The 46,961-nt window shown below is 59.9% G+C and carries 42 protein-coding genes, 1 tRNA gene, 2 rRNA genes and 1 pseudogene (2 of these 46 cut by a window edge); 13 read left to right on the forward strand and 33 right to left on the reverse strand.

Going from position 1 to position 46,961, the window contains the following annotated elements; translation table 11 throughout:
• Together ONG87_RS12640 and ONG87_RS12645 are read right to left on the reverse strand one after the other, a co-directional pair.
• Positions 1-40 carry the 5' end (the start) of a (2Fe-2S)-binding protein gene (locus ONG87_RS12640; protein ID WP_240998780.1) on the reverse strand. Its footprint begins 536 nt before the window's first position, so 40 of the gene's 576 nt are visible here — the first part of the coding sequence; it begins with the start codon at positions 38-40; its stop codon lies off the left edge, out of view.
• A gap of 467 nt (positions 41-507) precedes the next feature.
• Positions 508-1,425, reverse strand: coding sequence for an AraC family transcriptional regulator (locus ONG87_RS12645; protein WP_264381386.1), 918 nt, complete (start codon positions 1,423-1,425; stop codon positions 508-510).
• A 167-nt stretch (positions 1,426-1,592) separates the two neighbouring features.
• Between ONG87_RS12645 and ONG87_RS12650 the strand changes: the two genes are divergently transcribed.
• Entirely contained in the window at positions 1,593-2,825 is a 1,233-nt protein-coding gene (locus ONG87_RS12650) for an MFS transporter (RefSeq protein WP_264381387.1), read from the forward strand.
• A 37-nt stretch (positions 2,826-2,862) separates the two neighbouring features.
• Here ONG87_RS12650 and ONG87_RS12655 read toward each other — a convergent pair whose 3' ends face one another.
• Positions 2,863-3,756, reverse strand: a complete 894-nt coding sequence (locus ONG87_RS12655) for a LysR family transcriptional regulator (protein WP_122477321.1) — start codon at positions 3,754-3,756, stop codon at positions 2,863-2,865.
• 99 nt (positions 3,757-3,855) lie between these two features.
• Here ONG87_RS12655 and ONG87_RS12660 point away from each other — a divergent pair, with 99 nt between their 5' ends.
• The 3 genes and pseudogenes from ONG87_RS12660 to ONG87_RS12670 form a co-directional block, all read left to right on the forward strand.
• Entirely contained in the window at positions 3,856-5,025 is a 1,170-nt protein-coding gene (locus tag ONG87_RS12660; RefSeq protein WP_192059880.1) for a mandelate racemase/muconate lactonizing enzyme family protein, read from the forward strand.
• 101 nt (positions 5,026-5,126) lie between these two features.
• Positions 5,127-6,434, forward strand: coding sequence for a C4-dicarboxylate transporter DctA (gene dctA / locus ONG87_RS12665; RefSeq protein ID WP_122477318.1), 1,308 nt, complete (start codon positions 5,127-5,129; stop codon positions 6,432-6,434).
• Between the two features lie 268 nt (positions 6,435-6,702).
• Positions 6,703-6,924 (forward strand): annotated as a pseudogene (locus ONG87_RS12670) (NAD(P)-binding domain-containing protein); the annotation flags it as partial.
• A 232-nt stretch (positions 6,925-7,156) separates the two neighbouring features.
• Here the strand turns inward: ONG87_RS12670 and ONG87_RS12675 are convergent.
• Positions 7,157-8,089 carry a LysR family transcriptional regulator gene (locus ONG87_RS12675; protein WP_264381388.1) on the reverse strand — a complete coding sequence of 311 codons (933 nt, stop codon included), beginning with the start codon at positions 8,087-8,089 and terminating at the stop codon, positions 7,157-7,159.
• A gap of 121 nt (positions 8,090-8,210) precedes the next feature.
• On the opposite strand from ONG87_RS12675, the gene ONG87_RS12680 reads away from it, so the two are divergent.
• Positions 8,211-9,137, forward strand: coding sequence for an alpha/beta hydrolase (locus ONG87_RS12680; protein ID WP_264381389.1), 927 nt, complete (start codon positions 8,211-8,213; stop codon positions 9,135-9,137).
• Between the two features lie 209 nt (positions 9,138-9,346).
• Here the strand turns inward: ONG87_RS12680 and ONG87_RS12685 are convergent.
• Positions 9,347-9,423, reverse strand: a tRNA-Arg gene (locus ONG87_RS12685).
• Between the two features lie 299 nt (positions 9,424-9,722).
• Between ONG87_RS12685 and ONG87_RS12690 the strand changes: the two genes are divergently transcribed.
• From ONG87_RS12690 to ONG87_RS12700, 3 genes are all read left to right on the forward strand, one after another.
• Positions 9,723-9,950: a hypothetical protein gene (locus ONG87_RS12690; protein ID WP_185793020.1), complete on the forward strand. Its 228-nt coding sequence runs from the start codon at positions 9,723-9,725 to the stop codon at positions 9,948-9,950.
• Positions 9,951-9,960: 10 nt separating this feature from the next.
• Positions 9,961-10,146, forward strand: coding sequence for a PA3371 family protein (locus tag ONG87_RS12695; protein WP_185793019.1), 186 nt, complete (start codon positions 9,961-9,963; stop codon positions 10,144-10,146).
• 382 nt (positions 10,147-10,528) lie between these two features.
• Positions 10,529-10,855: an Arc family DNA-binding protein gene (locus ONG87_RS12700; RefSeq protein WP_043190613.1), complete on the forward strand. Its 327-nt coding sequence runs from the start codon at positions 10,529-10,531 to the stop codon at positions 10,853-10,855.
• 58 nt (positions 10,856-10,913) lie between these two features.
• Here ONG87_RS12700 and brnQ read toward each other — a convergent pair whose 3' ends face one another.
• A complete protein-coding gene (gene brnQ / locus ONG87_RS12705) occupies positions 10,914-12,227 on the reverse strand; it encodes a branched-chain amino acid transport system II carrier protein (protein ID WP_192059886.1) in 1,314 nt (437 codons plus the stop codon).
• Between the two features lie 273 nt (positions 12,228-12,500).
• Entirely contained in the window at positions 12,501-14,153 is a 1,653-nt protein-coding gene (mqo, locus tag ONG87_RS12710; protein ID WP_264381390.1) for a malate dehydrogenase (quinone), read from the reverse strand.
• Positions 14,154-14,624: 471 nt separating this feature from the next.
• Between mqo and ONG87_RS12715 the strand changes: the two genes are divergently transcribed.
• Positions 14,625-15,188, forward strand: a complete 564-nt coding sequence (locus tag ONG87_RS12715; RefSeq protein ID WP_264381391.1) for a GNAT family N-acetyltransferase — start codon at positions 14,625-14,627, stop codon at positions 15,186-15,188.
• Positions 15,189-15,268: 80 nt separating this feature from the next.
• On the opposite strand, the gene sucD is transcribed toward ONG87_RS12715, so the two are convergent.
• The 9 genes from sucD to sdhC all read right to left on the reverse strand — a co-directional run bounded on the left by sucD (position 15,269) and on the right by sdhC (position 26,620).
• Positions 15,269-16,150, reverse strand: a complete 882-nt coding sequence (gene sucD / locus ONG87_RS12720; protein ID WP_122477308.1) for a succinate--CoA ligase subunit alpha — start codon at positions 16,148-16,150, stop codon at positions 15,269-15,271.
• Positions 16,150-17,316: an ADP-forming succinate--CoA ligase subunit beta gene (gene sucC, locus ONG87_RS12725; protein WP_122477306.1), complete on the reverse strand. Its 1,167-nt coding sequence runs from the start codon at positions 17,314-17,316 to the stop codon at positions 16,150-16,152. The genes sucD and sucC overlap by 1 nt, the downstream gene beginning before the upstream one ends.
• Positions 17,317-17,494: 178 nt before the next feature.
• Positions 17,495-18,928, reverse strand: a complete 1,434-nt coding sequence (gene lpdA / locus ONG87_RS12730) for a dihydrolipoyl dehydrogenase (protein ID WP_122715781.1) — start codon at positions 18,926-18,928, stop codon at positions 17,495-17,497.
• Between the two features lie 100 nt (positions 18,929-19,028).
• On the reverse strand, positions 19,029-20,261 hold the full coding sequence (gene odhB, locus ONG87_RS12735; RefSeq protein WP_122715782.1) for a 2-oxoglutarate dehydrogenase complex dihydrolipoyllysine-residue succinyltransferase: 1,233 nt from the start codon (positions 20,259-20,261) through the stop codon (positions 19,029-19,031).
• Positions 20,262-20,303: 42 nt separating this feature from the next.
• Positions 20,304-23,135 carry a 2-oxoglutarate dehydrogenase E1 component gene (locus tag ONG87_RS12740; protein WP_122477300.1) on the reverse strand — a complete coding sequence of 944 codons (2,832 nt, stop codon included), beginning with the start codon at positions 23,133-23,135 and terminating at the stop codon, positions 20,304-20,306.
• Positions 23,136-23,379: 244 nt separating this feature from the next.
• Positions 23,380-24,084, reverse strand: a complete 705-nt coding sequence (locus ONG87_RS12745; protein WP_043193659.1) for a succinate dehydrogenase iron-sulfur subunit — start codon at positions 24,082-24,084, stop codon at positions 23,380-23,382.
• 11 nt (positions 24,085-24,095) lie between these two features.
• A complete protein-coding gene (gene sdhA / locus ONG87_RS12750) occupies positions 24,096-25,868 on the reverse strand; it encodes a succinate dehydrogenase flavoprotein subunit (RefSeq protein ID WP_122477298.1) in 1,773 nt (590 codons plus the stop codon).
• 3 nt (positions 25,869-25,871) lie between these two features.
• Positions 25,872-26,240 carry a succinate dehydrogenase, hydrophobic membrane anchor protein gene (gene sdhD, locus ONG87_RS12755; protein ID WP_043190640.1) on the reverse strand — a complete coding sequence of 123 codons (369 nt, stop codon included), beginning with the start codon at positions 26,238-26,240 and terminating at the stop codon, positions 25,872-25,874.
• A complete protein-coding gene (gene sdhC, locus ONG87_RS12760) occupies positions 26,234-26,620 on the reverse strand; it encodes a succinate dehydrogenase, cytochrome b556 subunit (RefSeq protein ID WP_185793015.1) in 387 nt (128 codons plus the stop codon). Before sdhC ends, sdhD begins: the two co-directional genes overlap by 7 nt.
• Positions 26,621-26,969: 349 nt before the next feature.
• Between sdhC and gltA the strand changes: the two genes are divergently transcribed.
• Positions 26,970-28,259 (forward strand): citrate synthase, encoded by a 1,290-nt coding sequence (gltA, locus tag ONG87_RS12765; protein WP_043190646.1) that lies wholly within the window; start codon positions 26,970-26,972, stop codon positions 28,257-28,259.
• Positions 28,260-28,307: 48 nt separating this feature from the next.
• Here gltA and ONG87_RS12770 read toward each other — a convergent pair whose 3' ends face one another.
• From ONG87_RS12770 to ONG87_RS12810, 9 genes are all read right to left on the reverse strand, one after another.
• Positions 28,308-28,910, reverse strand: a complete 603-nt coding sequence (locus tag ONG87_RS12770; RefSeq protein ID WP_122477295.1) for an START domain-containing protein — start codon at positions 28,908-28,910, stop codon at positions 28,308-28,310.
• A 37-nt stretch (positions 28,911-28,947) separates the two neighbouring features.
• Positions 28,948-29,199 (reverse strand): YkgJ family cysteine cluster protein, encoded by a 252-nt coding sequence (locus ONG87_RS12775; RefSeq protein WP_122477294.1) that lies wholly within the window; start codon positions 29,197-29,199, stop codon positions 28,948-28,950.
• A gap of 131 nt (positions 29,200-29,330) precedes the next feature.
• Entirely contained in the window at positions 29,331-29,840 is a 510-nt protein-coding gene (locus tag ONG87_RS12780; RefSeq protein WP_185793013.1) for a translation initiation factor 2, read from the reverse strand.
• Between the two features lie 73 nt (positions 29,841-29,913).
• The gene (locus ONG87_RS12785) at positions 29,914-31,353 is read right to left on the reverse strand and encodes a PLP-dependent aminotransferase family protein (protein ID WP_122477290.1); all 1,440 of its coding nucleotides are present in this window, start codon (positions 31,351-31,353) and stop codon (positions 29,914-29,916) included.
• Between the two features lie 112 nt (positions 31,354-31,465).
• A complete protein-coding gene (locus ONG87_RS12790; protein ID WP_122477288.1) occupies positions 31,466-32,266 on the reverse strand; it encodes an OmpA family protein in 801 nt (266 codons plus the stop codon).
• 14 nt (positions 32,267-32,280) lie between these two features.
• Entirely contained in the window at positions 32,281-32,619 is a 339-nt protein-coding gene (locus ONG87_RS12795; RefSeq protein ID WP_192137476.1) for a DUF4398 domain-containing protein, read from the reverse strand.
• A 24-nt stretch (positions 32,620-32,643) separates the two neighbouring features.
• Positions 32,644-33,471, reverse strand: coding sequence for an ABC transporter substrate-binding protein (locus ONG87_RS12800; RefSeq protein WP_192103244.1), 828 nt, complete (start codon positions 33,469-33,471; stop codon positions 32,644-32,646).
• 109 nt (positions 33,472-33,580) lie between these two features.
• The gene (locus ONG87_RS12805) at positions 33,581-34,525 is read right to left on the reverse strand and encodes an electron transfer flavoprotein subunit alpha/FixB family protein (protein ID WP_122477284.1); all 945 of its coding nucleotides are present in this window, start codon (positions 34,523-34,525) and stop codon (positions 33,581-33,583) included.
• Positions 34,525-35,274, reverse strand: a complete 750-nt coding sequence (locus ONG87_RS12810) for an electron transfer flavoprotein subunit beta/FixA family protein (RefSeq protein WP_264381392.1) — start codon at positions 35,272-35,274, stop codon at positions 34,525-34,527. The genes ONG87_RS12805 and ONG87_RS12810 overlap by 1 nt, the downstream gene beginning before the upstream one ends.
• 573 nt (positions 35,275-35,847) lie before the next feature.
• Here ONG87_RS12810 and ONG87_RS12815 point away from each other — a divergent pair.
• On the forward strand, positions 35,848-37,512 hold the full coding sequence (locus ONG87_RS12815; RefSeq protein WP_264381393.1) for an electron transfer flavoprotein-ubiquinone oxidoreductase: 1,665 nt from the start codon (positions 35,848-35,850) through the stop codon (positions 37,510-37,512).
• Positions 37,513-37,537: 25 nt separating this feature from the next.
• Positions 37,538-38,305 (forward strand): SDR family oxidoreductase, encoded by a 768-nt coding sequence (locus tag ONG87_RS12820; protein ID WP_264381394.1) that lies wholly within the window; start codon positions 37,538-37,540, stop codon positions 38,303-38,305.
• 5 nt (positions 38,306-38,310) lie between these two features.
• On the opposite strand, the gene mrdA is transcribed toward ONG87_RS12820, so the two are convergent.
• The 6 genes from mrdA to ONG87_RS12850 form a co-directional block, all read right to left on the reverse strand.
• Positions 38,311-40,203 carry a penicillin-binding protein 2 gene (gene mrdA, locus ONG87_RS12825; protein WP_122477278.1) on the reverse strand — a complete coding sequence of 631 codons (1,893 nt, stop codon included), beginning with the start codon at positions 40,201-40,203 and terminating at the stop codon, positions 38,311-38,313.
• Between the two features lie 99 nt (positions 40,204-40,302).
• On the reverse strand, positions 40,303-41,376 hold the full coding sequence (locus ONG87_RS12830; RefSeq protein ID WP_122477276.1) for an AI-2E family transporter: 1,074 nt from the start codon (positions 41,374-41,376) through the stop codon (positions 40,303-40,305).
• Positions 41,377-41,475: 99 nt separating this feature from the next.
• The gene (locus tag ONG87_RS12835) at positions 41,476-42,792 is read right to left on the reverse strand and encodes an ATP-binding protein (RefSeq protein WP_122477274.1); all 1,317 of its coding nucleotides are present in this window, start codon (positions 42,790-42,792) and stop codon (positions 41,476-41,478) included.
• Positions 42,789-43,457: a response regulator transcription factor gene (locus ONG87_RS12840; protein WP_122477273.1), complete on the reverse strand. Its 669-nt coding sequence runs from the start codon at positions 43,455-43,457 to the stop codon at positions 42,789-42,791. Before ONG87_RS12840 ends, ONG87_RS12835 begins: the two co-directional genes overlap by 4 nt.
• Positions 43,457-43,768 (reverse strand): PepSY domain-containing protein, encoded by a 312-nt coding sequence (locus ONG87_RS12845; RefSeq protein WP_192055623.1) that lies wholly within the window; start codon positions 43,766-43,768, stop codon positions 43,457-43,459. The genes ONG87_RS12840 and ONG87_RS12845 overlap by 1 nt, the downstream gene beginning before the upstream one ends.
• Positions 43,768-44,076: a PepSY domain-containing protein gene (locus ONG87_RS12850; protein WP_122477270.1), complete on the reverse strand. Its 309-nt coding sequence runs from the start codon at positions 44,074-44,076 to the stop codon at positions 43,768-43,770. The genes ONG87_RS12845 and ONG87_RS12850 overlap by 1 nt, the downstream gene beginning before the upstream one ends.
• A gap of 234 nt (positions 44,077-44,310) precedes the next feature.
• Between ONG87_RS12850 and queD the strand changes: the two genes are divergently transcribed.
• Positions 44,311-44,667, forward strand: a complete 357-nt coding sequence (gene queD, locus ONG87_RS12855) for a 6-carboxytetrahydropterin synthase QueD (protein WP_192103241.1) — start codon at positions 44,311-44,313, stop codon at positions 44,665-44,667.
• A 114-nt stretch (positions 44,668-44,781) separates the two neighbouring features.
• Here the strand turns inward: queD and rrf are convergent.
• Together rrf and ONG87_RS12865 are read right to left on the reverse strand one after the other, a co-directional pair.
• Positions 44,782-44,897: ribosomal RNA gene (gene rrf, locus ONG87_RS12860) — 5S ribosomal RNA — on the reverse strand.
• Between the two features lie 149 nt (positions 44,898-45,046).
• Positions 45,047-46,961: ribosomal RNA gene (locus tag ONG87_RS12865) — 23S ribosomal RNA — on the reverse strand; it runs 979 nt beyond the window's last position.

Below are 46,961 nucleotides of genomic sequence, written 5' to 3' on the forward strand. Positions count from 1 at the left end.
ACACCGGGGCGGTGGCAGCGGCCATGCCGGAGATGCCCATGGTGCGCAGGAAATTGCGCCGCGAGGGTGTGGTCAGTTCCTTGAACAGCTCACCGGAACCCTCTGGTTCGGAGGAAATCTTTTCGGTCGGATCGGTCATGTTGCGGTCCTCATCTATTTTTTTATGTCTCGAATCACGGTCTTGCTGCGTCTAGTGCAGACACCTGGATGACGCCATTGGTTGAGGTCGTACGTCAGGTGACAAGACACTATGGTTTCAAAGCGTGTCGCGGATCACGCCATTGACGACCCGCACGATGCCCGACATGGCAACGAGGGCAGCTTTTGCCGGGGTCTTGCAGAGCGGGTTCAAACCTGTGGGGGCGCTCATGCGCTGCGGGAAACGTCACTCCGTTCGCCGATCCGGCGACTCAGTATGCGGTCGACCACGGAGCGCCACTTGCCCAATCGAGTGGCGTTCTTGCCTATTCCAGTGGAAGCGACGAGGTATGCGCGAGCGCAGCCAGGCTAGCCGTTTCCGCGCAAGGCCGCGATGTCGCGCTTGGGTGGCGCGCCGAACAGACGACTGTACTCGCGACTGAACTGCGACGGACTTTCATACCCAACCTTGAACGCTGCGCTGGACACGTCCTGATGTTCATTGAGCATCAACCGCTTTGCCTCGTTGAGCCGCAGCCACTTTTGATACTGCAGCGGACTCATCCTGGTAAGTTGGCGGAAATGATGATGAAAGGTCGGGGTACTCATCTGCACCCTGGCTGCCAGTTCGTCGACGCGCAGCGCTGACGTGTAATTCAACTTCAGCCAATCGATCGCTCTGCCTATGCGATAACCCTGCCCGTCCACCGAGGTGATCTGCCTCAGCCGACCCGCCTGGTCGCCTTGCAGCAGGCGATAGTGGATTTCGCGCTGGATCAGTGGCGCCAGCACAGGAATGGAGTGTGGCTCATCGAACAGCGCCAGCAGCCGTTCGAACGAGGCCAGCAACGGCAGCGTTACCGAACCGATACCTACGCCCTGGATCGCGGCACGATCGCGAATGGGCGGCAGATCACCCTGCGCTATCAGTTCGGCCAGCATGCGCATATCCAGCTTGAACGTCAGCCCCAGGCATGGCTGCTCGTGGCTGGCAACCAACACTTCGGAGTTGGCAGGCAAATCCAGCGACGTGATCAGAAACTTCGAGGTGCTGTAACGATAACCTTCGCCCCCCACCCACAGCTGCTTTTCGCCCTGAGCAACCAGAATGATGCTGGGCTCCACCATGCAGGTCATGGGCGGTGCCGGGCAGTCGCGTCGAAAAAAACCAAGACCTGCGATGTCCGTTCGGTAATCACCGGGCGCCTTGGTGTGCGAGGCGATCATCCGCGTCAGCGTTTCCTGCGTCGATGAGCCTGGACCAGTCGTGTCGAATTCGTTCGTCATATTCACCTTGCTCCCGTGTCACGAACTCTAACTCGCCTCTGCCCGTTCGTCCCGCCATCCAGTGCAGACTCATAGGATCAGGCAAGTAATCCAGTGCAATGCGCTACAGAGAGGCTCACCGGACCGAGACAATGGCCATCGATAAATCTCTGGAGAAGACCTCTCGAATGAACCGATCTTCGACCTCCGCCACCCACACCGGTGAATCATGGGGCGCCGTGTTCGCCATGTCGCTGACCGCCTTCGTGCTGGTGGCCTCGGAATTCATGCCCATCAGTCTGCTCACACCCATCGCGGCGGACCTGCACATCACCGAGGGCCAGGCCGGCCAGGGCATCTCCGTATCAGGGCTGTTCGCGCTTTTCACCAGCCTGCTGATCGCATCGGTGGCCGCTCGGGTCGAGCGCAAACCGCTGCTCGTTGCACTTACCCTGCTGATGATCGTTTCCGCAGCCGTCGTTGCCTTTGCACCCAACTATTGGGTATTCATGGGCGCACGCGCCCTGATCGGCGTCGCCATCGGCGGGTTCTGGTCATTGTCGGCAGCGACCGCCATGCGCCTGGTGCCTGAAGGCCAGGTCACCCGGGCGATGGCTATCGTCAACGGCGGCAATGCTCTGGCAACGGTCGTTGCAGCGCCCCTGGGCAGTTTTCTCGGCGCGCTGATCGGCTGGCGCGGTGCCTTTCTGGCCCTTCTTCCCGTGGCCGTGATTGCCTGTGCATGGTTGTTGATGAGCCTTCCAACCCTGAAAGCGCGCAGCGAGTCGGGCACCGGCAACGTTCTCACGCTGATGAAACGCACCCCGGTCGCCCTGGGCATGGTCGCGGTAAGCGTATTCTTCATGGGTCAGTTCATGCTCTTCACCTATCTGCGTCCGTTTCTGGAAACGGTCACACAGGTCAGTGTTTCCATGCTTTCGTTGATGCTGCTGGTGCTAGGCCTGGCCGGGCTTGCCGGCACGTTCCTGATCGAAGCCTTCCTGAAAAATGGCCTGCATCGAACGCTGACCGTTATCCCGATCCTGATGGCCGCCATCGCCATGGCACTGTTGTCATTCGGCAGCTCGACGGTCATCACTACGGTACTGCTGGGGCTTTGGGGAGCGGTTGCGACTGCCGCACCGGTGGGATGGTGGACGTGGCTGGCAAGAACCCTTCCGAACGATGCGGAGGCAGGCGGTGGCTTGATGGTTGCGATCATCCAATTGGCCATCGCGTCCGGGGCCATCGTCGGCGGGCTGGTATTCGACGCAAGCGGCTACCGGGCGACCTTTGAAACGAGCGCAGGGTTGCTCGGCTTGGCAGCGGTACTTGCCTTTCTGGCGGGACGCGCGGCAACCCGGGCAGCTGCAGGCGGCACGTCGGGGGCAGCGCGGCCCTGCACACCGGCTGCCAGGTAGGCGAAACGCCGACTCGGCGTATCGCACCCCCGATGCGTCAGGTGACAGATGGCAGATCCATACCCGCTCTCGCCCAGAACGCTTCGGCGGACTGACCCAGGTTTGCTTTCGGCCGGGTCAGGTGCACCTCCAGGGGTATGTCCCAACTCTCATCGAGCGCCCTCACCAAGCGTCCCTCGTGAAGCTCCTGCTCGGTCAGGCTCTTGGGCAACCAGGCCACGCCTTTGCTTTCAAGGGCCATGGACATGAGCACCGCCGCCAGGTGGCTGCTGAACAGCGGCTGCAAGTGCAGATAGTCCTCTTTGCCGCGCAACCTGTGGGCGACGATCCGCCCCAGCCCCGACTCATGGGTATAGGCCAGGTAAGGCAGTGCAGCGGGCGAGGTATCGAAGTGTGAGGAGGCACTGGCGAGCGGTACCAGAACGTCCTCTGCGACCTTCTTGCTGATGAACTGATCGGGCGCCAGCAGCGGCGGAACATCGGGATGACGATGGCAGAGCAGAAACTGGACCTGGCCGTGTATCAGCATCTGCTCGCAGACAGCCATGCTGTCGGAGTGAAGCTGTACCGCTTCGATAGGCGCACCGGCTTCCGAGCTGCGCAGCCACCTGGGGAAAAACGTGAACGACAACGAGTGAGTGGCGGCGAACTTCAGTGAGCGTGCCGACACGCCCGCCACTTCCTGCGCCTCGTTGCGCAGCCGATACAGGTGGCGCGCCGCCTCCTGTGCACCGGGCAGAATCTGCCTCCCCGCCTCTGTCAGGGTCGCGCCATGGGGCGTGCGGATGAACAATTCCACGCCCATCCAGTTTTCAAGCGAGCGGACCCTGCGGCTGAAGGCCGGCTGGGTAATGTGGCGAGCTTCGGCGGCGCGCACGAAGCTGCCGTATTCGGCAAGCGCCGAAAGGTCTTCGAGCCAGACGAGTTCCAAGGGCCATGCCTTCTGTGCATAGGGTTGGGCATTAATAGCATTGGGCGGGTGACTTCGCAAAGCCTAACGTGGGGCCACAACCCATAAGAGGAACCCTCCATGCGCATCGTCGACATTCGTGAGAAGACCGTTTCCATCGCCTCCCCCATTGCCAACGCCTACATCGACTTTTCCAAAATGACCTGCTCGGTCGTGGCGGTGATCACCGACGTGATCCGCGATGGCAAACCGGTCATCGGCTACGGCTTCAACTCCAACGGTCGCTACGGCCAGGGTGCGCTGATGCGCGACCGCTTCCTTGCCCGTATCACCGAAGCCGACCCCGATACACTTGTCGATCATGAAAACGACAACCTCGACCCGTTCGCCATCTGGAAAGCCCTGATGACCAACGAAAAGCCTGGAGGCCACGGCGAGCGCTCGGTGGCGGTAGGAACCATCGACATGGCGGTGTGGGATGCGGTCGCCAAGATCGAAGGCAAGCCGCTGTATCGCCTGCTGGCCGACCGCTATCGCAACGGCGTGGCGGACGACAAGGTCTGGGTCTATGCCGCCGGTGGCTACTACTACCCCGGCAAGGACCAGACCAAGCTCAAGGCCGAAATGCAGAGCTATCTGGACCGTGGCTACGACGTGGTCAAGATGAAGATCGGTGCGGTGCCGCTGGATGAAGACATCCGGCGTATCGAAGCAGTGCTCGAAGTGGTCGGTGATGGCCGGCGCCTGGCGGTCGATGCCAATGGTCGCTTCGACCTGCAGACCGGTATCGCCTACGCGGAAGCCATCAAGAAGTACAACCTCTTCTGGTACGAGGAAGTCGGCGATCCGCTGGACTACGCCCTGCAGGCCGAGCTCGCCAATCACTACGAATTGCCCATGGCCACCGGCGAAAACCTGTTCTCCCACCAGGACGCTCGCAACCTGCTGCGCCACGGTGGCATGCGCCCCGACCGTGACTTTCTGCAGTTCGACTGCGCACTGTCCTACGGCTTGGTCGAGTACATGCGCACTCTAAAAGTAATGGAAGACATGGGCTGGTCGTCGCGCCGCGTGGTCCCCCACGGCGGTCATCAAATGTCGTTGAACATCGCCGCGGGCCTACACCTGGGTGGCAACGAATCCTACCCGGATGTGTTCCAGCCGTTCGGTGGCTTCGCTGACGGTATCCAGGTCGAAAACGGCTATGTCGGCCTGCCGGACATTCCCGGTGTCGGTTTCGAAGCCAAGTCGGCCCTCTACGCCGTCATGCGCGAGCTCGGCGAAGGCTGATCGCTTCCCTCTGCGGCCTGTGCCAAACAGGCCGCAAACGCTGGCGTCAGGCACTGACGTCACGCCACACGCCCATCACAACAATAAAATGAGGTGCTCTCGTGGAAATCTCCAGAACCCGCTGGTATGGCCAGCTGTACGTGCAAGTGTTGATAGGTATCGTCATCGGTGCCGCCATCGGTTACTTCGCACCCAACATCGGCGCCAAGCTGCAGCCGTTTGCCGATGGCTTCATCAAACTGATCAAAATGCTGCTGGCACCGATCATCTTCGGCACGGTGGTGGTCGGTATCGCCAAGATGGGCAGCATCAAGGAAGTCGGGCGCATTGGTGTGAAAGCCCTGATCTACTTCGAGATTCTGTCGACGATTGCGCTGGTCGTCGGGTTGATCGTGGTCAACATCGTCAAGCCCGGCGTCGGCATGAACATCAATGTCAGCGCCCTGGATGCCAGCGCCATCAATAAATACAGCCAGGCCGCCAGCGAGCAAGGCGGCACCGTCGAGTTCTTTCTCAACATCATCCCGCACACGTTCATCGGCGCCTTTTCCAACGGCGTGATGCTTCAGGTGATACTGCTCTCGGTGTTGATGGGCATTGCCCTGGTTCAGTTGGGCGAAACCAGCAAGCCTCTGATCAATACCATCGATCTGTTCCTGCAAGGCCTGTTCAAGATCGTCGCCATGGTCATGCGCCTGGCCCCGCTCGGCGCCGGTGCCGGCATGGCGTTCACCATCGGCAAGTACGGGATTGGCACGTTGCTCTCACTCGGGCAATTGCTGGTGGCGCTCTACATCACCACGTTGATATTCATCGTGGTGATACTGGGCACGGTTGCCAGGTGGTCAGGCATGCCGTTGATGCAGTTCCTGCGCTACTTCAAGGATGAAATCCTCATCACCCTGGGCACCTGTTCGACCGAGGCCGTGTTGCCCCGCATGATGGTCAAGCTGGAAAAACTGGGCTGCAAGAAATCGGTCGTGGGGATGGTTCTGCCGACCGGATACACCTTCAATGCGGACGGTACCTGCATCTACCTGACCATGGCCGCGATTTTCATTGCCCAGGCAACCAATACGCCACTGACGTTCGCGGACCAGATGATTCTGCTGGCGGTATTCCTGCTGACGTCCAAAGGCTCCGCAGGCGTGGCAGGCGCCGGGTTCGTGACGCTGGCCGCAACGCTCACCACTATCCATTCCATTCCTCTGGTTGGCCTTGTCCTGCTGCTGGGCATCGACCGGTTCCTCAACGAGGCCCGGGCTGTCACCAACCTGATCGGCAATGGCATCGGCACCATCGCGATCGCCAAGTGGGACAACTCGTTCGATGTCGAGGTCTGCCAGCGTGAGCTAGCCGCCATGAAAGACGAAAAGGCTGCCAGGAAAACGCTGCTGGCGCAGAAATGACCCATTGCCGAGCCGGCGTTGGCGCGGGTTTCAAAGCACCGGTTGACAGCAATCACCTGCCGTTTACGAGCGACGTGTGGTCGTCGATCTGACTCGACAGACGAAACCTGGAAGCGGCCGTCCGAGCCGTCACTCGCCAGATCAAGTCAGCCTGCCACCTCGATGAGTGCGGCATGGACGCGCTTCATCACATGCTCGACGCCCTTGGCCATGGAGCAAATGACTGAGGATTTTAACCCCCCCTCAACACAATCAGGAGAGACACAAATTGAACATCGGAATAATCGGCGCCGGCAATATTGGCGCGACCTTGGCGCGCAAACTTGCAGCGGTGGGTCATACCGTCAAACTGGCCAATTCCAAACGCTCCGACAGCATCCAGGCGCTCACCCATGAGATAGGCGTACACGCAGTGACCAAGGAACAAGCGGTCTTGGAAGTGGACGTGGTCATTCTTTCGATTCCTTTCGCCAACTACCCTGATCTTAAGCAAACATTGGGCGGCGCGACCTGAGGCGACAGAGTCGCCGGGGGCTCAAGTAAAGCTACCCATGAACCCCTGCCGCAGCTCCTTACCGAGGGGGATAGGCCCCTGCATCGATCCCGACCCTGCCCGAGTCCGATATCGCTGAAGGGCAGCGGCAAACCTAGGCACCGCCGGGTACCTCTCGCAGAGCCTCCAACCCCTGAAAAGCAGGCCGAACCACGGAAGGCCTGTGTACTCAAGGTCGGGCAGCGCCAGCGCGTTGTTCCCAAGGTGGGCAGGGTGACCAAGCCTCTACAAGCTTATCGATGAAGAGTCGAATCCTTGGAGAGAGGTGTCGCTTGCTGGGGTAAATAACCCGAATGGGCTCTGCGGCCTCTGCATATACGGCGAGCAATTGAACGAGCTTGCCGTTTCTCAAATCCTCATTTATCACGTAAGACGGCAGCGTAGCGATGCCCAGCCCCGCGACAACAGACCGGTGCAACGACTCAGCGCTGTCCATTTGCAGCCTTCCACTACAAGTGAACGATACACAGCGCCCATTCACTCGAAAATTCCAGGGAAGCAATCTTCCACCACTCACGAAATGCAGGCACTGGTGCTCGGATAAATCCTCAGGCGTTTCAGGCTCTGCATGGTCAGCCAGATACTGGGGTGAGGCGCAGGTGATCATTTGTTGGTAGGCCACCGTGCGCGTCAGTAAACCAGAGTCTTCCTTGGGCGGACCGATGCGCATGGCCAAATCAAACCCCTCATCGATCAGATCGACCAGCCTGTCGGAAAAGCTGATGTCGACGCTCAGCGCAGGCCATTCTTCGAGACAGCGCTCGACGTGCTCAAGGATATGAAGCCTGCCTAGCGCGACAGGCAAGCTCATCCGCAGCCGTCCACTGGGTGTCGAACGGCGAAACGCAAGGGCATCCTCTACCTCGTCCAGGTCCTGCAAAACACCCACACAACGCTCATAAAGAACCTGGCCGTCATCCGTCATGCTCAAACTGCGCGTGGTGCGATTGAGTAGACGTACCTGTAGACGCGCCTCGAGCCTGACTATCGATTTGCCTACCGCTGAACGAGTGAGGCCAAGTTGCTTGGCCGCCGCAGTGAAGCTTCCAGCGTTGACCGAGCCTACAAAAGCGGCGATATCGTTTAGGTTGTGGAGTTCCATATGGCCTCTCTGTCCTCACCGCCAGGGCGGGCTGGCGCCTTTAATGGGGAACCCTATTCCCAAATACCAAGCATAGTATCTCGATTAGCTTATCCACACCCAAAGATCAATTGAGGTCATTATGAATATAGAAGTCCAAGCAGCCGTCCAAACCTGGGCCAACAGCCTTAGCGATCTGGTACCCGCTCTCAAGGGAATCGATACGACCACAAAGCTAAGCGACATCCGCGACGCCTACGCAAAAATGCTCGGACATAATCCAGCGCCCGATGGCGTCAGGTTCGAGGCAGTCGACATGGGTGGAGTGCCTGGCATCCTGGTGACTCCGCAGGAGATCAAAACCGACGCGGTAGTGATGTACATTCACGGCGGGGCTTACATCGTTGGCCGTCCAGACGGTTACCACGGGATCGGCGGCAATTACGCGAAAATGCTGGGCGCTCGTGTATACATGCCGGACTACCGCCTTGCCCCTGAGCATACATTTCCAGCGCCCATCGACGACACATTGCGCGCCTACGAGTGGTTGCTCGAGCAGAACATTCCGGCCAGCAAGATTGCCTTTTCCGGCGAGTCAGCGGGCGGCGCGATGGTTGTCAGCGTAATGGTGGCGGCAAAATCCAAAGGCTTGCCATTGCCTGCCGTTGGCTCCTCGATTTCGCCGTGGGCAAACCTTGAACACACCGGCGCGACCATGAGTAATCGTGAAGGACTGGATCCGCTGAACTCCAAGCCCGTGCTGGATATTCTCGCCAGAGCGTTTCTGGGCGACACGCTGGCCAATCATCCTCTGGCCTCTCCGGTCTTCGCGGACGTCACAGGCCTTCCGCCGATTCTGGTGCAGATAGGCGAAAACGAGTTGATGTTGACTGACGCCATGCGTCTTGCAACTCACCTTGCCGATAACCGTGTTCGCGTCAACCTGGAAGTATGGCCTGCGATGTTTCACGCCTGGCACTTTTACGCCGCGATCTTGCCAGAGGGTCAGCAGGCCATGGAGAGTTCGGTGCGTTTCATCGAGAAAGGCCTGGCGGATGCCCACGGCTGAAACCCAGAACACTCACTGCAGAAGGATCATTGGATAAGCTGATGCGGGCTCACGCCATTGCATCGGACGGGCGGGCGTCATCAGAACATCGTGTAACGGACTGCTCAGTACGTGAAGTCTGGGCTCCCTGTCGCTGAGACGGGAACACTCGCCTCCTCGCAGTGCATGTTCAAGGCACTTGCGCAGCTGAAACAGTTGACGCGCAAGAATGGTGTCCCAGGCGGGGCTCGAACCTGCAACCTTCCCCTTAGGAGGGGGATGCTCTATCCAATTGAGCTACTGAGACACACGGCGTCGTGCCAGGCGGCACGACGAACGGCGTGCATGTTACCCAGCCACGCGCGGTTTGTCATGCAACGTGGACAGTTTTATCCGTGGCAAATGCCGATCAAGGATGAACGCGACAGTCATGCATTTTGCAATGCCTGCAGAGACCGAGGTATGCAGAATGCAATATCAATGTGCCTGCCTTCCTTGGTATGCCTCTGAATTACCTAGAAATTTCGCTAAATAAAAAGTTGGCACGCGCCCTGCTATGTTCCTGGCTGAACACTGATTTGCCACCACCAGCCATGGAGCGTCCCAATGAACAGCGTCCTCGTCATGCTCAATGTTATGGCATTGGTCACCTTCATTGGCTTTCAGTTCCACACTCAAGCCGACGACCCTGCACTTGTCCACATCGACGCTGCTCGACTAATCCCTGCGCCCGTTGCCCGCGTCGCGGCTTCGGGCCCCGAACGACCTGTCATGGCTGCACAGGGTGTCAACGAGACCGCGACGACGCAACGGTCTGAACGCTACATATTTTAAGGAGTTGTCGATGTCGAGATACGCCTTGGCGTTCATGTTTGTGGCTGCCGTGTGCTGGATCGGCGCACTTACCCTCGAGCAGAACGCCGTCGCTTTGGGGACAATGCTGCAAGTGCTGGGCAGCATCAGCGCTGTGGCATTTTTGCTGGCAATGGTCAAAGGCCGCAGGATCAAATTCGATCCATACCTGCATTGATTTCAAACCAATTGCCGCTTAGCGAAAATCAATACTAGCAAATGGCCCAAATGTCACTATGCTAGCCCAAGGGTAGCTCGCACGTGCTGTGCGCGGTGTGCACAAGACGGGTCAGAGCACCTCTCGAACGAATCTTCGACTTTTTTCGAACGGCGTGATCGCAAATTTCCACCGGCCTTGTAAAATACCTGCCGCTGGGGACTGGCCAAATGCCACGATTCGGATCATTATTTGTCACAGATTTGGCGTCAAGGTTATGTCGCAACTAAGGCATCATAGCGCGGCATTGGCAGGCTGGAACAATTTGCCGATCGGCGTGTCCTAACCGACATCCTGCGGCCTACTTCGAGAACCGCTCCCCCTGAACTTATCGGTCAACACTATGCGCCCACTCAAACAGGCTGTTTACTCCAGCCGCACGGCTGACAAATTTGTAGTACGTCTTCCCGACGGGATGCGTGAGCAGATCGCTGAGGTGGCTCGTAACCATCACCGAAGCATGAACTCCGAGATCATCGCACGCCTGGAACAGAGCCTGATCCAGGAAGGTGCCTTGGGCGAAGAGTTGAGCATGAAGATGGACAGTCCGGAGCTGTCTCTGCACGAGCGCGAGCTTTTGCAGCGTTTCCGCCAGTTGTCTCACCGACAGCAAAACGCACTGGTGTCCTTGATTGCCCATGACGTCGAGGCCGCAGCCGAAGCGTCATGAACACCGCTGCAAAGAAAAGCCAGCTCTAGAGCTGGCTTTTTTGTGGGCGACGCTCAGCTCAAGCCGCTGCTTGAACCCGTGCGCCCTTCACGCGATCGACCAACACCGCCACCAGCAGGGTTGCCACCGAAGGCACCAGCCAGGCCAGGCCCTGCTCGCTCAGGGGAAGATCGAGCAGGGATGTTGGCAGCCACTGCGAGAACCCTGCCCCCTTGATCGCATCGATCAGGCCGAACAGCAACGAGACGAACATCACCGGCCCGAGAATGCGCGACTGCGAATGCCACAGCCCTGCGCAGAAGCTCAACGCCACCAGCACGATGCAGGGTGGGTAGATGGCTGTCAGCACTGGAATCGAAAACGCGATCAGCTTGGTCAGGCCCAGGTTCGAGACCAGCAGCGAGAACAGTGCGAGCAACAGCACCAGCGTCTTATAGGACAGCGGCAGCACGCGGCTGAAGTACTCGGCACAGGCGCAGGTCAAACCCACTGCAGTCACCAGGCAGGCCAGCGAGATCAGTACGGCCAGGAAACCACTGCCAAGGGCTCCGAAGGTGTGCTGCACGTAGGCATGCAACACCGCTGCGCCATTGGTGGCGCCTGCAGCCACGGCGTGGCTGCCCGACCCGAGGCGGAACAGACTGATATACACCAGCGCCAGCCCTACCCCGGCAATCAGACCCGCAATGATCGCATAGCGCGTGATCAGCTGGGGTGACTCGACACCTCTGGAGCGGATGGCATTGACGATGACGATGCCGAACACCAAAGCGCCCAGCGTATCCATGGTCAGGTAGCCGTTGATGAAGCCCAGGGAAAACGGTGCTGCAACGTACTCGGGTACCGCGTCACCGCTGGGGCCTACCGGCAAGGCAAACGCTGCAATGCCCAACACCGCCAAGGCGATGATTTTCAGCGGCGCCAGAAACCGTCCGACGGTATCGAGCAGGCGCCCCGGATAAAGCGAAACGAAAAACACCAGCAGGAAGTACACCGCGCTGTAGAGGAACAGTGCCAGGGGTGTCTCACCGGTCAGCGGCGCCAGACCCACGGCGAACGATACCGTGGCCGTGCGCGGCGTGGCGAACAGCGGCCCTACGGCCAGATAGCACACCGCTGCAAGCAACCCGCCCGCCACTTTGCCGATCGGGCTGCTCAACGCGTCCATCGAGCCGCCGACCCTGGCCAGCGCGACCACGGTTATCACCGGCAGACCCACTGCGGTCACCAGGAAGCCCAGCGCGGCCATCCAGACGTTCGGGCCAGCCTGCAGGCCGACGAAGGGAGGGAAGATGATGTTGCCTGCGCCTACGAACAAGGCGAATGTCATGAATCCAAGCGCCAGAATATCCTGGCCTTTAAGCACTTTCATTGGAAGGAAACCACGTCAATAGATTGGAATTGAGAGAGGTTTTCCCCATGGATGAGGGAAACACGGTCGGCCGGATGAGGCCAGACCTGGTGCGCGGACCTGAGCCTTGTGGGCAAGCCGGGCAAAACGGCGCGTAGAGTAGCGAAAATGCGCGCTCATCGCACTGTTGCAGTGCGAAGTGTCCGCTGAGCGCACCTGTGTGTCGCATCGGTGCAAGACTCAGCGGAAACGGTACAGCTAATCCTTCCGCCCCCAAAACCGAGGGCTTGGGGATTACAGGGCCATGTCGGCCGCTGGATTGCTTTCAGCCTTCGGTGCAGCTTGACCTTCGATCGGGTTGGCAGCAGCGGCGGCCTGGTCGATCACCGGCGGTGCAACAGACAGCTGCAGGATCTTGGCGGTGTAGTTCCACTCTTTCTGCACAGCCTCTGGCGAGTTGTTCAGTGCAGTCCCGTAGCTCGGCACGATCTGACGCAGCTTGGCTTGCCATTCAGGCGTGGCAACTTTGTCCTTGAACGCTTTTTCCAGCACGTTGATCATGATCGGTGCTGCAGTCGATGCGCCCGGCGAAGCACCCAGCAAACCGGCAATGCTGCTGTCCTTGGACACCACGATTTCGGTACCCAGTTTCAGCACGCCGCCCTTCTCTTCGTCGCGCTTGATGATCTGCACGCGCTGGCCGGCCTGCCACAGACGCCAGTCTTCTTTCTTGGCGTTGGGGAAGTACTGCTTCAGTGCCTGGTAGCGATCGTCGTCGGACAGCATGACCTGACCTGCCAGGTATTCGATCAGTGGGTACTGTTCGATACCGACCTTGGTCATCGGCCATACGTTATGCAGGTTGGTGCTGGTCAGCAGGTCCAGGTACGAACCGTTCTTCAGGAACTTGGTCGAGAAGGTCGCGAATGGGCCAAACAAGACCACGCGCTTGCCGTCCAGCACGCGGGTGTCCAGGTGTGGAACGGACATGGGCGGCGCGCCAGTCGACGCGATACCGTAGGCCTTGGCCATATGCTGCATGGCCACGGTCGGGTTCTCGGTCACCAGGAACGAGCCACCTACCGGGAAACCGCCGTATTCCTTGGCCTCGGGAATGCCCGAATCCTGCAGCAGATGCAACGCGGCACCACCAGCACCGATGAACACGAACTTGGCGTCGGTTTCGGTCTTGGTACCGTCTTTCAGGTTCTTGTAGGTCACGCGCCACGAACCGTCGGCGTTGCGCTTGATGTCTTGCACTTCGCTGGACAGCTTCAGATCGAAGCCGTTCTGCCCCTTCAGGTGGCCGACGTACTGGCGAGTGATCTCGCCGAAGTTCATGTCGGTACCCAGCGGACTCCAGGTGACGGCCAGTTTCTGATTGGGGTCGCGGCCCTCCATCATCAACGGCACCCACTTCTTGATCTGCTCGTGATCCTGGGAGAACTGCATGCCGGCGAACAGCGGGCTGGCCTTCAGCGCCTCGTAGCGCTTCTTGAGGAACTCGATGTTGTTGTCGCCCCACACGAAGCTCATGTGCGGGGTGGAGTTGATGAACGTGCGTGGGTTCTTCAGAACACCGGCAGTGACCTGGTGCGCCCAGAACTGACGGGAAATCTGGAAGGCTTCGTTGATCTCGATTGCCTTGGCGATCTGGACCTTGCCGTCCTTGTCTTCCGGGGTGTAGTTCAGCTCGGCCAAGGCAGAGTGACCGGTACCGGCGTTGTTCCAGCCATTGGAGCTTTCTTCGGCAACGGCGTCCAGGCGCTCGACCATTTCCATCGACCAGCTTGGCTCGAGCTCGTTGAGCAGCACGCCCAGCGTGGCGCTCATGACGCCACCGCCGATCAGCAGGACGTCGACTTTCTTCGCTTCGGCCGCTTGTGCCGACACCATCCCGATGGACAGAGCCAGACCCAGCAGCGCTGTGTTCGCTTTCTTCAACATACAGAAATTCCTAGGATTGAACGCCATTGGCTCGATCCGACAACGCTGACGTTTCAAGCTGCCCGCAAGGGGCCGCGAAACGAGTCGCCGGCAAACCGTGTAAATGGCATAGAAGGCCAAATTCGTTGCATCGGCCTCACATTCATGTCCTTAGCGTGCTGACTTTCTTGTTGAATATTGTCTTCAGCGACTTCAGTGACATCGACCTTGGCATGCCTTGCAGCACAAGGTCACTGCTGGCAGCCGGCCAGAATCCACAACCTGAACTTTCGTTCATGGGCTGCGACATTATGGCGGGTCGACATATTACATGAGAGTGGCTACCCGCAACCAGATCAATGTGGTCGATTGCCTCAATCGATATAAATGGTCATATCAATTAAGGAAAGCCCCTACATCGTTTAATGATACTTCTTACATGCGGGACTTGGTGAGTCCAGTAAAGTCCTCCGCTTTCATGAGTGTCATACGATGACCGACTGTACGGATCCATTCATACCTGCGCTCAGTACCCGCAGACTGCTGCTGCTGCCGCTCACCCTGGCCGACGCGCCGCGCTACCAGGAGTTGATCGCAGACTGGGACATGGTTCGCTACATCACTGCCAACATGCCGTGGCCCTACCCCGCCGGCGAGGGGCTGCGCTACATCCGGGAGGATGCGTTGCCTGCCATGGCCGACGCAGAAGAATGGCATTGGACACTCCGGCTGCATGACGCGCCCGAAACCATTATTGGCGTGATCAGCCTGATGGACGAATGCGACGACAACCGCAGTTTCTGGATTGCCAAGCCCTGGCAAAACCAGGGGCTGGCTGGCGAAGCATGCGAGGTGGTGACCCGTTTCTGGTTCCAGACCTTGGACAGACCCGTCTTGAGAGTCGCCAAGGCAGTGGCGAACGAGGCGTCCCGGCGGATCTCCATGCGCGAGGGCATGCAGGTGGTTCTTCGGCGAGACCAGGACTTCGTGTGCGGCCGCATGCAGGAAGAGGTCTGGGAATTGACGCGCGAGCAGTGGCTGGCACGGCAAACCTAGGCCTGCGGCAAAAACACAAAAGCCACCCGAAGGTGGCTTTTGTGACTACGCAAACAACCCAGCAAACAGGTAAGCGAAGCTTACTTGACTGCCCAGCCCGTCAGCTCGGCCAGGGCCTTGCCGATGTCGGCCAGCGAACGCACGGTTTTCACACCGGCGTCCTGCAGTGCAGCGAACTTCTCGTCTGCAGTACCCTTGCCGCCGGAGATGATTGCACCGGCATGGCCCATGCGCTTGCCCGGAGGAGCAGTCACACCAGCGATGTACGAAACAACCGGCTTGGTCACGTGAGCCTTGATGTAGGCTGCGGCCTCTTCTTCGGCAGAACCACCGATCTCGCCGATCATGACGATCGCTTCGGTCTGTGGGTCTTCCTGGAACAACTTCAGGATGTCGATGAAGTTCGACCCTGGAATCGGGTCACCGCCGATGCCGACGCAGGTCGACTGGCCGAAACCGGCGTCAGTGGTCTGCTTCACGGCTTCGTAGGTCAAGGTGCCGGAACGCGACACGATGCCAACCTTGCCTGGCAAGTGGATGTGGCCTGGCATGATGCCGATCTTGCACTCGCCCGGAGTGATGACGCCTGGGCAGTTAGGGCCGATCAGGACGACACCCAGCTCGTCGCACTTGACCTTGGCTTCCAGCATGTCGATGGTCGGAATGCCTTCGGTGATGCAGACGATCAGCTTGATGCCGCCGAACGCTGCTTCAAGGATGGAATCCTTGCAGAACGGAGCGGGTACGTAGATGACCGAAGCAGTGGCGCCGGTTTTCTCGACAGCTTCCTGAACGGTGTTGAATACCGGCAGGTTCAGGTGAGTGGTACCACCCTTGCCTGGGGTCACGCCGCCGACCATCTTGGTGCCGTAGGCGATGGCCTGTTCGGAGTGGAAAGTACCCTGCGAGCCGGTGAAGCCCTGGCAGATGACCTTGGTGTCTTTATTGATCAGGACGCTCATTACTTGCCCTCCGCAGCTTTGACAACTTGTTGAGCAGCGTCGGTCAGGCTGGTGGCTGCGATGATGTTCAGACCGCTTTCCGCCAGTACTTTAGCGCCCAGTTCAGCGTTGTTGCCTTCCAGGCGCACAACTACCGGGATTTTCACGCCGACTTCCTTCACCGCGCCAATGATGCCTTCGGCAATCATGTCGCAACGAACGATGCCGCCGAAGATGTTGACCAGTACGGCCGCGACATTGGTGTCGGACAGGATGATCTTGAACGCTTCGGTTACGCGTTCCTTGGTGGCACCACCGCCTACGTCGAGGAAGTTGGCTGGCTTGCCGCCATGCAGGTTGACGATGTCCATGGTACCCATGGCCAGGCCAGCACCGTTGACCATGCAGCCAATGTTGCCTTCCAGGGCCACGTAGTTCAGTTCGAACTTGGCGGCGTGCGCCTCACGCGGGTCATCCTGCGATGGGTCGTGGAAACCCTTCAGCTTGGGCTGACGGTACATGGCGTTGGCGTCGATGTTGATCTTGGCATCGAGGCAATGCAGATCGCCATCGGCCTTGATGACCAACGGGTTGACTTCCAGCAGGGCCAGATCGTGGTCCTGGAACAGCTTGGCCAGGCCAACGAAGATCTTGGCGAACTGAGCGACCTGCTTGCCTTCCAGACCCAGCTGGAATGCCAGCTCGCGGCCCTGGAACGGCTGTGCGCCGACCAGCGGATCGATGGTGGACTTGAGGATCTTCTCGGGAGTGTCGTGAGCGATCTTCTCGATGTCCACGCCACCTTCGGTGGAAGCCATGAACACGATGCGACGGCTGGAGCGGTCCACTACGGCACCCAGATACAGCTCTTTGGCGATATCGGTGCAGGACTCGACCAGGATCTTGGTGACGGGCTGACCGTTGGCGTCAGTCTGGTAGGTCACCAGACGCTTGCCCAGCCACTGCTGGGCGAAAGCCTTGGCGTCTTCCTTGCTGCGAACCAGTTTCACACCACCAGCCTTGCCGCGACCACCAGCGTGGACCTGGGCCTTGACGACCCACTCGCTGCCGCCGATCTTGTCGCAGGCTTCTGCGGCGTCTTCGGGGGTGTCTACCGCGTAACCTTTGGATACTGGCAGGCCGTATTCAGCGAACAGCTGCTTACCCTGATACTCGTGAAGATTCATGCTTATTACCGTCTTCGTTAGGTACTGCGCTTTTCGGCGCTGCGCTTCATGATTGAAGTGCCGCGCCACCTGTGACTGCTACTCGCCGGTTGACCGGCGAGGTGAGTCCGGCGGACATTCCGCGGCAGGCCCTGCGAACAGGGCATGCGACGGGCAGGCCACCGTGGTTTCTTATTGTTTAACGCTTCTTGCGGTTGGCGATGTGGATGGCGCCGCCATTCACTGCCAGGGCCGCTTCGTGCAGGGCTTCCGACAGGGTCGGATGCGAGAAGACCATCATGCCCAGGTCTTCGGCACTGGTACCGAATTCCATGGCGATGGCGCCCTGCTGAACCAATTCTGCCGCGCTCGGGCCAATCACATGCACACCCAGTACGCGGTCGGTCTTGGCATCGGCGATGACCTTGACGAAACCGCCCGTGTCGTTGGCCGCCATGGCACGACCACTGGCCGCGAACGGGAAGCTGCCGACGTTGACTTCAACGCCTTCGGCCTTCAGCGTCTGTTCGGTCTTGCCGACCCATGCGATTTCCGGGTGGGTGTAGATGACCGACGGGATCAGGTCGTAGTTCATCACGGCCTTGTGGCCCTTGATGCGCTCGACGACCATGATGCCTTCCTCGGACGCCTTGTGCGCCAGCATCAGGCCACGCACCACGTCGCCGATGGCATAGACGCCAGGCACGCTGGTGGTGCAGTAGTCATCGACATAGATGAAGCCACGCTCGTCGATGTCCACGCCGCTGTCCGAAGCCAGCAGGTCGGTGGTGACCGGGCGACGGCCCACGGCGACGATCAGCTTGTCGAAGGTGATCGTCTGCTCGCCGTTGGCGTCGGTGTACTTGACCAGGACTTCTTCACCCTGCACTTCGGAACCGGTCACGCGCGCGCCGAGCTTGATGTCCAGGCCTTGCTTGGTGAAGGTCTTCAGGGCTTCCTTGGACACCGCGGTGTCGGCAGCCATGAGGAACGTGTCCAGTGCTTCGAGTACGGTGACTTCCGAACCCAGGCGCGACCATACCGAACCCAGCTCGAGGCCGATCACACCGGCGCCGATGACGCCTAGACGCTTGGGCACCTGCTGGAATTCCAGCGCGCCGGTGGAGTCGACGATGGTCTTCTGGTCGACAGGGGCCGGCGGGATGTCGATCGGACGCGAGCCGGACGCCAGGATGACGTTGTCGGCCTCGACGATTTCAACACCGTTGGGACCGGTGACTTCGACTTTCTTGCCGGCCAGCAGTTTGCCGTGGCCTTGCAGCACGGTCACGCCGTTGGACTTGAACAGGCCGGCGACGCCGCCGGTCAGGTTCTTGACGATGTTGGACTTGCGACCAATCATCGCCGGTACGTCAATGGTCACGCCAGCGTGGTTGATACCGTGGATGGCAAAGCCATCCTGTGCTTCGTGGAATTTCCACGAGCTGTCCAGCAGTGCCTTGGAGGGAATGCAACCCACGTTCAGGCAGGTACCGCCGAGGGCCAGCTTGCCCTCGCCGTCTTGATACTTCTCGATACAGGCAGTCTTGAGGCCCAGTTGTGCGGCCTTGATGGCAGCGACGTAGCCACCGGGGCCTGCGCCAATCACTACCACGTCGAATTTCTGAGTCATAAAACGATTCCTATTAGCGGCATGCTTGAAGCCAAGGTGCCGAGTTCCGGATCAAGCTGCGTGGGCTCGATGGTGGATCCCGGGACCTGTGGCTGCCTTATCAGATATCCAGCAACAGACGCGCTGGATCTTCCAGCAGGTTCTTGATGGTCACCAGGAACGTCACGGCTTCCTTGCCATCGATCAGGCGATGGTCATACGACAGCGCCAGGTACATCATCGGGCGGATGACCACCTGGCCGTTGATCGCCATCGGGCGCTGCAGAATGTTGTGCATGCCCAGGATAGCCGCCTGCGGCGGGTTGACGATCGGGGTCGACATCATCGAACCGAAGGTACCACCGTTGGTGATGGTAAAGGTACCCCCGGTCATTTCGTCCATCGACAGCTTGCCGTCGCGCGCCTTCTTGCCGAAGGTGGCGATGCCGCCTTCGATCTCGGCCAGGCTCATGGCCTCGGCATTGCGCAGGACGGGAACCACCAGACCGCGATCACTGGAAACTGCCACACCGACGTCGGCGTAGCCGTGATAGACGATGTCCGAGCCGTCGATCGAGGCGTTGACGGCCGGGAAGCGCTTCAGCGCCTCGGTGGCTGCCTTGACGAAGAACGACATGAAGCCCAGGCGCACGCCATTGTGCGACTTCTCGAAGAGGTCCTTGTACTTGGAGCGCAAGGCCATGACTTCGGTCATGTCGACTTCGTTGAACGTGGTCAGCATGGCCATGTTCGACTGGGCTTCCACCAGACGCTCGGCAACCTTGGCGCGCAGACGGGTCATCGGCACACGCTTTTCGGTACGGTCGCCGACGCTCTGCACGATGGCAGCGGCAGCGGCTGGCACGGCCGGCTTGGCGGCCGGTGCAGACTTCTTGGCTTCGATGGCGGCGACCAGGTCTTCCTTGGTGACGCGACCGTCTTTGCCGGTGCCCTTGACGCTGTTCAGGTTGATGCCGTTTTCTTCGGCCAGCTTGCGTGCAGCCGGGCCGCCAATGGCGTCATCGTCGCCAGCGGCAGGCGCCGAAGCCGCCTGTGGTGCGGCAGCCTGAGGCGCAGCAGCGGCCTGAGGTGCGGCAGCAGGTGCAGCAGCGGCGCCGCCCGCCTCGATGGAGCCCAGGACTTCGTCCGACAGAACGGTGTCGCCTTCGTTCTTGACGATCGCGCCCAGCACGCCGTCGGCGGTGGCCAGCACTTCCAGGACGACCTTGTCGGTCTCGATGTCCACGATCAGGTCATCGCGCTTGACCGCGTCGCCCGGCTGCTTGTGCCAGGTGGCAACGGTGCCGTCGGCGACCGATTCCGGGAAGGTAGGGGCTTTGATCTCGATAGCCATTATCAGTATTTCCTTAAATTCGGTTTCAGGTGCGCGTTGGCATTAAACGGTGAAGGCATCTTGCAGCAATTTGGCTTGCTGCTCGGCGTGCATCGAAGCGTAACCGCAAGCCGGGGCAGCCGATGCGTCACGGCCGGCATACTCGAGGACCAGGGTCTTCTTGTGATTGCTCATGCTGCGGCGCAAGTGATGCTGACTGCTGTACCAGGCACCCTGGTTCATCGGCTCTTCCTGACACCAGGCCACATGTTCCAGATTGGTGTAGGCAGCAATCGCTTCCATCAGGTCGTCTTCGGGGAACGGATACAGCTGCTCGATGCGCACGATGGCCACATCTTCGCGACCCTCGGAACGGCGCTTCTCCAGCAGGTCGTAATAGACCTTGCCGCTGCACAGCACCAGACGCGTCACCTTCGCGGCGTCCAGGGTATCGATTTCCGGAATGACCGTCTGGAACGAGCCTTCGGCCAGGTCTTCCAGGGTCGACACGGCCAGCTTGTGACGCAACAGCGACTTGGGCGTGAGCACGATCAGCGGCTTGCGCAGCGGACGAATCACCTGGCGACGCAGCAGATGGTAGATCTGCGCCGGGGTGGTCGGCACGCACACCTGGATGTTGTGCTCGGCGCACAACTGCAGGTAACGCTCCAGACGCGCGGAAGAGTGCTCCGGGCCCTGCCCTTCGTAGCCGTGCGGCAGCAGCATGGTCAGGCCGCACAGACGGCCCCACTTGTGCTCGCCACTGGTGATGAACTGATCGACCACCACCTGTGCACCGTTGGCGAAGTCGCCGAACTGGGCCTCCCAGATCACCAGCGCATTGGGCGAGGTGGTCGAGTAGCCGTATTCGAATGCCAGCACCGCTTCTTCGGAAAGGAAGGAGTCGTACAAGTCGAAACGCGGCTGGCCATTGTAGAGGTTCTGCAACGGGATATAGGTCGCCGCATCCTTCTGGTTGTGCAGCACCGCGTGACGGTGCGAGAAGGTGCCACGGCCAATGTCCTGGCCGGTCATGCGGATCGGATGGCCTTCGAACGCCAAGGTGGCGTAGGCCATGGTCTCGGCATAGCCCCAGTTGATCGGCAAGCCACCGGCCTGCATCTTCTGCCGGTCTTCGTAGATCTTCGCAACCTGACGCTGGACCACGAAGCCTTCCGGGATCTCCAGCAGCTTGGCGGACAGTTCCTGCAAGGTCTTGAGGTCGAAGCTGGTGTCGTGACGCGCCGTCCAGGCATGGCCCAGGTACGGGCGCCAGTCGACGAACAATTCCTTGTTCGGCTCCTTGACCAGGCTCTTGACCACGTGCAGACCGTTGTCCAGTGCGTTGCGGTACTCGTCGATCTGGCTTTGCACGCTGCCTTCGTCGAGCACGCCGGCCTTGATCAGGCTTTCGGCGTACAACTCGCGCGTAGTGCGCTGCTTGGCGATCTGCTGGTACATCAATGGCTGGGTGCCGCTAGGCTCGTCAGCTTCGTTGTGACCGCGACGGCGGTAGCAGACCAGGTCGATGACCACGTCACGCTTGAACTGCATGCGGTAGTCGATCGCCAGCTGGGTGACGAACACCACGGCTTCCGGGTCATCGCCATTCACGTGCAGGATCGGCGCCTGGATCATCTTGGCCACGTCGGTCGCATATTCGGTGGAACGCGCGTCGTACGGGTTGCTGATGGTGAAACCAACCTGGTTGTTGATCACGATGTGCACGGTACCGCCGGTCTTGAAACCGCGGGTCTGCGACATCTGGAAGGTTTCCATGACCACGCCCTGGCCGGCGAATGCAGCATCGCCGTGCAGCGAGATCGGCAGCACCTTGTCGCCGACCGCGTCGTTGCGACGGTCCTGGCGGGCCCGCACCGAGCCTTCGACCACTGGCGACACGATTTCCAGGTGGGACGGGTTGAACGCCATGGCCAGGTGAACTTCGCCACCTGCGGTCATCACGTTGGACGAGAAGCCCTGGTGATACTTGACGTCACCGGAACCCAGCTCGACCTTCTTCTTGCCTTCGAATTCGTCGAACAGGTCGCGGGGGTTCTTGCCGAAGGTGTTGACCAGCACGTTGAGACGGCCACGGTGGGCCATGCCGATCACGACTTCCTTGGTGCCATAGGAGCCCGAGCGCTGGATCATCTCGTCCAGCATCGGAATCAGGCTCTCGCCGCCTTCCAGACCGAAGCGCTTGGTGCCCGGGTACTTGGTGCCCAGGTACTTTTCCAGGCCCTCGGCTGCGGTGACGCGTTCGAGCACATGGCTGCGGCTCTCGGCCGAGAACGATGGACGACCGCGCACGCTTTCCAGGCGCTGCTGGAACCAGCTGCGCTGCTCGGAATCGGTGATGTGGGTGAACTCGGAGCCGATGGTGCGGCAATATGTCTGCTGCAAAGCCTCGAGAATTTCACGTAGGCTCGCCTCCTCTTTGCCGATGAACAGGTCGCCGGCACGGAAGGTCGTATCCAGATCGGCATTGGTCATGCCGTAATGGTTGATTGACAGGTCTGCCGGAGCAGGCCGTTGCCACAGCCCCAACGGGTCCAGTTGGGCTGCCTGGTGGCCGCGCATCCGGTAAGCCTGAATCAATCGCAGCACTTCCACCTGCTTCTTCTCGTGCTCGCTGCTCACGCTACCGGCGGAAACCGGTTGGGCACGGCGCTGGTTTTTGGCCAGCAGGACGAAATGATCGCGGATGGTGGAGTGTGCAACGTCGGTGGCAGTGCTGCCTTCGGCAGGCAACTTCTGAAAGTAGGTGCGCCATTCTTCTGGCACAGCGTTAGGGTCGTGCAGGTAAAGCTCATAGAGCTCTTCCACATAGGCAGCGTTACCACCGGATAGGTGGGCGCTGTTCCACATGCGCTGCATCACGCTTTCTTGCATGCTTGGTCACCCTCGGTTAGGGGACACCACCGGCGCTTACACCTTGGGCGTACTGACGCGGTCCATGTACAGCGACCGTGCAAGCCACCTCAGTTGTACGCTGGTAGTCCGGGTACCAGCCCGGAGCCCCTGCTGGTCTTGTTTCTTCGAAAGTAAAAGCGAAGCCTTACACAGCCACGCTCGGGTTTTCATCACAGCACAGGATCAATCCTGCGCTGTGATGGCTTGCGGTGTAGCAGATGAATCAGACGCCGTTGGACAACAGCATGTTCCGCACGTGGCCAATGGCTTTGGTGGGGTTCAGGCCTTTGGGGCAAACGCTGACGCAGTTCATGATGCCGCGGCAGCGAAATACGCTGAACGGATCATCCATCGACGCCAGGCGCTCGCTGGTCCGGGTGTCACGGCTGTCGGCCAGGAAACGGTAGGCCTGCAGCAGCGCCGCCGGGCCGAGGAACTTGTCGGGGTTCCACCAGAACGAAGGGCAGGAAGTCGAGCAGCAGGCGCACAGGATGCACTCGTACAGACCGTCCAGCTTCTCGCGCTCTTCCGGAGTCTGCAGACGCTCGATGGCCGGGGCCGGCGTGTCGTTCTGCAGGAACGGCTTAACCTTCTCGTACTGCTTGTAGAAGATGCTCATATCCACGACCAGGTCACGGATCACCGGCAACCCTGGCAGCGGACGCACGATCAACTTGTTACCTTTTACGACAGCGGACAGCGGCGTGATGCATGCCAGGCCGTTCTTGCCGTTGATGTTCATGCCATCGGAACCGCACACGCCTTCACGGCACGAGCGACGATAGGAGAAGCCTTCGTCCTGTTCCTTGATCAAGGCCAGCACGTCCAGCACCATCACATCCTTGCCACCGGTGTCGACCTGGAATTCCTGCATGGACGGCGCAGCGTCCTGGTCCGGGTTGTAGCGATAAACACTGACTTGCAACATGGCGGCCACCCTCAGTAAGTCCGGATCTTCGGTTCCATGGTCGGAACGGTTTTCGGCGAGAAGTTCACGGCGCGTTTGGCAACACGTTTTTCACCCGGGAAGTACAGGGTGTGGCACAGCCAATTTTCGTCGTCGCGATCTTCGAAGTCTTCACGGGCGTGAGCGCCGCGGGACTCTTTGCGATGCTCGGCGGCAATCGCGGTGGCTTCCGCCACTTCCAGCAGGTTCTGCAATTCCAGCGCTTCGATCCGGGCGGTGTTGAAGCCCTGGCTCTTGTCGTTGATCTTGACGTTGGCAATGCGCTCGCGCAGGCCGGCCAGCTGATCGATACCTTTCTGCATGTACTCGCCGGTGCGGAACACACCGAAGTAGTTCTGCATGCAGCTCTGCAGTTCTTTGCGCAGGCTGGCGACATCTTCACCCGTGGTGCGCGCGTTGAGGCCGTCCAGACGCGCCAGGGCGACTTCCAGATCAGTGTCGCTGGCGCGGCGGTATTCGATACCCTCGCTCAGCGCCTGCTCCAGGTGCAGGCCTGCGGCACGACCGAACACCACCAGGTCGAGCAGCGAGTTGCCGCCCAGGCGGTTGGCGCCATGGACCGACACGCAAGCCACTTCGCCCACGGCGAACAGGCCCGGGATGATGGCATCGTTGCCATTGGCATCCTGGGTGATTGCCTGACCGTGGATGTTGGTAGCGACACCCCCCATCATGTAATGACAAGTTGGCACGACAGGAATCGGCGCAACGGCCGGATCGACGTGGGCAAAGGTCTTGGACAACTCCATGATGCCTGGCAGACGGCTGTGCAGCACTTCCTCGCCCAGGTGATCGAGCTTGAGCATCACGTGATCGCCATCGGGACCACAGCCGTTGCCGGCGATGATTTCCTTGACCATCGAGCGTGCTACCACGTCCCGACCGGCAAGGTCCTTGGCGTTCGGCGCGTAGCGCTCCATGAAACGCTCGCCATGCTTGTTGATCAGGTAACCGCCTTCACCGCGGCAGCCTTCGGTGACCAGTACACCTGCGCCAGCAATGCCGGTCGGGTGGAACTGCCACATTTCGATGTCCTGCACCGGCACACCGGCACGCAAGGCCATGCCCACGCCGTCACCGGTGTTGATCAGGGCGTTGGTGGTGGACGAGTAGATACGTCCTGCCCCGCCAGTGGCCAACACGGTGGCGTTGGCGCGGATGTACGAGGTCTCACCGGTTTCAATGCAGATGGCGATGACACCAACGATCGCGCCGTCCTGGTTCTTCACCAGATCGACCGCATAGTACTCGTTCAGGAACACGGTACCGGCCTTCAAGTTGGCCTGGTACAGGGTGTGCAGCAGCGCATGGCCGGTACGGTCGGCAGCGGCGCAGGTACGTGCGGCCTGGCCGCCCTTGCCGAAGTCCTTGGACTGGCCACCGAACGGACGCTGGTAGATACGGCCCTGCTCGGTACGCGAGAACGGCAGCCCCATGTGCTCGAGCTCGAAGACCGCTTCCGGGCCTACCGAACACATGTACTCGATAGCGTCCTGGTCGCCGATGTAGTCGGAACCCTTGACGGTATCGTACATGTGCCAGCGCCAGTCATCGTTCGGGTCGGCCGAGGCGATGGCGCAGGTGATGCCGCCCTGCGCCGACACGGTGTGCGAGCGAGTCGGGAATACCTTGGTGACGACGGCGGTCTTGTGACCACCCTGGGCCAGCTGCAGCGCTGCGCGCATGCCGGCACCACCACCACCAATGATGATGGCGTCGAAGGAAAGCGTACTAATGTTAGCCATGAATCAGATACCCCAAAGAATCTGCACACCCCAGACGAAGTACGCGAACATCGCAACGCCGCATACCGCCTGGAACAGGAAGCGTATAGCCGTGGCCGACTTGCCGAACGCCATCGGCGTCAGGTAGTCGGTGGCAATGGTCCACATGCCTACCCAGGCGTGGGCGCCGAGGGCGACCAGCGCCAGAAGGCTGAAGATGCGCATCCAGTTGCTGCTGAACAGCGAGTGCCATTGGGTGTATTCGATGCCTGGATTGGCAACGATGTAGCCGATCAGAAAAAGAAAATAAGCCGCGAGAACGACCGCAGACACACGCTGTGCCATCCAGTCATAGAGGCCCGAACGCGAAAGGTTCGTAACGTTGGTTACCATACCCAAACTCCTGCCAGAACGATCAGCACCACCGAGATGATGAGAACGATTTTAGAGCCCAGCTTGCCGCCTTCCAGCGTCTCGCCGATGCCCATGTCCATGATCAGGTGGCGCACACCGGCCACCAGGTGATACAGCAAGGCGGACAGCAGGGCCCAGATCACGAACTTGGCCAGCGGGCTGGTCATATACGCCTTCACCTCGCCGAAGCCTTCCTCGGAACCCAGGGATTTGCCCAATGCGTACAGCATGAGAGCGATGCCCAGGAACAGGATGACACCGGATATACGATGGAGAATGGACGTGTAAGCAGTGACAGGGAGTTTGATGGTCCTTAGGTCTAGGTTTACAGGTCGTTGGCTATTCACGGCTTTTTTCACACTGAAGAGCCCCTAGCAAGCAGGGCAAGTTGTAGGGAAGTGTACTGGTCAGGTACTCACCACCCAGGAGGTGACGACCCCGTCGAAATGGCTCGGAAAAGCCCCCGGCGGTCGGCTGCCGAGTATAGACAGTTAGGATACTAATGACAACGCACCGCAGGCCCCGGACGGCGGATTGCGCATGCATGGCAAAAGGTTTGAACGGGGCGTAATTTCGCGAAAAAAGCCCGCTCGCAGCGCTCTGGAGCCTTACTTTAAGCAAATTGACATTCGAATTTATCTCACTATAGTGGTGCGGGCCCTGCGTGGGGGGTCTGTCTGATGATTCCAAGCATTAATAGGAGGCCACATGGCTGACAAAAAAGCGCAGTTGATCATCGAGGGCGCAGCCCCCGTCGAGCTGCCGATTTTAACCGGCACCGTTGGTCCCGATGTAATCGACGTCAGGAGCTTGACTGCCACGGGCCGCTTCACTTTCGACCCAGGCTTCATGTCGACCGCCTCGTGCGAGTCGAAAATCACCTACATCGACGGCGACGCCGGAATCCTGCTGCACCGCGGCTATCCGATCGAGCAACTTGCCGAACAATCCGACTATCTCGAAACCTGCTACCTGCTGCTCAACGGCGAATTGCCTACGGCCGAGCAGAAAGCGAAGTTCGTTGGCAACATCAAGAACCACACAATGGTTCACGAGCAGTTGAAGACTTTCTTCAACGGCTTCCGCCGCGATGCCCACCCGATGGCCATCATGTGCGGCGTGGTAGGTGCGCTGTCCGCGTTCTACCACGACTCGCTCGACATCAATAACCCGCAGCACCGCGAGATCTCGGCAGTACGCCTGGTGGCCAAGATGCCGACACTGGCGGCCATGGTCTACAAGTACTCCATGGGCCAGCCCATGATGTACCCGCGCAACGATTTGTCGTATGCGGAAAACTTCCTGCACATGATGTTCAACACGCCGTGCGAGATCAAACCGATCAGCCCGGTACTGGCCAAGGCCATGGATCGCATCTTCATTCTGCACGCCGACCACGAACAGAATGCGTCCACTTCCACCGTGCGCCTGGCAGGCTCGTCGGGTGCCAACCCGTTCGCCTGCATCGCCGCCGGCATTGCAGCACTGTGGGGGCCTGCCCACGGCGGCGCCAACGAAGCCGTGCTGACCATGCTCGACGAGATTGGCGATGTGTCCAACATCGACACCTTCATCGCCAAGGCCAAGGACAAGAACGATCCGTTCAAGCTGATGGGCTTCGGTCACCGCGTCTACAAGAATCGCGACCCGCGGGCCACGGTGATGAAGCAGACCTGCGACGAAGTGTTGAAGGAACTGGGCATCAAGAACGATCCGCAGCTCGAACTGGCCATGCGCCTGGAAGAGATCGCCTTGACCGACCCCTACTTCATCGAGCGCTCGCTGTACCCGAACGTCGATTTCTATTCGGGCATCATCCTCAAGGCCATCGGCATTCCAACCAGCATGTTCACGGTCATCTTCGCCTTGGCGCGTACCGTGGGCTGGATCTCGCACTGGAAGGAAATGCTGTCGAGCCCCTACAAGATCGGCCGCCCACGCCAGCTGTACACCGGCGAGAAAAGCCGCGACGTGACCGCTCTGGACGATCGCACCTAAGCCTTCGCGTCACAACGAAAGGCCGCCTCCGGGCGGCCTTTTGCGTTGCTACTGTTCCGCTTTTGCGCGCAATGCCTTGAGCGTATTGAATGGGGCATCCACGACGAACTTGTTGGCAAGCCAGGAGGGCACGCTGCCGCCCGGCTCGGTGTGCACCTGGTAGATCACCTGGGTCTGATTGGCACCCTGGGGCACCATCTTCCAGAAACCTTCCACTTGCGCCACACGCACGAAGCCTTTCTCCTGCGGCACATAGTCGGCCGCCCCGGCCAGATTGCGGGTGACGCTGCCATCACTGCCATCGACCGTGGTGATATGCAGCACCGAGTCGCGCGGGGTGACCGGCCACGGCGTATTGAATTGGGTGTAGGTCCAGGTCTGATCGCCTTGATGCTTGAGCAGCTTCTGCGCCTTGCACTCATGAATCCAGGTACAGGCCCCGGCGACGTCCTCCTGCATGGCACGCAGCTTGGCCACGCTGGCCTTGATCGTGGTTTCGCCCCTATAGGCCTTGTACTTGGAGCCCGCGACTTCACTCAGGGAAACCTTGATCCCCTCCTCGTCCTTGGCCACCGACCACTGCTCGGCGTGGGCAGACAGGTGAACGCTGCCCAGCAGGGCAACCAGCGCTATACGATGCATCGCTCTCATTGTTGTTGTTCCTTGTTGTCGAGGATCGAGACTTTGTCTACGCGGTCATCTGCTCCCACCAGCCCAGAATGCGCACGGCGTCCTGGTCGCTGTCGCCACACACTTCGGGATCGGCATGAAACGCCGAGCATACTGCTGGCCGCTCGGGCAGGCCGAACAGGGCACACAGGTTGTCCAGAGACAGCTGCACGCAGCGCTGCCCGGCCGGCTTGCCCAATGGCATGCCGGGGATAGGCGAACTGATGGAGGGGGCGATGCAGCAGGCGCCACAGCCTTCGCGGCATTTCATGACGTCATGACCTCACAGGCACAGAATGTTGTAGAACACCCATGGTAGTGACCCAACGAGCGTTTGAAAATGCCTGCGTCGATAATTCGGCCGAGCCATGTGTAACGGCCGACTGAACTGGCCTACATGGCTCACTGCTTGAAATTGAAGTCCAGCGCGGCGCCCTCGACTTCACGACCATCGCTACGCCGCTGCAGCTGCATCTCGTTGTTCAGCAGGCGACCATTGAGCTGGAAGTCCTCGCTGCCCTTGTCACTGAAGAAGGCAGGGAGAATCGGCTTGGGCGCAGGCTCGGCCAGCGGCGCAGGGTGTACCGCAGCGTTGACGGGCTGGGTCGGCGGCTTGAGGTCCTTGACGATGTCCTTGGGCAGGCTCAGGTCCAGGTTGGGCTTGGGCACCGGCGTGGCAATGACGTCCGCTTCCTTGCGCGAACGGCTCTTCGCGGCTTTCTTGCGAACCACAGGCTTTTTCGCGGCAGGCTTCTTCGCCGCAGAATCAGCCTTGGCGGTCGACTTTGCGGCATCTGCCGAGCGTGTCGCAGCCGACGGGCTATCCGGCGTTTGCGCGTGAACAGCGGGCACGGCAATGAAGCCCAGATTCAAGCAGAAAACCAGCAATGCGAGACGGCGCTTGGTGTTCATAGGGGCACGACAACTACGACGAAGCCTCTATGCTCCCTGTTAAGCGTCGTGCTGACAAGCCCCTCGTACAGTTTCAATAGGAAACTCCAGACTCCTGGCACAGTTGCCGCGCCAGTACACCAAGCGTTGCCAGTGCGCGCTCGGCCTCGCGGTTCCACGGCACGCCACAGTTGAGCCGAATACAGTGGTTGAACTGCTCTGTGTTGCTGAAGATCAGGCCAGGCGCGATGCTGATTCCCTGCTCCAGTGCACGCACATGCAGCTCCTGGGTGTTGACCCGCCCGGGCAGGCTCACCCAGAGGATGAACCCTCCGGTAGGCCGCGTGATCTGCGTACCTTCCGGAAAATGCTGCTGTACCGCCAGCTGGAAAGCACTCAGGTTCTTGCGGTACTCCTGGCGAATGAAACGCAGGTGCCGGTCGTAACCGCCGTTTTCCAGATAACTGGCTACACCCATCTGCGTGACGCTGCACGCCGAATGGGTACTGAACGTCTGCAGCCGCTGGACTTCGGCCTGGTATTTGCCGGCAATCATCCAACCGATGCGCACGCCGGGCGACAACGTCTTGGAGAAGCTGGAGCAGTAGATGACATGGCCCAGCCGGTCGAATGCCTTGAGCGCCTTGCTCTTGCCCTGCTCGAACATCAACTCGCCGTAGATATCGTCTTCGATGATCTGGATATCGAAATCCGAAGACAGCCGAAGCAGCTGCTTCATGCGCTCTTCGGGCATGGTTCCGCCCAGCGGATTGCTCAAGCGCGGCGTCAGGACCAGCGCCTTGATCGACCACTGGTTGGCAGCCAGCTGCAACGCTTCCAGACTGATACCGGTGGACGGATCACTGGGGATCTCGATGACCTTCAGGCCGAGCAGGTCCGCCAACTGCAACAGGCCATAATAGGTAGGTGACTCGGCCGCGATCAGGTCGCCGGGCCGGGTGAGCACGCGCAGGCTCATCTGCAATGCATCGACGCAGCCGTGAGTGATCACGATCTCCGAGGGATCGACCACCACACCGGCATCACGCATGCGGATCGCCACCTGCCGGCGCAAAGGCTCGAAGCCTGGGCTGAACATGTAGCTGAAGGCGCGCGGGCTCTGGAAGCGGGTGACTTTGGCCAACTGCTGATGCAGCGCGCGTACCGGTAGAAATTCGACATGGGGCACTGCGGCCCCCAATGGAAATACGCCCTCTCGACGGGATTCGTCGAGCACCTGCTGGATGATACTGCTGCGGGTAACCAACCCCGGACGCTCTACCCGGGCAATGTCAGGCGTAGGCGCGGTCAGCGCCGGGGTCTGGTGCACGTAATAGCCGGACTGGGGCCGCGCGCGGATCAACCCCTGGTCCTCGAGGTTGGCATAGGCTTGCAATACCGTGGCATGGCTGACATTGAGCTGGGCGCTCATCTTGCGTACCGAAGGCACGCGTTCGCCTGGCTGGTACACGCCGCGACGGATGTCATCAGCCAGCTGCTGGGCGATACGCTGGTAGAGCAAGAGGTTGGTCATGGCCGGACCTTCGATGTGCCAGAAGACCCCTACAGATACGAACTGTACGGGGACAGCTGGCAGGATAGCAGAGCTGATCCTGCAACTGCACGGGCCACTTGCAACCTTGCGTTCAACCGCGGGGCAGCGCCAACTCGCCCTTGGAATTGGAAAAGACGATCTCGACCCGCCGATTCTGCGCCCTGCCCCGCTCCGAGGCATTCGCGTCCACCGGGTAGGCATCGCCATAGCCCTGCACTTGAATGCGCGACTCGTCGATACCCAGGTCGACCAGGGTGTCGGCCACCGACTGCGCACGGTCGGCCGAGAGCTGCAGGTTGAACGCTTTCTCTCCGGTGTTATCGGTATAGCCTTCGATACGCACCACGCGCTTGGGGTTGAGCTGCAGGAACTGCACGAGCTTGAGGATCGTGCGATTGGCCTGGGGCTTGAGCTGGGCCTCGCCGGTATCGAACAATACGTCGCCCAGGGTCATGACCAGGCCGCGGTCCGCCTCGACGTTGGCCAGCGCCAGAATCTGCTCTTCGAGCCATTTACCCTGCTGCTGCACGCTTTCCAGCTTGGAGTCGCGCAAGGCCAATTGCAGGCGCTGCAAGTCCATCTGCGCCTTGGTCAGACGCTGCTGGTTAAGCAGCTGCTCGCTTCGCTCGCGAGCGATCTCGCTATAGCGCAGGCTCAAGTATGCATAATGCTGGGCGTCGCTGCCGGTGCCCCAATAGCTGGCAAGTCGCTCGGCACGGGCCAGCGACTCGCCTGCACGGATGACATCCTTGGGCGCGCTGCGCAGCACGCTGGAATCATCGCGCACGGCCTGGAAAGCAGTCTCGGCACGCTGCACCGCCTCGCTGTTGGCGCGCTGGCCGGAGCAACCCACTGTCATCAAGCCGGCGGCCAGCAGCAGCCCCGTGCGCATTGCCGTCAACTGTTTCACTGCATGTCCCTCAATTGTTTACGCAGGCGTTGAATACGGGCGTCCAGGGCCTTGAGCTGATCCTGCCCCTTGGCGGTCAACAACTGATCCTCGGCCAGGCGCGCATCCAATTCGGCCTGTTCGGCGTTGAGCCGGGCGCCCTTGTAGTTGCCATCGGCCATTTGCGCGCGAGCCTGGGCGAGCTTGCCAACCGCCAGCTGCATGGCCGGGTTTTCTTCTGTCGCACCGACTGCGCGCGCCTGTTCGACGGTTTGGTCGGCCAGACGCAATTGCTGCGTGGGCGCCGGATCACTGGCACAGCCAGCGAGCAGCAAGAGCAGCGAGCCTGCGGTCATAGCTTGAACGTTCACGAAAAATTCCTACTGTTGAGGGGCTGCAGGCGGGGGCGATTGCTGGGCTCTCCAGCGCTCGACATTGCGCGAGAACACCTCGGCCGGGATACCTGAAGCGGTCAATTCTGTCATTTTTTTCGCCAGCTGTCCGCGCAGCCAGGGATCGTTGCAGGCGGAGTCGTGAGACAGCGCCAGGTACAACCCCGGTCGGTCGACCGGCAGCTCGCTGCTCTGCAACTTGTCGCCCACACCCTGTGCCTGAGCCATTGCTGCCCCGGAATAGCGTCCGGCGATCACATACTCAACCTGGCCATGCACCAGCCGGTCGAAAGCCTGCTGCAGATTCTCGACGGTGGCGAGTTTCAGGTGTTCGGCGGCCAGGGTCACGAATGCCTGCGTGGGTCGCGCCTTGGCCGATATCGCCCCGGCGTGACCGTGCAGGTCGGCGAGGCTGCGATACTGCAGCGGTGCCGAACGCAGTGTCCACACCAGGTAATCGTTCGGAACCAGTGCAGGGTGCACGTAATCCAGGGACTCAAGCTCGTTCACGGCCAATGGCGCATCCACCAGCAGGTCCATTCGCCCCGTGCGCACTTCTTCCAGCGCCTGCGAACGCTTGCCTGCGTAGAGGATGTCGAGCTTGACGCCGATCTGCGCCGCCACCTGCTGCAGCAGCTCGGCGTTGACCCCGATCAGACGCTCGGGATCCTGTGGGTCCCGCCACAGATACGGCGGCGCGTCGGGACTGCCGCTGGCTATCAGCCGCTCACATTTGCCTGCACCCTGCGCCGCCAGTGGCAGCAGCGCGGCAGCCACGCACAGCGCCAAACGGCGTAGACCGCCTTTTCCAGTCATGCTCAACCTCGTGCGACCTTGTCACATGCAAAAAGCCTGGTCGCGGTCTGCTGCCCATGGGCAACAGACCGCGACCAGGCTTGAATCAACCGCGGTCGAAACCGCTAAGTCAGACCAGCTTCTCGAGCTCGGGGACCGCTTCGAACAAGTCCGCGACCAGGCCGTAATCAGCGACCTGGAAGATCGGTGCTTCCTCGTCCTTGTTGATTGCCACGATCACCTTGGAATCCTTCATGCCCGCCAGATGCTGGATGGCTCCGGAAATGCCCACGGCGATGTACAGCTGCGGCGCGACGATCTTGCCGGTCTGCCCGACCTGCATGTCGTTGGGCACGAAACCGGCGTCGACGGCTGCACGCGACGCACCTACCGCAGCGCCCAGCTTGTCGGCCAAGGTGTACAGGTGTTTGAAGTTGTCACCGTTCTGCATGCCACGACCGCCGGATACGACGATCTTGGCAGCGGTGAGCTCGGGGCGATCGGACTTGGCCAGCTCTTCGCCAACGAAGCTCGACTTGCCAGTATCGTGGGCCGCGCCTACCGCTTCCACGCCAGCCGAACCACCTTCGGCGGCCACGGCGTCAAAACCGGTGGCACGCACGGTGATGACCTTGATCGCCGCACTCGATTGCACGGTGGCAATGGCGTTGCCCGCATAGATCGGACGCTTGAAGGTGTCCGGCGACTCGACCGAAATGATCTCGGAAATCTGGTCGACGTCCAGCTGGGCGGCCACCCGTGGAAGAATGTTCTTGCCGTTGGCGGTTGCGGCAGACAGCACATGGCTGTAACCGGAGGCCAGCTCGACAATCAGCGGCGCGACGTTTTCAGGCAACTGATGGGCATAAGCAGCGTTGTCCGCCACCAGCACCTTGCTCACGCCGGCGATCTTGGCGGCGGCTTCGGCAACACTGGCGACCTGCACGCCGGCGACCAGTACGTGAATCTCGCCGCCGATCTTCTGCGCAGCGGCCACGGTGTTCAGGGTCGAAGGTGCCACACCCGTGTTCACCTGACCTTCGGTTACATAATCGGCGATAACCAGGATAGTCATTAGATTACCTTCGCTTCGTTTTTCAGTTTTTCGACCAGTTCGGCAACCGACTTGACCTTGATCCCGGCACTGCGAGTCGCCGGAGCCTCGACCTTGAGCGTCTTGTTGGTGGAGGTCACGGATACGCCAAGTGCATCGGGCGTGAAAGACTCGAGGGGCTTCTTCTTCGCCTTCATGATGTTGGGCAGGGAGGCGTAGCGCGGCTCGTTCAGACGCAGGTCGGTGGTGACGATAGCCGGCAGGGTCAGGCCAACGGTCTGCAGCCCGTCATCGACTTCACGCGTGACATTGAGCTTGTCGCCAACCACTTCGACCTTGGAGGCGAAGGTGCCCTGCGCGTAGCCGCTCAGCGCTGCCAGCATCTGGCCAGTCTGGTTGTTGTCGCTGTCGATCGCCTGTTTGCCCAGGATCACCAACTGTGGCTGTTCCTTGTCTACAACGGCCTTGAGCAGCTTGGCTACTGCCAGTGCGTTCAGTTCCTCGGCATGCTCGATCAGTATTGCCCGGTCGGCGCCCAGGGCCAGCGCGGTGCGCAATTGCTCCTGCGCGGTGGCCGGACCGACGGTGACCACGACGATCTCGCTGGCGATGCCCTTCTCTTTCAGGCGCACGGCTTCTTCAACAGCGATTTCGCAGAAAGGGTTCATCGACATCTTGACGTTGGCAAGGTCGACGCCAGAGTTGTCCGCCTTGACGCGAACCTTGACGTTATAGTCGACCACTCGTTTGACAGCTACAAGAACCTTCATGGATTCCTCGTTACTCTCCGGTGAAAAGAATGTCGCCCAGGCAGACCGGACGATGACGTGGGCGCAAGGGCACCATTGAAACGTTTGCAGCATTGCGTAGTGCTGGCAAAAACCTGATTTTTCAAGACCTTGACCAGCAAAACGGGGCAGCCTTCAACAAGTATGACGTGTAAACTCGACCGTGTGTGCGTCCGGCGCATGCGAGCGACCTGGATCGGAGTCGAGATTCGATGCAACCGGTACTGCGCGCCGGACCGGCACCGAACATGAAGCTGGCCGTATCTTGACCGCTGTGCCCTGACCGGTCAATACGCGGAACTCACCGGTCACGCCCCCTGGCCACCTTGATTTTACTGGGCTGCAGCGGATTCAAACAAACGTTTGTATTGGACCTGCCGAGTGGTGTAGATATACTGCCCACACGCACATCCTTGCCTGCAGCTGCCGAGATGCAGTACTGCCCGCACGGATCACCGCACCGCAATGTCGCGCTTGACCGCTACACACCGGATGACCGTTCCGGCAGCTTCACCCATTAGAAAGGCCTGATGAGCCCTCAGTAGGAGAGACCCCGTGGAACGCGAATACATGGAATTCGACGTCGTCGTCGTCGGCGCAGGCCCTGCCGGCCTGTCCGCTGCGTGCCGACTGAAGCAGAAAGCCGCCGACGCCGGGCAGGAAATCAGCGTCTGCGTGGTTGAGAAAGGCTCCGAGGTCGGTGCTCACATCCTTTCCGGTGCAGTCTTCGAACCACGGGCTCTCAGCGAATTGTTCCCGGACTGGAAAGCCCTGGGTGCACCGCTGAACACGCCGGTGACGCGCGACGATATCTTCATCCTGAAGAACGCCGAGAGCGGTTCCAAGATCCCCAATGCCTTCGTGCCCCAAACCATGCACAACGAAGGCAATTACATTATCTCCCTGGGCAATCTGTGCCGCTGGCTGGCTCAGCAGGCGGAAAACCTGGGCGTCGAGATCTATCCCGGGTTCGCTGCGCAGGAAGCATTGATCGACGAGAGCGGCGTGGTCCGCGGCATCATCACCGGTGACCTGGGCGTCGATCGCGAAGGCAAGCCCAAGGACGGCCTGTACACTCCCGGCATGGAACTGCGTGGCAAATACACCCTGTTCGCCGAAGGCTGCCGCGGCCACATCGGCAAGCAACTGATCGAGCGGTTCAAACTCGACAGCGAAGCCGACGCACAGCATTACGGGATTGGCCTGAAGGAAATCTGGGACATCGACCCCGCCAAGCATCAGCCTGGCCTGGTCGTCCACACCGCCGGCTGGCCGCTGGAAGTCATGGGCACCGAGAACACCGGCGGCTCGTTCCTCTATCATCTGGAAAACAACCAGGTGGTGGTGGGCCTCATCGTCGACCTGTCCTACGCCAACCCCTTCCTGTCGCCTTTCGACGAGTTCCAGCGCCTCAAGCACCATCCGGTCCTCAAGCAGTATCTGGAAGGCGGCAAGCGCGTCAGCTACGGCGCCCGCGCCATCTGCAAGGGCGGCTTCAACTCGTTGCCCAAGATGGTCTTCGCCGGCGGCGCCCTGATCGGCTGTGACCTGGGCACCATGAACTTCTCCAAGATCAAGGGCAGCCACACCGCCATGAAATCCGGCATGCTCGCCGCCGAGGCGGTGGCCGATGCGCTGTTCCAGGGCTCCGAGGGCGGTGATGTGCTCGACGGCTACGTGTCCGGTTTCAAGGCCAGCTGGCTGTATGAAGAGCTGTTCGCCAGCCGCAATTTCGGCGCCGCCATCCACAAGTGGGGAGCCATCGTCGGTGGCGCCTTCAACTTCGTCGATCAGAACCTGTTCAAGGGCAAGATCCCCTTCACCCTGCACGACAACAAGCCTGACTACGCCTGCATGAAGCTGGCAGCGGACAGCAAGCGCATCGACTACCCCAGGCCTGATGGCAAACTGAGCTTTGACAAGCTCAGCTCGGTGTTCATCTCCGGTACCAACCACGAAGAAGAACAGCCGTGCCACCTCAAGCTAAAGGACCCGAGCATTCCCATCGGCAAGAACCTGCCACTGTACGATGAGCCCGCGCAACGCTACTGCCCGGCCGGCGTGTATGAGGTGATCACCCAGGAGGACGGCGCCAAGCGCTTCCAGATCAACGCCCAGAACTGCGTCCACTGCAAGACGTGCGACATCAAGGACCCCTCGCAGAATATCGTCTGGGTGGCACCCGAGGGCTCGGGCGGACCTACCTACCCGAACATGTGATCCTTCAGCCACGGCAGGAGCGGATATGCCCAAGACCACGATGTTCGACCTGGACGGCAAGATAGCGCTGGTCTCCGGCGCCAGCCGCGGGATCGGCGAGGCGATTGCCCGCTTGCTTGCACAGCAGGGCGCCCATGTCATCGTCGTCAGTCGCAAACTGGAAGGCTGTCAGCGCGTCGCCGACAGCATCAACGCCGGCGGCGATCGAGCCACTGCGATGGCCTGCCACATCGGCGAACCGGAGCAGATTCTGGCGCTGTTCGCCGCTCTCCGGACAACGTTCGGACGCCTGGACATTCTGGTCAACAACGCCGCCACCAACCCCCAGTTCGGCAGTGTGCTGGACGTCGATCTGGGCGCCTTCCAGAAAACCGTGGACGTCAATATCTGCGGCTATTTCTTCATGTCGGTGGAGGCCGGCAAATTGATGCGCGAACACGGCGGTGGCAGCATCATCAACGTGGCGTCCATCAATGGCGTGTCGCCCGGTATCTTCCAGGGCGTCTACTCCATGACCAAGGCTGCGGTGGTCAACATGACCAAGGCCTTCGCCAAGGAGTGCGCCGGCTTCGACATCCGCTGCAATGCCCTGCTGCCGGGGCTGACCGACACCCGTTTCGCGTCAGCCCTGGTCGAGAACCAGGCCATCCTCAAGACGGCGCTGGCGCAGATTCCGCTCAAACGTGTCGCCCAGCCCGACGAAATGGCCGGAGCCGTGCTGTACCTGGCCAGCCCGGCTGCCAGCTACACCACGGGCACAGCGCTGAACGTGGACGGTGGTTTCCTCTGCTGAGGCGGTCAGACCTTGGGGTCCGCGGGCGCCTTGGCCGGCGCCGCGTACTTGGGCTTCAGGTGACCTTCGCTGTCCAGTAGCCAGGCATCCATGATCTCGCGCACGACGGGACCGGCCACACGCCCGCCTGCTTCACCGTTCTCGATCATCACTGCCACCACGATCTTTGGCCGGTCGGCCGGCGCGAATCCCACGAACAAGGCGTTGTCGCGGTTGCGCTCGAGCGTTTTCAGCCGGTTGTAGCGTTCGCCCTGCTTGATCGCAACCACTTGCGCCGTACCCGACTTGCCGGCGATGCGATACTGCGCCCCAGCCGCCGCCTGACGGGCAATCCCGCGCGGATCGTGCATGACCAGCTGCATGCCGTGGTTGACCTGATCCCACTCGCGGTTGTCGCGCAGCACGATATTGGGGATCGGGTTGTCGTCCACCGGTACCTGGCCGCCCACCGTCTCGGCCAGGTGCGGTCGACGCCACACGCCCTTGCTGGCGATCAGCGTGGTGGCCTGGGCCAACTGCAGCGGCGTGACCTGCATGTAGCCCTGGCCAATGCCGAGGATCAAGGTCTCGCCAGGAAACCACGCCTGACGCCGCGTGGCACGCTTCCATTGCTGGGACGGCATCAGCCCCGGCGCTTCCTCGAACATGTCCAGCGAGACCTTCTGGCCCAGGCCGAAGCGGGTCATGTAGTCATGCATCCGGTCCACACCCAGTTTGTGTGCCAGGTCGTAGAAATAGGTGTCGTTGGAACGCATGATGGCCGCGTCCATGTCCACCCAGCCATCACCACTGCGGTTCCAGTTGCGGTACTTGTGGTCGTAGTTGGGCAGCTCGTAGTAGCCAGGATCGAACACACGTGTCTGCGGCGTGACCGCACCGCTATCGAGGCCGGCGATGGCAACTTCCGGCTTGATCGTCGAGCCGGGCGCGTACAAACCCCTGAGCACTCGATTGAACAACGGCCGGTCGATGGAATCGCGCAACGCCGCGTACTCCTTGAAGCTGATACCGGTCACGAACAGATTGGGGTCGAAGCTCGGCTTGCTGACCATGGCCAGCACATCGCCGGTTTCCGGGTCGATGCACACCACCGCCCCGCGGCGGTCGCCCAACGCCTTCTCGGCGGCTTCCTGCAGATGCACGTCGAGGCTGAGCACGATGTTCTTGCCCGGCACCGGGTCATGGTGGTTGAGCACCCGCATGACGCGCCCCTGGGCATTGGTCTCGACTTCCTCGTAACCCACCTGGCCATGCAGCTGGGTCTCGTAGAAGCGTTCCACACCGGTCTTGCCGACCGACTGGGTGCCGCGGTACTGCGTCTGATCCAGCGTCTTGGACTCTTTCTCGTTGATCCGCCCCACGTACCCCACAGAATGAGCAAAGTGCTCCTTGCGCGGGTATTCACGCACGAACTGAGGTTCCACATCGACGCCCGGCAGCAGGAATTGATTCACCGCAACCCGCGCAATCTGGTTCTCGCTCAACTCGTACATCAAGGTGACCGGTTCGAACGGATGGCGCACACGCTTCAAATCCTTGTCGAACTGTTTGCGCGCTTCATCGCCTAGTTCCAGCACCTTGGCCACTTCATCGAGCACCTGCGCAGTATTGCCCGCGCGCTCGCGTGTGAGAGTCAGGTTGAAGCTAGGTCGATTGTCGGCCAAGACCACGCCATTGCGATCGTAGATCACACCGCGTTCGGGCGGGATGGGCAGCACATGCACCCGGTTGTTCTCGGACACTGTGGAGTTGTAGGTGAACTCGATGACCTGCAGGAAGTACAGACGCCCGACCAGGGCAATGCTCAAGGCCAGCACCAGCAAGGCGCAAGCGATCAACCGACGGTTGACCAGACCTTGTTCCTTGCCATGATCTTTGAGAGGAATGGGCTGGGGCATGCGGACTGCTCTGAAAAAGCGCCGATGGTAACCAAGCAGGCCCCTGCTCTCAAGCGCCGACTCCCTCGGGCTGACCAAGGGAGTCGGACAGTGCAGATGTCAGGTGCGGTCCTGGGGCAGACGCACCTGGCGCTTGGTACTGACGAAGATGCCCCAGCTGGACATGAACAGCGCTGCAATCAACGGACCGATCACGAAACCGTTGAGCCCGAAGACTGCCAGGCCGCCCAGCGTCGAGACCAGGATCAGATAGTCCGGCATCTTGGTGTCCTTGCCCACCAGCAATGGGCGCAGCACGTTGTCGACCATGCCGATGACCAGAATGCCGAACAGCGTCAGCGTGACCCCCTGCCAGATGTAGCCGCTCAACAGGAAGTAGGCGGCCACCGGCGCCCAGACGATACCGGCCCCGACGGCAGGCAACAGCGACAGAAACGCCATGAGCACCGCCCACAGCAATGCGCTGGGAATGTCGAGGAACCAGAAGATCATCCCGCCGAGGGCACCCTGGGTGACCGCAACCAGCAGATTGCCTTTCACCGTGGCGCGAACCACACGGTTGAACTTGAGCTGCAAACGGCGCTTCTGCTGCTCGGCCAACGGGATAGCCGTGCGGATCTTGCGGGACAGTTCCGGGCCATCACGCAGGAAGAAGAACAGCAGGTACAACATGATGCCGAAGCTGATCACGAAATCCAGCGTACCCTGGCCGAAGCTGAAGGCCTGCGTCGCGAAATACTGGCTGCCCTGCATCGCACCTTTGGCGACCTTGTCGCGCAGACCCTCCAGGTTGCCCATGCCCATGCGATCAAGCAGCTGTTGCCCGGAAGCCGGAAGCAGTTGCTTGAACTGATCGATATAACCCGCCACGTCGAGCTGGCCGTTCTCGATGTTCTTGTACAGCACTGCACCTTCCTGAACCAGCAAGGCACTGATGATGATCACCGGCAGGATGGCGATGATCAATGTGATGGTGAGGGTTATCAACGAACTGACGTTGCGACGCCGATTCAACTTCCTCATGACCAGTCGCTGCAACGGTGCAAATACGATACCCAGAATCACTGCCCAGAAGACCGCGCCGTAGTAAGGCAGAAGAATCCAGATGAAAGCGATGGTGACCAGGATCAACAGTAACAACAGTGTTTTGTTTTGCAGGTTGGTTTCGTTCATGTTCGATCCATGTCGATAAGCTACAGAGCCGTCATTCGGCTCTGTGACTTAGTCCTCCCAGCTGCGCGCGAGTTTAGTCATCGCCAAGATAAATCCGCGTCAGACGCGTTTATCCATTTCGATAGTGACGCGCAACCCACCCAAGGGGCTTTCCGACAGGCTCAGGCGAGCAGACCAGCTTTCGACGATGTCCCGTACGATCCCCAGACCCAGGCCATGACCGTCGACCTGCTCATCAAGCCGAGAACCGCGATCCAACACCGCCTGGCGCGCATCCTCAGGGATACCCGGACCGTCATCGTCCACCCAGACGCTATACCCATGCTCGTGCTCGACGATCGTCAGGCAGACCTGCGCGTCAGCCCACTTGCAAGCGTTGTCGAGCAGGTTGCCGAGCAGTTCCAGCACGTCCTCCCGATCCCACGGCAAGCGAACATCCGCAGCCACCTCGTAACTCAGGCTCAAATGACCGCCATGGATCATTTCCAGCGTGGCAAACAGACCTGGAATCTCGCCAGCGCAATCGAACTGAACACCCGGCAGCGCGTCGCCGGCCAGACGCGCGCGGTTGAGTTCACGGCTGAGCCGCAGCTGGATGTGCTCCAACTGCTCACGCAGCAGGCGGCTGACTTCCGGCTGGTCCCGCAGCCGTTCACTGCTGGCCAGGCTCAGCAGCACGGCCATCGGCGTCTTCAGCGCGTGCCCCAGATTGCCCAGCGCGTTGCGCGAGCGCTTGAGGCTGTCCTCGGTGTGCAACAACAGGTGGTTGATCTGCGCTACCAGCGGCTCGAGTTCCACCGGTACTGCACTGTCCAACTGCGAGCGCTGACCGAGCTGCAATTGCGCGATCTGTTCGCGCGTGCGCTCAAGCGGCTTGAGCGAACGCGTGACCGTGATGCGCTGCAGCACGAGTACCGCAATCAACGCAGCGAGGCCCATGCCCAGGCCAATCTGGCGTACCCGCTGAAAACTGGTGCGTACCGGCGTGTAGTCCTGGGCGACGATGATCGACAGTGGCTGCCCGAGTCGCCGGTAATCGGCACGCAACACCAGCAGCAACTGACCCTCCGGGCCCAGCTTCAAACCCGAATACAGCCCTGACTGATCCGGTACGGGCAGCTCGAGATCCCATAGCGAACGCGAGCGCCAATGCCCATCGGGAAAGTCTATGCGGAAGTAGTGCCCCGAGAACGGCCGTTCGTAGGCGGGAGAAATACGGTGCTGATCCAACTGCAGACCTTGCGGCCCACGCTGCATCGCTACCAGAAGGTTCTCGCTTTCGTTGCGTAAACCGGCTTCGAGATAGCGCTGCAGGCCCATCTCGAACAACCACAGGCTCAATTGAGCGAGGACCAGGCCCACGATCACCAGAACACTGATCAACCCGACGCTCAATCGCGCCTGGATCGATCTCACTGCACGACTCCAGCGAAGCGGTAGCCCTGCCCTCGGCGGGTTTCGATCACACTGCGACCCAGTTTGCGCCGCAGATGGTTGACGTGAACTTCCAGCACATTGGAATCGCGCTCAGTCTCGCCGTCATACAAGTGCTCGGCCAGATGGCCTTTGGAAAGAATCTGCTCCGGATGCAGCATGAAGTAGCGCAGCAGGCGAAACTCGGCAGCCGTCAGCTGAATATCGACCCCGGCCTGCTGCACGCACTGGCGACCCTCATCCAGGTGCAGACCGGACGCTTCCAGGCGCGGCATGTTGGACAAGCCACGGGCGCGGCGCACCAGTGCCTGGGCACGCAACTGCAGCTCCTCAGGGTGGAAGGGCTTGGTCAGGTAATCGTCGGCCCCCGCTTTCAAACCTTCGATCCGCTCCGCCCATGAGCCCCTCGCGGTCAGAATCAGTACGGGGGTAGAGAGGTTTGCCGCTCGCCATTGGGCCAGCACCTCCAGCCCAGGCAGGCCGGGCAGTCCAAGATCAAGGATGATCAGATCATACGGTTCGGTCTGTCCCTGATACACCGCATCTCGACCGTCCGCCAGCCAATCCACAGCGTATCCCTGGCGACTGAGGCTGGCGCTCAGCTCATCGGCCAGGGGGACATTGTCTTCCACCAACAGCAAGCGCATCAGTCATCTTCCTCGTCTTTGAGCAAATCGCCTGTGGCCGCATCCAGCTTTATCTCGCGAACGACACCTGCCGTGGTCAGCAACTCGACCTCATACACCAGCTTCTGTTGCTTCTCTTCAAGCTCGGCTTCCAGCAGCCGTGCACCCGGGTAACGCGCCATGGCCTGACCGAGCAATTGTTCAAGAGGAAGGATTACACCTTCCTGTCTGAGTCGCAGCGCTTCATCCTGGTCCAGATCGCGAGCCACCGCCAATGAGCAGCACGCCAGCAGCCCGACCATCATTGCGCGACCCGCTGGCGATATGTTCATTAGGTATCCTGATGGTCTTTGAGCACTTGGCCGGTGGTTGCATCAAGTTCCACATCCCACTCGACGCCTTTATTATCGCGCAGCTCGACTTGATAGATGTATTTGCCGTATTCCTCTTCCAGCTCGGTCTCGTGGATGGTACCGCCTGGATGCTTGGCCAATGCTGCGGCATTGAGCTTTTCGAAGGACTGGATGGTACCAGCATCACGCAGGCGAAGCGCCTCGTCAGGTCCGAGATCTTTGGCCTGGGCACTGATGGCCACGAAACTCAGGGAAGAAGCGAGCAGCAGAGCAGTCAGAGTTTTCATTTGGTTCACCTTCGGTATGTGTGAGGTATATGGGGTTTACGAAAGACACAATACCGAAGGTGACTTAACTCAAACTTAATGGCACAACGCTAGCTTGTCGATGATGTCAGCGCTGTATTGCCCGTGCGTAATCCTGCTGGATGGATGCCGGCCCCACCTGCCCAAGCCCACTTACCGTGCAGCTTGGACACCTGATAAACTGCGGCACTGCCCCATCAACACATTGGAACAAACGTGGAAATTTTCAAGGAATTCACTTTCGAGTCTGCCCATCGGCTTCCTCATGTACCCGAGGGGCATAAATGCGGTCGCTTGCATGGCCATTCCTTCAAGGTCGCCGTCTATTTGAAAGGCGACGTTGATCCTCATACCGGCTGGATCCGTGACTTCTCCGAGATCAAGTCGATATTCAAGCCGCTTTACGAGCGCCTTGATCATAACTATCTCAACGACATCCCTGGCCTCGAAAATCCAACCAGCGAGGTCCTGGCGAAATGGATCTGGCACCAGCTCAAGCCGCTGTTACCCGAGCTTTCCAAGATCCGCATCCACGAAACCTGCACCAGTGGCTGCGAGTACACCGGCGACTGATATGCACGATAAAAAAAACCACCCGACCGGGTGGTTTTTTTTGGCTTGCAAGTTCTTTCGAGCGCATAGACAAAACCCCTACCTGCTTGTGCAGATAGGGGTTTCGGAATTGAATCTTGACGATGACCTACTCTCACATGGGGAAACCCCACACTACCATCGGCGATGCATCGTTTCACTGCTGAGTTCGGGATGGGATCAGGTGGTTCCAATGCTCTATGGTCGTCAAGAAATTCTGTAGCCGGGATGCCCTTTTGGGAGGCACTCCAGCGAATCGGGTATGTGATGTTTGTGGGTTGTCTTGCTGCGAACTTTCGGTTGGTGTCATCTCCACAGTCACCGCAATCTGGTCGTTCGACGCAAATTGCTTGGGTGTTATATGGTCAAGCCTCACGGGCAATTAGTATGGGTTAGCTCAACGCCTCACAGCGCTTACACACCCCACCTATCAACGTCGTAGTCTTCGACGGCCCTTCAGGGAACTCAAGGTTCCAGTGAGATCTCATCTTGAGGCAAGTTTCCCGCTTAGATGCTTTCAGCGGTTATCTTTCCCGAACATAGCTACCCGGCAATGCCACTGGCGTGACAACCGGAACACCAGAGGTTCGTCCACTCCGGTCCTCTCGTACTAGGAGCAGCCCCTCTCAAATCTCAAACGTCCACGGCAGATAGGGACCGAACTGTCTCACGACGTTCTAAACCCAGCTCGCGTACCACTTTAAATGGCGAACAGCCATACCCTTGGGACCGGCTTCAGCCCCAGGATGTGATGAGCCGACATCGAGGTGCCAAACACCGCCGTCGATATGAACTCTTGGGCGGTATCAGCCTGTTATCCCCGGAGTACCTTTTATCCGTTGAGCGATGGCCCTTCCATACAGAACCACCGGATCACTAAGACCTACTTTCGTACCTGCTCGACGTGTCTGTCTCGCAGTCAAGCGCGCTTTTGCCTTTATACTCTACGACCGATTTCCGACCGGTCTGAGCGCACCTTCGTACTCCTCCGTTACTCTTTAGGAGGAGACCGCCCCAGTCAAACTACCCACCATACACTGTCCTCGATCCGGATAACGGACCTGAGTTAGAACCTCAAAGTTGCCAGGGTGGTATTTCAAGGTTGGCTCCACGCAGACTGGCGTCCACGCTTCAAAGCCTCCCACCTATCCTACACAAGCAAATTCAAAGTCCAGTGCAAAGCTATAGTAAAGGTTCACGGGGTCTTTCCGTCTAGCCGCGGATACACTGCATCTTCACAGCGATTTCAATTTCACTGAGTCTCGGGTGGAGACAGCGCCGCCATCGTTACGCCATTCGTGCAGGTCGGAACTTACCCGACAAGGAATTTCGCTACCTTAGGACCGTTATAGTTACGGCCGCCGTTTACCGGGGCTTCGATCAAGAGCTTCGCTTGCGCTAACCCCATCAATTAACCTTCCGGCACCGGGCAGGCGTCACACCCTATACGTCCACTTTCGTGTTTGCAGAGTGCTGTGTTTTTAATAAACAGTCGCAGCGGCCTGGTATCTTCGACCGGCATGAGCTTACGGAGCAAGTCCTTCACCCTCACCGGCGCACCTTCTCCCGAAGTTACGGTGCCATTTTGCCTAGTTCCTTCACCCGAGTTCTCTCAAGCGCCTTGGTATTCTCTACCCAACCACCTGTGTCGGTTTGGGGTACGGTTCCTGGTTACCTGAAGCTTAGAAGCTTTTCTTGGAAGCATGGCATCAACCACTTCGTCGTCTGAAAGACAACTCGTCATCAGCTCTCGGCCTTAAGATCCCGGATTTACCTAAGATCTCAGCCTACCACCTTAAACTTGGACAACCAACGCCAAGCTGGCCTAGCCTTCTCCGTCCCTCCATCGCAATAACCAGAAGTACAGGAATATTAACCTGTTTTCCATCGACTACGCTTTTCAGCCTCGCCTTAGGGACCGACTAACCCTGCGTCGATTAACGTTGCGCAGGAAACCTTGGTCTTTCGGCGTGGGTGTTTTTCACACCCATTGTCGTTACTCATGTCAGCATTCGCACTTCTGATACCTCCAGCAAGCTTCTCAACTCACCTTCACAGGCTTACAGAACGCTCCTCTACCGCATCACCCTAAGGTGATACCCGTAGCTTCGGTACCTGGTTTGAGCCCCGTTACATCTTCCGCGCAGGCCGACTCGACTAGTGAGCTATTACGCTTTCTTTAAAGGGTGGCTGCTTCTAAGCCAACCTCCTAGCTGTCTAAGCCTTCCCACATCGTTTCCCACTTAACCAGGATTTTGGGACCTTAGCTGACGGTC

The organism is Pseudomonas sp. MM227, assembly GCF_947090715.1.
In the GTDB taxonomy this organism is placed as follows: Bacteria; Pseudomonadota; Gammaproteobacteria; order Pseudomonadales; family Pseudomonadaceae; genus Aquipseudomonas; species Aquipseudomonas baltica.

Excerpts from the sequence above, each read along its gene's own strand:
- ONG87_RS12645 (WP_264381386.1), bottom strand. The coding sequence starts at position 1,425 with ATGACGAACGAATTCGACACGACTGGTCCAGGCTCATCGACGCAGGAA.
- ONG87_RS12650 (WP_264381387.1), top strand. The coding sequence starts at position 1,593 with ATGAACCGATCTTCGACCTCCGCCACCCACACCGGTGAATCATGGGGC.
- ONG87_RS12660 (WP_192059880.1), top strand. The coding sequence starts at position 3,856 with ATGCGCATCGTCGACATTCGTGAGAAGACCGTTTCCATCGCCTCCCCC.
- ONG87_RS12675 (WP_264381388.1), bottom strand. The coding sequence starts at position 8,089 with ATGGAACTCCACAACCTAAACGATATCGCCGCTTTTGTAGGCTCGGTC.
- ONG87_RS12680 (WP_264381389.1), top strand. The coding sequence starts at position 8,211 with ATGAATATAGAAGTCCAAGCAGCCGTCCAAACCTGGGCCAACAGCCTT.
- ONG87_RS12690 (WP_185793020.1), top strand. The coding sequence starts at position 9,723 with ATGAACAGCGTCCTCGTCATGCTCAATGTTATGGCATTGGTCACCTTC.
- ONG87_RS12695 (WP_185793019.1), top strand. The coding sequence starts at position 9,961 with ATGTCGAGATACGCCTTGGCGTTCATGTTTGTGGCTGCCGTGTGCTGG.
- ONG87_RS12700 (WP_043190613.1), top strand. The coding sequence starts at position 10,529 with ATGCGCCCACTCAAACAGGCTGTTTACTCCAGCCGCACGGCTGACAAA.
- brnQ (WP_192059886.1), bottom strand. The coding sequence starts at position 12,227 with ATGAAAGTGCTTAAAGGCCAGGATATTCTGGCGCTTGGATTCATGACA.
- mqo (WP_264381390.1), bottom strand. The coding sequence starts at position 14,153 with ATGTTGAAGAAAGCGAACACAGCGCTGCTGGGTCTGGCTCTGTCCATC.
- ONG87_RS12715 (WP_264381391.1), top strand. The coding sequence starts at position 14,625 with ATGACCGACTGTACGGATCCATTCATACCTGCGCTCAGTACCCGCAGA.
- sucD (WP_122477308.1), bottom strand. The coding sequence starts at position 16,150 with ATGAGCGTCCTGATCAATAAAGACACCAAGGTCATCTGCCAGGGCTTC.
- sucC (WP_122477306.1), bottom strand. The coding sequence starts at position 17,316 with ATGAATCTTCACGAGTATCAGGGTAAGCAGCTGTTCGCTGAATACGGC.
- lpdA (WP_122715781.1), bottom strand. The coding sequence starts at position 18,928 with ATGACTCAGAAATTCGACGTGGTAGTGATTGGCGCAGGCCCCGGTGGC.
- odhB (WP_122715782.1), bottom strand. The coding sequence starts at position 20,261 with ATGGCTATCGAGATCAAAGCCCCTACCTTCCCGGAATCGGTCGCCGAC.
- ONG87_RS12740 (WP_122477300.1), bottom strand. The coding sequence starts at position 23,135 with ATGCAAGAAAGCGTGATGCAGCGCATGTGGAACAGCGCCCACCTATCC.
- ONG87_RS12745 (WP_043193659.1), bottom strand. The coding sequence starts at position 24,084 with ATGTTGCAAGTCAGTGTTTATCGCTACAACCCGGACCAGGACGCTGCG.
- sdhA (WP_122477298.1), bottom strand. The coding sequence starts at position 25,868 with ATGGCTAACATTAGTACGCTTTCCTTCGACGCCATCATCATTGGTGGT.
- sdhD (WP_043190640.1), bottom strand. The coding sequence starts at position 26,240 with ATGGTAACCAACGTTACGAACCTTTCGCGTTCGGGCCTCTATGACTGG.
- gltA (WP_043190646.1), top strand. The coding sequence starts at position 26,970 with ATGGCTGACAAAAAAGCGCAGTTGATCATCGAGGGCGCAGCCCCCGTC.
- ONG87_RS12770 (WP_122477295.1), bottom strand. The coding sequence starts at position 28,910 with ATGAGAGCGATGCATCGTATAGCGCTGGTTGCCCTGCTGGGCAGCGTT.
- ONG87_RS12775 (WP_122477294.1), bottom strand. The coding sequence starts at position 29,199 with ATGAAATGCCGCGAAGGCTGTGGCGCCTGCTGCATCGCCCCCTCCATC.
- ONG87_RS12780 (WP_185793013.1), bottom strand. The coding sequence starts at position 29,840 with ATGAACACCAAGCGCCGTCTCGCATTGCTGGTTTTCTGCTTGAATCTG.
- ONG87_RS12785 (WP_122477290.1), bottom strand. The coding sequence starts at position 31,353 with ATGACCAACCTCTTGCTCTACCAGCGTATCGCCCAGCAGCTGGCTGAT.
- ONG87_RS12790 (WP_122477288.1), bottom strand. The coding sequence starts at position 32,266 with ATGCGCACGGGGCTGCTGCTGGCCGCCGGCTTGATGACAGTGGGTTGC.
- ONG87_RS12795 (WP_192137476.1), bottom strand. The coding sequence starts at position 32,619 with ATGACCGCAGGCTCGCTGCTCTTGCTGCTCGCTGGCTGTGCCAGTGAT.
- ONG87_RS12800 (WP_192103244.1), bottom strand. The coding sequence starts at position 33,471 with ATGACTGGAAAAGGCGGTCTACGCCGTTTGGCGCTGTGCGTGGCTGCC.
- ONG87_RS12805 (WP_122477284.1), bottom strand. The coding sequence starts at position 34,525 with ATGACTATCCTGGTTATCGCCGATTATGTAACCGAAGGTCAGGTGAAC.
- ONG87_RS12810 (WP_264381392.1), bottom strand. The coding sequence starts at position 35,274 with ATGAAGGTTCTTGTAGCTGTCAAACGAGTGGTCGACTATAACGTCAAG.
- ONG87_RS12820 (WP_264381394.1), top strand. The coding sequence starts at position 37,538 with ATGCCCAAGACCACGATGTTCGACCTGGACGGCAAGATAGCGCTGGTC.
- mrdA (WP_122477278.1), bottom strand. The coding sequence starts at position 40,203 with ATGCCCCAGCCCATTCCTCTCAAAGATCATGGCAAGGAACAAGGTCTG.
- ONG87_RS12830 (WP_122477276.1), bottom strand. The coding sequence starts at position 41,376 with ATGAACGAAACCAACCTGCAAAACAAAACACTGTTGTTACTGTTGATC.
- ONG87_RS12840 (WP_122477273.1), bottom strand. The coding sequence starts at position 43,457 with ATGCGCTTGCTGTTGGTGGAAGACAATGTCCCCCTGGCCGATGAGCTG.
- ONG87_RS12845 (WP_192055623.1), bottom strand. The coding sequence starts at position 43,768 with ATGAACATATCGCCAGCGGGTCGCGCAATGATGGTCGGGCTGCTGGCG.
- ONG87_RS12850 (WP_122477270.1), bottom strand. The coding sequence starts at position 44,076 with ATGAAAACTCTGACTGCTCTGCTGCTCGCTTCTTCCCTGAGTTTCGTG.